Origin of the sequence: Pedobacter fastidiosus (assembly GCF_014306625.1) — a bacterium.
GTDB lineage: Bacteria > Bacteroidota > Bacteroidia > Sphingobacteriales > Sphingobacteriaceae > Pedobacter > Pedobacter fastidiosus.
In genome coordinates this window covers 183,053-232,843 of record NZ_JACRYL010000009.1, presented here as the reverse complement: position 1 = coordinate 232,843, position 49,791 = coordinate 183,053, and the positions used below count along the sequence as shown (strand labels likewise).

The following is a 49,791-nucleotide window of genomic DNA, read 5'->3' as shown; positions in this document are numbered from 1 at the left end:
CTGCTTTTTTCAAGCAACAACTCTGGGGGTCAATTTAAAATTGGCGAAAGGGGGTCAAATTTATTGGTATATGCACCTTGGCCACTTTTTCAGAGAAATAAATAAATTTTTTTGCAAGTAATGTCGAGTACAGGAATTTCAACTTCACCACTTGCTCGTGCTTCAATTAATGAAAGGTTCCTTTCCACATATTCATAAAGTTCAAGGTTTGCTTTATTCTTTCTCGTATATAAGTTTAGTAAATATTCTGGCGGAACCCTACAAAGAAGTGTAAATCTATATTTACCCGTAGTCAATATGGTATCGTCCGTGTACATAGTATGTCAATTAAGCTATCTAGCAAAAAATGAGCTTATACAAATTTAATTATTTATTAGAATATTGAAAATAATGCTGCGTTTGCCCTAGAAATTTGCTGAATTACTTTCGGTTTTTCATTCAAAAATATATCTTTACTGCGAGAGCGTTAATTTAGCAGGGATATTCGAAAGGGTATCTCTGCTTTTTTTTTATAACTGTAAATTAGAACTTTAGGAATAAATAATTTTTATTCCTAATTTAGGTTTTAGTTTTTAACACACTCGTTCTCAATGGAAATCAAAAGAATTAAAGCACAGACTATCCTGTTCTTCAAGGAAATTTACAACGTATGGTTTCCATGGCTTGATATTGCTATTCTAATACTCATTTATTTTTTCTTGTGGGGAGAGCACATTAGCCCTGACCGCCATTTTCAATTAATAAAGCATGGATCAGTTGCCATAGGCAAAATTTCTGGTGAAGCGGGCTTATATCAATATTCCGATAGTCCAAGAATGCGTGACTTTGAATACACATTTACACTACCAAATGGCAAAGTAATCAAATCAAGTGCTCATACTTTTACTCTTGATAAAGTAGCCTGGAAAAAATCTAATTATCCTGTTAATGCTGAAATATCCTACCTTCCCAATAAGCCTCAGATTAATTGGATAAAGTCAGACCTATCCGATAACCTTGGAGATTTCTTTTATAGAAATTTAATATTTGGAACATTATTTATTGCCATGGTTTATATGATTGGAATGATTGTGTGCAGACTAAGTGTTCTTGAACATCGTAAAGAAAAGCTAGCAAAATTGTTTGCCAAGCATGAGCATATTTTAATTCAATTGCCAAAAGAGCGATTGAATTAGAACAATGAGTAGCTCCGTCTAAACGGGTTTGATAAAGGTGCCCTTTTCTAGCCGATATGTTTTTTAACCGGAATTTCACATATAGATCGCCCTACATTGACTACTTTGAAATAAGTTTGTTTTAAAATTATTTCCTGCCAATTCTATACAAGAATAACATCCAAACACCAAACGCTACAATAAAAGCAGGTAAGGGATTTTTCATTGTTGTTCCGGCAAGGAATGCTCCAGTTGCAATTATACAGGTCAGGAAAAATAAAGTCAGATTCTTCATGATATTTCAAATTTAGGATTTAGGATTTATAATTAATTTAATAACCATGTATGAGCTGCAAAATACAGCCCATACTTGGATTGGAGGTGTAATGCGTGTTTATTTTTCGGTAAATAAATTGTTGCTAGTTTCCAAAAGCTCGACTACATTTTTCTGAAGCTCATCTATTATACTCCAATCTTTATCCACATAGATATCGGTGGTCTTCCTTCCTTGATCAACGTGGTTAAGTGCCAAAGCAACATCATCTTTGCTCATTCTGCACTTGTTGCGAGCCAAATTTCCAACCGTATGACGAGCCCAATAATAGGTAATATCGTCCAATGAAAGCATTTTACATAAATCCTTCATTCCAGAACTTAACGCTTTGTTTAGGCCTCCGATAGTGCTGTATCGGATGGATAGGACCCCTATGTATTTTTTAAGTAGCTGGTCTGCCTCTTTAATAATTTTAATGCTGATAAAGGCATTGTCTTTTCTTTTATTTCTTGTTTTTGATCTATTGTATTCCAGCCTCCCTTTTACAATATTTGACTGATCAATTTGATACAGATCAACTGCATTAATTCCGCACAGATAAAACGAAAGCATAAATAAATCTCTTGCCAGTTCTGCTCTACTATTACACGCCGGCTTGCAATCCCTAATAAGTTTAAGTGTTTCTACATCTGTATTTCGCTTTCTTGTTTCCGGAGCTTCAATAATTCTATATTCTTCAAAAGGGTAATGCTCAATTTTAATTATTCCCAAGCTTTTTCTGTTGTATTTTTTCCGGGCATGGTTAAATAACGACCTCAGATCCCGCATATAATTATGAATACTTGCATCGGTTAGGGGCTTCTGCAATGTTGTAACTGGCTCGCTAAGTTGGTTCAGTCTTATTATTGTTCTTTCTTTCCGCAGATAATGTTCCCAATTTGATAGCATATCTATATTGATTTCATCTACAAACACCTTTTTTCGACTAAAGAAGTCGACAAGACTGTTTTTTATCGTATTGAAATTAGCTGCACTTTTGTCCCTGCCAACTTGTTTAATGTCACTAATAAATTGTTCACAGAACTCAATGAAGTCAATGCTGGTATCAGATTGCACCAAAAAGCTTTTTAAATCATCGGGACTGAACAACTTTAACCTAGAGCCAAGATTACCAATCATAAGTCTGTACTGATCCAGCTCATCGTTAACAAGTTTTTTAACAAATGAATCCTTAATGACAAACTCTCCCTTATTTTCGGGATGTTTTTTTAGCTGTTTGTCACATAGATAGTGGGAAGTGTCGATAAATCGGTGCTGCCCTTTGTGATACACCTTGATTTTTACATTGCATGTACCATCACTTTTGTAATGGTGCACATAAACTTTTGCATCTACTGTTGCCATTTTTTAACTGAAAAATTAAGTTTACGGATACCGGAAGTCCTATATCACGGGATTTTTCTGTTAAATATTTGTAGAACATATTCGTTAAATTATACAGCTTTTGCTGTAAAACTTGACGAAAGATGGTAATTGAAAAGATGTCTGGGATTAGGAAACTTCCTGTTTTGGAAATAAAAAACCCCATTCTATTGCTAGAAATGGGGTTTTTTGCGATTTTCGGACCTGAAAATCTGAGCTCCCTCTGCTGGGCTCGAACCAGCGACCCTCTGATTAACAGTCAGATGCTCTAACCAGCTGAGCTAAGAAGGAGTACTGGTCGTTTCCTAAAACGAGGTTAAATATGCTTTGCAGTACATATACCCTTGTTCGTTTTGGGAATGCAATATTAGGGCTTTTAAATTATTTATGCAATATTTGCAGTGAAAAATTTTTAAAAAAATTCAAAATTAAATATATGAGCCTGATAATCATAGGTACTGTAGCTTTTGATGCTATTGAAACTCCATTCGGAAAAACGGATAAAATTGTTGGTGGCGCCGCAACTTACGCTAGTTTGGCTGCTTCTTACTTCTATAATAAAGCTAAAATTGTTGCAGTTGTGGGTGATGATTTCCAACAATCGGATATCGACATCTTTACTCAGCATGGAATTGATACCGAAGGTTTACAAATCAAAGCAGGCGAAAAATCTTTTTTCTGGTCGGGAAAATACCATAACGACATGAACAGTCGCGATACTTTAATTACCGAATTGAATGTATTGGAAAACTTTGACCCAATTATCCCAGAAAGCTATCAGGACTGCGAATACCTAATGCTGGGCAACCTTACACCTCAAGTACAGCAAACGGTTATTAAACGCCTTAAAAACCGCCCAAAATTAATCGTAATGGATACCATGAACTTCTGGATGGATATTATGATGGATGATTTATTGGAAACCATTAAAATGGTTGATGTTCTAACCATTAATGATGCAGAAGCTCGCCAATTATCAGGAGAATACTCTTTAGTTAAAGCAGCGAAGAAAATCCTGACCATGGGACCAAAATATTTGATTATTAAAAAAGGTGAGCATGGTGCTTTGTTGTTCCACGAAGATCAAATCTTCTCTGCTCCTGCATTGCCATTGGCTGAGGTTTTTGATCCAACAGGTGCTGGTGATACTTTCGCGGGTGGTTTTATTGGTTACTTGGCCAAAGTTGGAACCATTAACTTCAATAACATGAAAAATGCAATTATTTATGGTTCTGCATTGGCATCATTCTGCGTGGAGAAATTTGGCACAGAGAAATTATTAAACCTAACGGACGAAGAGGTTGCAGCAAGAATTCAAGAGTTTGTTAAATTAAGTGCTTTCACAATCGAACTTTAATGATTTTAGGCGTTTAACTTCTAGTTAATTATAAAAATTTAGCCATTGATTCACACATTATTTTACCGTGAATTAATGGCTATTTTACTTTTCCAATCGGTACAAATTTTTCAAAAACAGCCTCCGTGTGTGGTGCATCTGGCAATTCGTCTGTTAAATCTTGCCCAGCCCAATGTTCGTAATGCTTACCATTTCGCCACAGCCTACTTTCAGTCATATCGTAAATAAAACCTTTATAAGCTACCCAAATTTGCAGTTTATCCTGTCCGTTGCGCAAAGCCAATTGTTGTTTAGTATATATTGGTAAATCCATTTTCTATATTTTTTTTGGGAGCGCAATGCCTTTGCAAACCAATAACTTTCATCCCACTTTTCGCTTTATTTGCTAATCAGCCACGAGGGCTGATGCTACATGCTCGCTCCAATCGGGGCTAAATGGCTAAAACTGTTTTTCATTTTTACGGTTTGCAGGGTGCAGAAACGTTGTTAATAAACCTGATTGTAATGAAAAGCCCGTAATCCCGATTTTTCTTCGGGAGCGGACTTGTAATGGAAAGCAGGCCTGAAAATCTCCAAGAACCACGAACCGTTCATTTCCAAAAAACTAGACAACTTCTGTTTTTATTGTAACCCTATTTTTAAAAAACTCATACAAATAAATATTCATCAAAAGCAATCCCATTAAGTAAAAATGATCTTCAAAAGGAATGGTTCCTACACGAAAGCCAAGGTTTTCTTTATCATTATACATAACAACAGGTATTGCGGTTAAAAACCCATTAACAATATAAAAAGGAATCAGCGCAACCACGTAAGTTCTATAAAATTTATACATAAATCTAAATTCGATATTTGCGTATTCTACATAACCCAAAACAAAAAACAAAAAACCGAAATTAATTACGGTGTACCAGCGGTTGTAGCCTAAAAAAAACATCGCAATACACAAACCCAATAACAAATTACTTACAGAGAAACTGTACTTCTGCAAACTATCTTTAGGGAAATATGCGTTCAAACATTCGTAAATAAAAACACAGGCGTAAGGAACTGTTAAAAAGAATAAAATCTCTTCGAGAGGCAAACCAAATAACTTAACACCAATAATATAATCTGGGTTGAAAGACCAAACGTTTAACTTTACAAAGAGTAAATCCCAGATTAGAAAAAACCCACCGGTTATAAAAATGGCTGGCAAAACGAATTTCCATTTGCTAAAAAAATGCACTTTTTTATCGAAAGACAAAACCAGTGGAAAGAAAATTACGGCAATATTGATGAGTAAATAAGTATAGTTCATTTAGGTAAATTTCTTTAAAATTTTAATTTCTTCTGCAGTGCAGCGCTTGCTGTCAATCATAAATTTGGCTACATTTTTAATCAACTCTTTGTCGGTAACGCCAAAGTTATTGTTTTGATAATGTTTTACAATTTCTTTTCTATCAACTGCTAAATCTTTACTAAAACTCAAAAAAGATGGTGTAAAATGTTCAATAGAAAAACGCATGAAACGAATTTCCATATTCTCCTTATCCATGTTGATTGCTTTTTGCATGGTGTTAAGTGAAAGCTTTACATATTTAATTTTGTTATAAGGATTCCATGAATGTTTTGCTTTGAGTGCTTCGAGTGTACCTGCGTATGCAGTAATAAGCCCTGTTTTATTTGGCAAATTGTTCAACCGATCAGACAAGGAATCGGTAAGTTTTGAATTCTCGACAGCCTTAATTAAGTCGGTTTTAAGAACGGCAATTTCCTTTGGAGATAATTGAGCTTTGACCAATTGAAATACGGAGACAAAGAAGAAAAGAAATAAAATTTTAAGTTTAATCATGTGTTAAACAAAGGTAAGAAAAGGGAATTGGATTTTTTTGACGCTTGTAAACGCATTAGTAAATGAATTATTAAGGATTAAAAATCCTTAGATCCATAAGAACGAACAAACCCACGCTGTCATTTTGAACACAGCGAAGAATCTGCAAGCGATGAAACACCAATCTTTAATTAACCACCAACAAAAAAATTACAAAAGATTAAAAAATTCCGATAATCATAACGCAAATACCTCAAACAAAATCCTTAAAAATCGCTTTATTTACACAATGGATAAAAAACCTAAAATTACGGTTATTGGTGCTGGTTTTGCTGGCTTATCTGCAGCTGCATTGCTAGCAAAAGATGGTTGCGACGTAACTGTTTTAGAAAAAAATGAAATGGCTGGTGGCCGAGCCAGAACTTGGGAAAAAGATGGTTTCTTATTCGACATGGGACCAAGCTGGTATTGGATGCCTGATGTTTTTGAAAACTACTTTAAATTATTCAACAAAACAACTTCCGATTTTTATGAGCTAAAAAGATTAAGTCCTTCTTACCGAATTTATTTTGGTAAGGATGACATTATGGATGTTCCTTCCACACTCGAAGATTTATACAAGCTTTTTGAAGAACTTGAGCCCGGAAGCTCCAAAAATTTAGAATCCTTTCTTGCCCAGGCAAAATACAAATACGATGTAGGCATGAACGAATATGTTTTTAAGCCTTCACACAGTGTAATGGAGTATTTCGACCCACGCTTAGCCGTAAGTGGAATAAAGCTTCAGCTTTTGGGTAATATGCGCAAGCATGTTCATAAACTTTTTAAAAATGATAAGCTTAGAAAGTTGTTAGAATTTCCAGTTTTGTTTTTAGGTGCTACACCACAAAATACCCCAGCACTGTATAGTTTAATGAATTATGCCGATTTAGTTTTAGGTACTTGGTATCCAATCGGCGGAATGCACAAAATTGTTTCGGCGATGCAAAAGATAGCCGAAGAACAAGGCGTAAAATTTATTTTCGATACCGAAGTAAAAAAAATAGTTGTAAATAAAGGTATCGCGGAAGAAATCTTAACCAACAAAGGAACTTATAAAACAGATTTTATTGTTGGCAATGCCGATTACCATCACATCGATCAGCACCTTTTGGATGAACCCTACAGAAACTATTCTGCAGAATATTGGGACAGCAGAACAATGGCCCCATCTTGCCTATTGTTTTATATCGGGTTAAATAAAAAGTTAAAAAACATTCTGCACCACAATTTATTCTTCGATGAAAATTTTGATGAGCACGCCGAAGAAATTTACACTGAACCTAAGTGGCCATCAAAACCTTTGTTTTACGCCTGCTGTCCATCCATAACAGATTCAAGCGTAGCACCTGAAGGATGTGAGAATTTGTTTTTTTTAATCCCAATCGCTCCCGGATTGAAAGATAACGAAAGCGAACGCCAAAAGTATTTTGATTTACTGGTTCATCGCTTCAAAAATTTAACTGGAAACGACATAAGTGATAGCATTTTATTTAAACGAAGTTATGCCATGAACGATTTTATCGAAGACTATCATGCATTTAAAGGCAATGCGTATGGATTAGCTAACACTTTGAAACAGACGGCTTTTCTAAAACCAAGCATGAAAAGCAAAGTAACAAATCTTTTATATACCGGGCAATTAACCGTTCCAGGCCCCGGAGTACCCCCTGCAATCATATCTGGACAGGTGGCAGCAAAAGAAATAAAAAAAAAGTTAAAAAAAGCTTGACAAATTTAAAATTTCGCTTATCTTTATAACCACAAAACAAAAACACTGCAAATTTAACTTGAAACACACATTACATCAAGGTTTGCATTTGTTTCGGAATTAGAGAGAAGGCGAATTGTTGAAATAAAACATAAGAATCAACTAACCAAATATATGATAAGCAAAAAGGCCCGGGAGTTCCCAGGCCTTTTGCTTTTTAAAGGATTTTTCTTTTTGACTTTGGATATTTGTGCAGGGCTAGAGATGCGAGTCCTTTCCAGGACACATAAATCAATCACAACTTCACATCAAGCATATTTCCCGCAGATTAAAATGATTTACGCAGATTTTAGGTAATGCATTTCTTTTTTAATATAAAGCAATATACTTACAGCAAAAATGCTGGTATATTAAGAATACCGTTACGAACGCTCATATTACCAAAGTTAACTAGACCCGATTGAACGGATGCCGATTCTTCATCGGCAGGAGGCAAAGCGGGACAGAAACCAACCTAAGAATTACATACACTGCTCTTCTATAAAAAAACAAAATAAAAAAGGCCCAGATAAATCTGAGCCTTCAGTTTTTCAATTGATGTATTTTATACCATTTCTGCAATGGCTAGGTCTTTAGAATACGTTTTAAGGTATTTTTTAAGTATGCCCCTTGCTACATGAATACGAGTTTTAACTGTACCAATTGGAATTTGTAGCATATCTGCAATTTCGTGGTATTTATAACCTTCGAAATAACGGATAAATGGAACATAATATTCTTGAGGCAATTGTGCTAATGCTTTATCAATATCACCCATTACAAATTTACTCTCTGCCTGATTTTTAGTGGCACTAAAAGAAAGATTTGCTGAAGAGATATCCTCGCTCTGGGTAATTAATGTATTTGTTTTAACTAAACGGCGATAGTTGTTAATAAAAGTGTTTTTCATGATCGTGAACAACCAGCCTTTTAAATTAGTACCTTCTTTAAATTTATTGTAATAGGTAATAGCTTTAAGCATTGTATCCTGAACAAGATCATTTGCGTCTTCTGCATCTTTTGTAAAGTTTAACGCGTAAGATCTAAGAGATACCGAGTGATGGTTAACAAGATGGTTGAATTCAAATTTTGTCATGATGTTTAGCTTTAGGGATGATTAAAAACAAATGATTTTGTTCTCATTTACACTGAAACATAAACAAACTTAGTACCAAAAAAAAATTACACCGTGCCAAAAGCGTAGAAGTACGCAAAAGCGTATTTTCGTCACAAAATATTTACTTCTCGTTCTAATGTGACTCCAAAAGTAGACTTTACACTGTCTATAATTTGTGCAGAAAAGTTAAAAACCTCCGTGCCAGTTGCACTACCATGGTTAACTAAAACCAAAGCTTGGTTTTTCCAAGTACCTGTTTGGCCAACTACTTTACCTTTCCAACCGCACTGTTCTATTAACCAACCCGCTGCAAGTTTAATTTTATCATCGGTTGTAGCATAATGCACCACATCGGGGTGTTTTGCTACAACATCGGCAAATTCATGCTTCTCAATTACTGGATTTTTGAAAAAACTTCCTGCATTGCCTATTGTACTTGGATCGGGAAGTTTGCTTACTCTAATGTGCGAAACCGCAGCAGAAACATCGGCTATATTCGGTTTTTCTATTCCTCTTTTTTCAAGTTCGATTTCTATTGCTCCGTAAGAAGTATTAATTTTTGCCTCAGTAGCAAGTTTAAATGTTACCGAAGTAATAATGTATTGTCCTTTTAGTTCGCTTTTAAAAATGCTTTCTCGATAGCCAAAATGGCAATCGGCAAAAGTAAAGGTTGTTAATTTTCCGGTTTTAATTTCGAAAGCAGTGCAACTTTCAAAAACATCTTTCAATTCTACGCCGTAAGCACCAATATTTTGAATTGGCGAGGCACCTACAGTTCCAGGAATTAAGCTTAGGTTTTCTACACCCGCAAAACCATGCGTTACACAATAGTTTACAAAATCGTTCCAAACCTCTCCAGCACCAGCAGTTACCAAAACTTTATCCACTTCTATGCTCGATCCTATTCCTTTAATGCTCATTTTGATAACCAAGCCATCGTAATTTTGAGTAAAGAGGATATTACTTCCACCACCTACAATTAACAATTTTTGATTATGAACTAATTCGTTCTGGAATAACGCCTTCAAATCATCTTCATTAAAAATTTCAGCAAAAAACTTAGCCTTAACATCAATACCGAATGAGTTATAAGCTTTAAGTGAAATATTTTCTTGAATTTGAAGCATATAGTTTTTGTGTTGTGCGCACAAAAGTAATTATTTACCCCGAGCAACGAAATTCATTAACAAAAAGCTACAGATTTATAGATCAAAACTTTGCCTTCACGGTAGAATAATACCAATGCATTAGATATTTACCATATAAGAAAACATATTTATTTGATCTTATATTTCTTATAGGGTTAATTTATTAGTCGCGGAAAGGAAGACTATTTATTTGGTATAATTTAATAATAATCATTTGTAAATCTGTTGCTAATAAGAGAATTTAAGAAGCGCAAACCCAGAAAATCTATTAAAGTGTGTTCCCGTGCTTTGCTAAATCCTTTCGCTATGCTCAAGGGATATCGCTTCGCCCGGGGCTATAAACAAAAAATTGAAGCTTATGGGAAAGGATCCTACCTAAGCAAAAAACGCTTTTCAGATTACTCCACAATCTTCGAAATACTTTTATCAAAATTGAATGTAAGAATTTCTGATTTTACACCTTCTATTTTAACTCCAGATAGTTTCCATCCAATAAACTGAGGTTTTGTCTTAGCAAAATCCAACAATCTATATCTTTCCTTAGTCAGCGCTGCACTAATTTTACCAACGCTATCTGATTCCTTCTGACTAAATTGTTCGATCTGGCTTTCTAAAACGGCCAAAGTTGAATCTAACTCAATTCCTCTTTTCAAACTATCTGAGTAAGCCTTTGGTGTAATGTTAAAAAGACTATCCAATTTAGCGTTTTCAAAATCGAGTTTCTGATTGGAAGTTTCATATTTGGATTCGACCAGTTCGTCAGCCCGATCTTTATTCGTTTTCTTTCCACAAGAAAAAATAAGTAGAGATAAAGAGGAAAAAATAAATAGGTTTCTAAAATGCTTCATTAATAATTAACGTATAACTACTTAGAAAGTTCGAGCGAAAGTTTTATAAGGACAAACAACATCTCATCTTGCAGAAGATTCAAAATTTTATTTAATCTTTAAGGATTGATCCATTTTTCTTTTCAATTCAATACCTTGTTTAGTTTTTTTCATCCTTGGAGAAAGCGCAGCAAATAAATCTTTCGGCGACCCAAACTGAGCAACCCCCATTTTACCGCCTATAGGCGAAGTAGACATATTATAGAGCCTTTCGATTTCGATTAAAGAGAAGGGAGAGTCTGGGTATTTTTTTACAAATTCTGGCAAATCCCTGTTTTTCCAAGTGAGCATAACCTCCTCATATTGCTTAAGGTAAAACCCGCCATCTAGAATTTTCGAATTGCTTATGTTAAATGGATTTTCGAATTCGAGCTTTACATTTTCAAGGATAATACTTTTTAAACATGCAGTACCACCAACAAACCATTTATTCGACTTTATGTTCAGTTTAACATCTTCCAAAGAAATATCGCCGCGTTCATCAAGAAACAAAAAACCGTACCTCAATAAAGCTCCATCCAAATTTGATTTCCCCGAAACTTGAAATTGACCATTCACCAAAGGGCTTATCATAAACAGATCGGGCTTTCCCTTAACCTCATTTAAACTTACTAAATAAACAAATTTGGCTTTTTGGATTTTCTGAACAGTTCCCTGAACATTAAAGTTTATAACTTGCGCATTTAGCGATAATGAAGAGATGGCGAGCAAAAAGAGAATACGTAATTTCATCGTTATATTTGATTAAACGAATATAACTAAATAATTAGTTAAAATAAATTATTTTCAATCCAAAATATTCCTTTTTACAAAAAGCAACCCAAAAGCTTTCCCATTTGCTTTTCCCCTATTCTTATGGTGAATTTTATGCGCCTTACGAACAGCTTGCAAATAAGTGTTATTGCTTTTAAAGGTTGTGATTCGGCGGTGTACAAACCAATCGTGAACAATAAAATAAATTAGTCCGTAAAGGGTAATTCCTACCCCGATAAAAAACCGAGAGCCAAAGTTTTCTCGATCGATAAACATGAGGTAAATTGAAATGCCAGCAAAGAGAATGGCAAATAAATCGTTCCATTCAAAAAACGAATCCGATTTCTGATGATGGGTTTTATGCATAAACCAAAGTGGCCCGTGGAATAAATATTTGTGGATTACCCAAGAAAGGCATTCCATCAAAACAATGGTAATTAGGACAATTAAGAGATTTATTATTACTGACACTCTAGAAGATTTATGGTGTAAATATATATAAACCAATGCAAAAGCTTAAAAGTGTCATTAAACTGTAAGCTTTATTTCAATTTTTAATCACTTGATTAATAAATCAAAATTTAGCACTATTTTTGACTAAAATATTAAAAAAGTCAGAAAGTAGAAAAGTAAAATGATTGTAGCGGATAAAAAGAGAGAACAGATTATTGAAGGTGCTATAAAACGCTTTAGCCATTTCGGCATTGGTAAAACCACCATGAACGATATTGCTGAGGATCTTTCAGTTTCTAAACCATCTCTTTATTATTATTTCCCAGATAAGAAAAGTTTAATCGTTGGTGTAATAGAAAAAGTATTTACAGATTATTTTGAACAATTAAAGAAGAAATACAATCCGGATGCACCATTGGAAACTGTTCTTTTTCAAACTATCGATATCCGAAATACTTTTTTTATGAAGTATTTTATGTTGAAGATTTCAGAAGGAGTTCCAGACATTTTTAATGATGAAGTGATGAAGAAAAAGTTCACATCATTAAAAGATTCGGAAAAGGTTTTTTATGCACAAATTTTCGAAAGAGCTCAAGAGAAAGGCGAAATCAAACATGAAAACATGCCACACGTTGCCGAGCTTTATTTGGAAAGCTTACTTGGGTTAACCAATATGTGCATTATAGAACTTGGAAAAGATTTACTTCCAGATAAAAAAGCAGTAAACAAAATGACTTTAAAACAAAAAGACCTTTCAACAATTTTCGCAAAAGGATTGAAGTGTTAGAAAAATCAAAGCTGAAAGCTTGAAAAACAAAGACCAAATAAAAACAAACAACAGGGCGCTAACTACTCCCTCTCCTTCGGAGAGGGCTGGGGTGAGGCTCTTAAAACAAAAAATCAATACATTATGCTTAGAGTAAAAATGGTAAAATTAATGCTCATACTGATCACCGGCATGGCTTTACCACAACTGGTATCTGCTCAGCAGCAGGTTACCTTAAAGGATGCGCTAACCTTTGCGCTTCAAAACAATACCAATGTTCGCAAGTCGAAATTGGATATTGAAGGTGGTAGATACAAGGTTCAGGAAGTGAGGGCTCAGGCTTTACCTCAACTTACAGGTAATGCAGGTTTAACGTATAACCCTATCATTGGCCAGTTGGTTGCAAACTTTGGTGGCCAAACACAGGCTATTAAATTAGGTCAAAACTGGAATTCAACTGCTGGTATTCAGCTTTCGCAACAATTGTTTAACCAACAGGTTTTTACAGGTTTGCAAGCAGCAAGATCTAGCGAAGAATACTACAGTTTAACTTCTCAATTAACCGAAGAACAGATTATAGAGTTGGTAGCCAACAACTATTATCAGGTATTGGTAACAAGAGAACAGTTAAATGTAATCGATACCAACATTAAGAATGTTAGAGTAGTAGAAAAAATTGTTTCTAATCAATACAAAAACGGATTGGCTAGAAAAATTGATGTGGATCGGATTAGCGTAAACATTACAAATTTAACTACCCAACGCGAGCAAACGCTTAACGCAATTACTCAATTGGAAAATCAGTTAAAGTTTTCGATGGGCATGCCTGTAACAAACGCTATTTCACTACCAAAAACAGAGTTGACAGAGGTTAGTCAGTTGCCACAGTTTGCAGAATCTATAGATTTTGGAAACCGCACAGAGGTTAAGTTATTGAACACACAGGATAAACTTCTATCGCTGCAGAGAAAAGCTTACGTGGCCGAATATTATCCTAGTTTAGCTTTAACCGGTAACTATACATATTCAAGTCAGAGCGATGGTTTCGATTTCTTAAGTTCCAATGCAGCTGCAATTGGTTATGGAGCATCAGCAGTGGGTTTAACTTTAAAAGTGCCAATTTTTAATGGCTTTTTAACGCGTTCAAAAATCCGCCAGGCAGATGTAGATATTAAGAAGGCAAAAGAAGATAGAAAGGAATCTGTAAATTCTTTAAATTTAGCTTACGAGAATGCTAAAATTCAGCTTCGCAACAACTTGAATACGATAACTTCTCAACGCAAAAACGCAGATTTGGCGCAAGAGATTTATAAGAGCACACAGAATAACTACAACAACGGCTTAGCTTCTTTAACTGATTTATTGGATACCGAAAACTCGCTAACCCAAGCACAAAACAGTTATACACAAGCGCTATTGAATTATAAAATAGCCGAAATACAATTAATAAAATCAAACGGAAATATTAAATCGCTAGTACAATAGAAATGAAAAGAGTAATAATCATAATCGTCGTAATTGTTGTTGCCCTTGGTGCAATAGCTTATGTTTTAACAAACAATAAGAAGAATAACGCAGAGAAAACAGCTTTCATTGCTAAAGGCGGCGGTGCTGTTGCAGTTCGTGTTGCTACTGTAGAAAAAAAGGTAGTGGATTTAGATTTCAGTGCAAACGGAAATTTCATTCCTAAACAAGAACTTAATTTCTTATCAGAAAATGCTGGCCGTGTTACCGCTATTTATGTAGATGAAGGTGATCGCGTAAGCAAAGGACAGGTTTTAGCTCGTGTTGATGCAGAAATTATCAATACAGATAGAGAAACTGCCCAAGCAACTTATCAAAATGCACAAAGAGATGAGGCTAGATACCAAAGTTCTTACGAAACTGGTGGCGTAACTCAACAACAGTTAGATCAAGCTAAATTGGCTACAAGAAATGCAAAATTGCGTTTACAAGCTTCACAAAGAAAAGTGAGTGATGCAAACATTAAATCGCCAATTAACGGGATTGTAAACAAAAGATACATTGAAGTTGGTGCCTTTGTAAACACACAGGGAACTCAATTATTCGAATTGGTTGATGTTTCTAAATTGAAACTTAAGGTAAACGTAAACGAATCGCAAGTTGCCAACCTTAAAATTGGTGATATGATCGACATCAAATCTTCGGTTTTCCCGAACGATAAGTTTTCAGGAAAAGTAACGTTCATTGCCGCTAAAGCAGATGCTACCTTAAATTTCCCAATCGAAATTGAAGTTGATAATGGCAACAAAAACACGTTGAAAGCTGGTATGTACGGAACTGCAATATTTAAGTTTCCTAAACAAGCACCGAGCATTCTTATCCCTCGTACATCATTTGTGGGTAGTGTAAGCAGTAACCAAGTATTTGTTTTGGATAAAACCAATAACACTTCGAAAACACGCAAGGTAGTAACCGGACGTATTTTAGGTGATAATGTTGAAGTTCTTGATGGCTTAGCTGAAGGAGAAACTGTAATTACCAGTGGACAGATTAACTTAGCTGATGGTACTGCCGTGAGCATCGTTAAATAAATTTTTTGTCAATATCAAATTTACAGATTGTCATCCTGAGCGTGTCGAAGGATAATATTAGTTCAATCGCAATAAAAAATTAAAATGAAGATAACAGACATATCTATAAAAAGGCCCACGTTGGTAATTGTAGTGTTTACCGCACTTACTTTACTTGGGCTATTAAGTTACTTTTCGTTGGGCTATGAATTACTTCCAAAATTCTCGAACAACGTAGTATCTATATCAACCATTTATCCTGGTGCATCACCAAATGAGGTTGAAAATACCGTAACCAAAAAGATTGAAGATGCGGTATCATCGATGGAAAATATCAAGAAAATAAACTCTGTTTCATTCGAGAGTTTATCAACAGTAACCATCACTTTAACAGATAAAGCAAACATCGATATTTCATTAAACGATGCACAACGTAAAGTAAATGCAATTCTTTCTCAGTTGCCTGAGGATGTAAAAACACCATCTTTAAGTAAGTTCTCGCTAGATGATTTACCGGTTATCACCATGACGGCTTCTGCAAACATGGATGATATTACCTTTTACGATTTAATTGATAAGCGTATTGCTCCGGTTATTTCGAGGGTAACAGGTGTTGCACAGGTTAACTTAATCGGTGGATCAGAACGCGAAATTCAGGTTTCGTTAGATGCCAATAAATTACAGGGTTATAACCTTTCTGTGCCTCAGGTACAGCAAATGATTTTAACTTCCAATTTGGATTTCCCTACTGGTAGTGTTAAAACTCAAAATCAAGATGTCTTAATTCGTTTATCGGGTAAATACAGAAGTATAGAAGAACTTAGAAACTTGGTTTTAACTACTTCTAAAGATGGTGCTCAAATTCGTTTAGGCGATGTTGCCGATGTTCAGGATTCTCAAAAAGAAACTGAAAAACTGGCCCGTGTAGATCGTAAAGCTTCCATTGCAATTCAAATTATTAAACAAAGTGATGCGAATGCGGTAGAAGTGAGTAAAGGTACACACGCCGTTATTGAGAAACTTAAATTGGAATATGCCGCCAATAAGCTTGATATTAAAATTGTTAACGATAGCTCAATTTTCACTTTAGAATCTGCCGATGCCGTAATTCACGATTTAATTTTAGCCGTTATTTTAGTGGCTTTCGTAATGCTTTTCTTCTTGCACAGTTTACGTAATGCGTTAATTGTAATGGTATCGATTCCAGCATCATTAATTGCGACTTTTATCGGAATCAACTTATTCGGTTTTACCTTAAACTTAATGTCTTTACTTGGTCTATCCCTTGTGGTTGGTATCCTTGTGGATGATGCAATTGTGGTATTGGAGAACATCCAGCGTCACATGGAAATGGGTAAAAACAAAGTGAGGGCAGCTTCTGATGCAACCCGTGAAATTGGTTTTACCGTCGTATCCATTACTTTGGTAATTGTGGTGGTATTCTTCCCAATTGCAATTAGTTCTGGTTTGGTATCTAATATCTTACGTCAGTTCTGTGTGGTTGTAATTATTGCAACATTGCTTTCTTTGGTGGCGTCATTTACTATTGTTCCATTACTTTTCTCTAGATATGGAAAGTTAGAGCACATTGAGGGCAAAAATATTTTCGGCCGTTTCATTCTATGGTTTGAAAAGCAATTAAAGAAATTTACCATATGGATTACCAGTATTTTAACATGGTCTTTAAACCATAAAAGACGCACAATTGCAGCGGTTGTTGTATTATTTGTTGCGGCAATGTGGTTGGCTGGAGCTGGTTTTATCGGATCGGAATTTTTCCCTAAATCTGATAAAGGTGAGTTCTTAATTCAAATCGAGCTTCCTAAAGATGCTCCATTATCAAAAACCAATTTCTACACACAAAGAGCCGAGGCTTTCTTGGACAAACAACCAGAAATTATTCAATTAATTACTACGGTTGGCCAAGCCAGTGGAGATTTCGGTGGAACTCAAGCTACAGCTTATAAATCAGAAATTAATGTTAAGCTGGTAGAACGCGATAAACGCGAAGGCATGTCATCAGATATTTTTGCAACGAAAATGAGTCGTGCTTTAGCGAAAGAATTAGTTGGAGCAAAAGTTAAAACCGTTCCAATTAGTATTTTAGGGATTGCAGAAAATGCCCCAATTAGTTTGGTGGTAATGGGCTCAAACTTAGATAGTGCTTTAAAATATGCTCAAGGTGCCCAAGCTTTACTTAAAACAATTCCTGGCGCTACCGAGATTAAACTTTCTGTAGAAAAAGGTACTCCTGAGATTAATGTTGCGGTAGATAGAGATAAAATGTCGGCTGTTGGCTTAACGCTTTCTACCGTTGGCTCTACCATGCAAACTGCATTTGCCGGAAACACCGATGGTAAATATAGAAAAGGCGAATACGAATACGACATCAATATTCAGTATCAAGATTTCAACAGAAAAGATATTGATGATGTGCGTAACCTTATTTTTATTAACGATCAAGGTGCACAAATTAAATTGTCTCAGTTCGCAACAATTACTGAAGGTTCTGGCCCAAGTCAGCTAGAGCGCTTAAACAAATCTACTTCGGTATCTGTTCAGGCACAATCTATCGGTAGACCAACAGGAACAGTAGTTGCAGATTTTAAGGCACAATTAATTAAACTTCAAGATAACGGTAAATTAAAAGCACCAATCGGTGTAAGTTATACTTGGGGTGGCGATGAGGAAAACCAAGCAGAAGGTTTTGGTACTTTAGGAATTGCATTATTGGCTTCAATTATCTTGGTTTACCTAATTATGGTTGCGTTATACGATAGTTTTGTTTATCCACTTGTGGTAATGTTCTCGCTGCCGCTGGCCTTAATTGGTGCGTTCTTAGCCTTAGCTTTAACAAATAACTCTATCGGTATCTTTACCATTCTAGGTTTCATTATGCTAATGGGATTGGTTGCGAAGAATGCAATTATCTTGGTCGATTTTACCAACCACATGAAAGCAGAAGGTAAAAACACAATTGAAGCCTTAATTTTAGCTAACCATGCACGTTTACGCCCAATCTTAATGACAACCATCGCCATGATTTTTGGTATGCTTCCAATCGCTTTGGCGAGTGGTGCAGGTGCAGAATGGAAAAACGGTTTGGCATGGGTTATCGTTGGTGGTTTAACCAGTTCGTTATTCTTAACCTTGATTGTTGTACCCGTTGTGTACTTAATTTTCGATATTATGTTGGATAAATTAGGTTTCAACAAGAAAACTAAAACAATTGATGAGTTGATGGAAGAACCATACGACCATAAAGACGTTTTGGAATACGATATAGATTTAAAACATTAATACATCCAGATTAACAATCAAACTAAGCTGCCTTTACCCAAGGGCAGCTTTTTTATTTATAAGTGGTTTTTGAAATCGTCTTACAACCCCAGACCCATTGATTTGCCATCTTGGGCGCAACAGATTTTTTTTGTAAAGCAATGGCAGTTTTTCATTTTAAGGTTAGTCGGGCTGTTTGCTTTATCCCCGATGAAAAAAGAATCGGGGGATACCGCTTCCATCCCGTTTAATTAACCCGGATTTTTACACCTATTGATGTTGCCAACCGAGCGCACTAAAACAATTTTTAAGGCTAGATTTCTACCTCCAAAACAAATATTAGCGATAATTGTATATTAGCTAATATGTTTAAAGTTGTCCTTCAAGTTATTCTTGCACTTTTTGCTTTCCATGTCAGCGCTCAACATCCGCCAATTTTTGGGGCAATGACTACGGATTCTTCCTTTATAAAAATTTACGATTTAGATGTAACGCTGGTTAAATACAGTTACAAGCCAAACGGAATTAAATTTTTAGTGGTGCATGATAATGAAGATACGGGCGTTAAAGCGGGTTTCGATTATATCCGTTGGAGTGGAGGAGAACTCATCGACAGCCAATATGGAAGTGTAAGAGATTACACCTTCAACTACATGAACGATACCTATAGAATCGATCCGAATGCTATCTATACAGAAGTTGGCGTAAATACCCGTCTTAAAAAAGATGCCTATAGTTCTAACGAAGTAGAAAAAGCTATTCTAAAAGCTGGAAAGCAAATTGTAGATTTTTACGACCCAAAATCTACCGGTTACATTTTAACCTTGCATAACAACGCCGATGGAGGCTTCGGAATCTCCTCCTATCTTCCTGGATACGATTTATCAAGCACAGCCGATTCTGTTTATATTAATTTCGAAATGGATGGAGATGATTTACTTTACGTAACCGAGCCTCGGCTTTTCTCTAGTTTAAAAAAAGCCAATGTGAATGTGATTCTTCAATCTAAATTTTCGGAAAACGATGGGTCCTTATCCGTTTACGCGATGCAAAATAATATTCCTTATATTAATGTAGAGGTTCAGCATGGACATTTAGACAAACATTTACGACTAATTGAAATTGCAATTGCTGCGTTAAAAGAACATGGATTAGTTAAGAAGCCATGATTAATTTGACCGACTTCCGAAGTTTTAAAGGCCTACGTTCGGGGGAAACTTCGCAAGTCTTAAAAGTATTTCGCTCTAAAACTGACGAAGTTTTTCAACGCAATACCTTAATAAACTTCGTAAGTTGATTAGATCTAATCTACCGCACTTATTTTGGTCACCAGAAAACTCACCAGCAAACCAAAGCAACCAATAACGCCATAAGAATATCGTAAGCTTGAGAGCTGAGAAATGTACCCAATTAGTGGCGGCCCCATTAAGAAACCAAAGTAACTTACACTAGAAACAATAGCAATTGCAATACCCGGCGCTACCTTGCCATTTTTACCTGCAACGCTGTAAACCGTTGGCACAATGCTGGAAACTCCAATACCCACCAACATGAAACCAAAAGTTGCAGACACCACAAAAGGAAAGAAAACAGATAAAAACATTCCTGTTGAAATGATTAAACCACTAATTTGAATGGTTCTTTTTCGCCCTACTTTAGCAATAATTTTATCTCCAACAAATCTGCCGGTCGCCATCATGACCATAAAAGACGCATAACCTAAAATAACCAATGATGATGGTGCCTTTACGATATCTTTAAAGTAAACCCCACTCCAATCGAACATTGCACCTTCTGTTGCCATACTGCAAAAACCAATAATCCCCAATTGGAGTAACACGCCTTCTGGCATAGTAAACAATTTGGTTTTACTTTGATTGGGAGATCCCTTTCCAGGAACAAGATGTTTATGATTTAAAAGAACATTAATCCAAATCAGCACTACAATAATCCAAAAGTGATGGTATGGAATTATATGCAGATTAACCATTAATAACCCAACCAACGCACCAGAAAAACCGGCAATGCTCCAGGCTCCGTGGAAAGAAGTCATGATTGGGCGGCCAAATAATTTTTCTGCTTCTGAGCCCTGAGTATTAACAGCAATATTGCACATATTACCAATTACTCCGAATAAAAATAGGAAAACAGCTAAATGCCATGGAGCCGTTGCCAGACCCAAATTGCTTAAAGCAAGAACATATAATGGTGCAGTAATTGTTAATATTTTTTTACTTCCGTATTTGGTAACCAGCCTACCCGAAACGGGCATGGTAAGCAACTGACCGAGTGGCAATGCAAGTAAAATACTGCCTAATGCACCATCAGAAAGGTTCAAGCTGTGTTTTAAATCTGGAATGCGGCTTGCCCATGATGCAAAAGCAATCCCTTGACCAAAATAAAATAATGAAACCGCTAAACGAATACGATTTGGTGAACTTACTGCTAATACAGGCTTAGTTACTGGGTTATTCGAGAGGTCCTGATTTGCGTTTATTTCTTCCAAAATTGTACTGATAGAATATTTAATAATTTACAAAGTTCTTTAAATCTATCGGAAATATAAAGTTAATTCGTTACTAAAACGTTTTATATTTAAAAAAATGCCTTTAGAAGAGTTTATTAATGTTTTTAGTACCAAAAATAATGGAAACCCCTTTTTCTGATTTGAATTCAATTTTTGAAAGTTTTCTTATCGAATTAGGTTTTGCATAAGGGATAGGAGTGAAAATCCTTTTTTGATTTTTCTTCAAAAAAGATTGTAACCTATAGCCCGACCCTTGCGCAGCTTGGGGCATGCCCAAATTATTTATCCCACAAAAAAAGCCGATAATTTCTTATCGGCTCTAATATTTTATAATTGTTCGTCACATTGAATTCATTTCAGAGTCTTAACTAATAAATACTGAAACAAGTTTAGCATGACGTTTTGTTTATTAAATATGGATCGCTCTGTTGTCCGTTGCCGCTAAAGCAGCTTCTTTTAAAGCTTCGGTATAAGTTGGGTGAGCGTGACAAGTACGGGCGATATCTTCTGCTGATGCACGGAATTCCATCGCGATAACCGCTTCAGCAATCATATCCGCAGCCCTTGGACCAATCATATGTACGCCTAAAACTTCATCAGTTGTAGCATCGGCCAAAACTTTAATGAAACCGTCGGTATCCATACTCGCTTTTGCACGTCCGCTGGCTTTGAAAGGGAATGAACCAGTTTTGTATTTTGTCCCTTTTTCTTTTAATTGCTCTTCGGTTAAACCAACAGATGCAACTTCTGGCCAAGTGTAAACTACACCCGGTATTAAGTTATAATTAATGTGCGGTTTTTGGCCAGCAATCGTTTCGGCAACGTAAGTTCCTTCATCTTCTGCTTTGTGCGCCAACATTGCGCCTGTAATTACATCACCAATGGCATAAACCCCTTTAACTGAAGTTTCTAAATGCTCGTTTACCGGGATTTTTTTACCTCTTTCCTCAATCGTAATTCCGATTTTATCTAATCCTAAACCTTCGCTATAAGCTGTTCTTCCAACAGCAACAATGCAATAATCGGCTTCTAAAGAAATAGATTCGCCTTTAGCATTATCCGCTTTAACGGTAACCGTTTTGCCTTTTACAGTTGCGCCGGTAACTTTGTGGTTCATGTAAAATTCCATCCCTAGGTTTTTCTTCAACACACGTTGAAGTTCTTTACCCAAGCCAGCATCCATTGTACCAATAATAGATGGTAAAAATTCTACCACAGAAACTTTTGTACCTAAGCGGGCATATACAGAACCCAACTCTAAACCGATTACGCCACCACCAATTACAACCATCGATTTTGGAACTTCTTTAATGTTTAAAGCTTCAGTCGAGGTAATAATTCGTTTTTTATCAATGGGCAAAAATGGTAAAGCGGTTGGTTTAGAACCTGTTGCAATAATTACATTTTTTGCTGATAAGGTTTCAGTAGAACCATCTGCTTTGGTAATCAAAATGGTATTTTTATCTACGAATGAACCAACGCCTTCAAAAGAATCAATTTTATTTTTCTTGAATAAGTATGTAATCCCTGCGGTGTTCTGTGCTACAACATCGTCTTTACGAGCGATCATTTGTGGCATATTAACTTTAAGATCTTTTAAATCGATACCATGAGTTGTAAAAGTATGGGCAGCATTGTGAAAGTGTTCTGATGAATCTAACAATGCCTTTGATGGAATACAACCAACATTTAAGCAGGTACCTCCAAAGGTTTTATATTTTTCTATAACAGCTGTTTTCAAGCCTAACTGAGCACAACGGATTGCGCCTACATAACCGCCCGGCCCTGAACCGATAACAACGACATCGTATTGCATAATTTTCTAAGAATTTTTGATTAACCAAAGGTAGCTAAAAAAGGCGGAAAGCTGAAAGACTAAAGCCTAAAGACCTAGTTTATCAAGCTCAATTTTACAATCAAAATGTATTCTGATTTTTAAATTTTAAATCCTAGCTTAAACCAAATTAAGGCTCAACCTCAAACAAAAAGAATTGTTGAATTTGATTTTTGGCAAAGTTATTATCCACACAGAAAATTAGTGTATCATGGCCATTTGGCAATTTTGGACCGAAAGTTATCCCTTCAAAATTGTCGATGTGCATATTCAAAGTGTCAAAATCGAAAAGCAACTTTTTTATAAGTGGCTTAGGTGGTTTTTTTACAAACGAAGCATTGTTAATTTCGTTTTCTGCACCATTTAAATCAACTAGATAAAGTTTTATAAAGGTGTGATCGTCATGGCCTTTGGCCCAAGCCCGTTCCATAACCAATAAGGTATGGTTATTTACAGCCAAAATCTCGGAGATTCCATTTATGTTCCAATCACTTTCTACAGTTGGGTTTACAGGTAATTCACCCAAATTATAGGCATATTGAGCTGTATTTTTCTTGCTATCGACATCAAATTTTAAAATACGAGTAAGAGCTTTGTCATACCCAAATGCAGCCTGCCTACCATCTTGATAAAGTGGCTCTTCTAAACTGGCGTATAATGTTTTGTAATTGTCGGCATAACTTAAGCCTTCAAAAAATGCATTTTTGCGTACCCCAAAAGCTTGCTTGGTAATTTCAAAACCTTTCGGAAGTGAAACCGTATCTAAAAATTTTCCTTCTAGAGATATAAAAGTTAAAGCAGGCTGAACGATTGTAGTATCTGTTGGGCGATATAAACGTTCGCCTTCGTTTCCCCAAACCAATCGGTTCCGGGTAGGATCAAATCTTACTGATTCTCCATCAGCCTTAGAATTTTTACCATACTGATATTTCGGGTATTGCAAACCATTTTCCTGCAAAATAAATTTAACCCCAGTAAGCTGAACGGTATCAATTTTATTTTCTTGAATCGCGATTTTTGCTGTGTAAACTCTCGCCGGACTAAACTGCGAAGGATCATCGCTAATTAAGTAATACTGATTATTTTTTGCATCATAATCTATCCCCGATAAACCCCCAACTATAGTATTTTGATAAACAGCATTAAGAGGCATAACATAACCATTTAAAAATTTAATGGATGAAATAGAGGTCTCTTTTGTTTTTACAGCAAACTTTGCCGTAGAACAAGAAGCAAGAAAAATAATTATTAATAAATAAAGGAGGGAGATTTTTGCTGGTGCTTTTTTCAAATGGAAGTAATTTATTATTAGTAAAAGTATTTAAAAATGTTGAATGAAAATAACGAAAGCATTTTAATAGATATTATAATCTTACTTAACTTCATCTCGACTGGAGCCCTCCAATATCCGTCATCTCGACTGGAGCGCAGCGAAACGGAGAGACCTTTGAAACTAAAAACGAAACGTACTCCCCTTAAAACATTTCTCCACTGCGGTCGAAAGGACGATATTGATTTGGATTTCTCGATTAGATTCCATACCCCTCATTCCTATCTAGAATGAAGCACTCTCCAATCCGTCACTCAAATGGAGCACACTCCACAATCCGTCATCTCGACTGGAGCGCAGCTAAACGGAGAGACCTTTGAACCTAAAAACAAAACTAAAGTCCACACCCCTCGCTCCTTCATTAGCATGAAGCAACCCCCCATTCCGTCATCTCGACTGGAGCGTAGCGAAACGGAGAGACCTTTGAACCTAAAAACAACTTATACCCCTTAAAAGATTTCTCCACTACGGTCGAAAGGACGATATTGATTTAGATTTCTCCATTAAAATCCACACCCACGTTCACCATCTAGAACGAAGCTCTCTCCAATTCGTCACTCAAATGGAGCACACCTACAATCCGTCATCTCGACTGGAGCGCAGCGAAACGGAGAGACCTTTGAACCTAAAAACGAAACGTACTCCCCTTAAAAGATTTCTCCCCAACGATCGAAAGAACGATATTGATTTGGATTTCTCGATTAAAGTCCACACCCCTCGGTCGCCATTTCTATTGGAGCACTCTCCAATCCGTCATCTCGACTGGAGCGTAGCGAAACGGAGAGACCTTTGAACCTAAAAACAAAACTAATGTCCACACCCCTCGCTCCTTCATTAGCATGAAGCACCCCCCATTCCGTCATCTCGACTGGAGCGCAGCGAAACGGAGAGACCTTTGAAACTAAAAACGAAACTTATACCCCTTAAAAGATTTCTCCCCAACGATCAAAAAGACAATACTACATTAAATAAAAAACCGCTTCAATTTAACATTGAAGCGGCTTGAAATTATAATTACCAATTAATTAAAAAAGCTTACCAATTACCCTATAACTTACTGAGGTTCCACCCGTTACTTCTTCGTAATAAACATCATCTGGAGAAACAAAATATTTCTCATTTTTAATGGTTACTTCTCTACAACCTTCGGGCAATTGAGTAATAATATCACCAATTTGATGTGTATCAACTGGGCCATCGGTAGTATTTAATACACCATCCTTACCCGCCACAACATAAACTGTTTTGCCATCAGCATTCTCACTTTGAGTATAATAAACACCTTTATATTCATAATAATCTACACCATCAATGGTAACCAAATTTGCATCAGATGGCAACGTTGGGACTTCAGCACCAACTGGTGGAACTACTACTTGATAGTTACTTTCATATTGTCTGTAAAATAAACCACCTGAATAATAATATTGATCAGGACCGAAATAAAACGGATAATAACCATAAGGCAAAACGTTTAAACGGAAACCGATAAATGGTCTGTAATAATTGTGATAACCGTAATATCCATAGCTTGAACGATATCCATAGCCTGGTCTGTTATAACCTCCACCCGGACGATAGCCTGGGCGATAACCGGGTCTGTTGTAACCATAACTTGGGCGATCTGGACGACCACCTGGGCGACTAATTCCTGGACTTGGTCTGTAACTTCCTCTACTTGGCCCTTGAATCCCTCCTCTTGATGGTGCTTGCATAGATGGCTGTCTAGAAACTGAACCTCCATCTCGTGATGGTGAAACAGAACTTGATCTACCACCGCTAATGCTGCCTCCCGATCTGCCACCGCCAGAGCTACTTCCACCAGAACTACCTCCTCTACTTGGTCTTTGAGCAGAAGCACTTTCTAAATTTATAGTTGCCACCAATGCTGCTACAGCAAAAACAACCAAAGTTTTATTTAATAACCTATTCATTTTTATTGTGTTTAAATCAATTATTTATATGACGATGAAAATCTGTAAAAGATTATCGCTTAACATTATTTAACTAAATTTTGATAAAGGGATGACGATTTGAGGTTAAAATACTAACAAACCTTTTACGGATGTTTTTTTACTTATCACATCCTTATCTCTATATTTAAATTTTATTCCTCAAATCACCACAATCAATGAACCTCAACAAAATTTTCTGCCTTTTAATTTTCCTGTTCATTTCAAACGAATTATTGGCTCAGCAAACTGATTCAGCATATGTTAGGGAGAACTACACCAAAATTGAGCGCCAAATACCTATGAGAGATGGCATTAAGCTCTTTACTTCTATTTATATACCCAAAAATCAATCCAAAAAATATCCGTTTTTAGTTAACCGTACGCCTTACACGGTACAGCCTTACGGAGAAGATAAATATAAAACCAGTTTGGGAAATTTCCCTGCCATGATGCGTGAGGGATTTATTTTCGTTTATCAGGATGTTCGCGGAAAATGGATGAGTGAGGGAAACTTTGAAGATGTTCGTCCGCAGTTTGTGGGCAAAAAAACTAAAACATCGATAGATGAAAGTACCGATACTTACGATACGATAGATTGGTTAGTTAAAAACGTTAAAAACAATAACGGTAATGCAGGTATTTACGGAATCTCTTACCCAGGTTTTTATTCTACAACTTCTCTACCAAATGCGCACCCCGCACTTAAAGCGGTTTCGCCACAAGCACCAGTTACCGATTGGTATATGGGTGATGACTTTCACCACCGCGGAACTTTATTTGTAATGGATGCTTTTAGCTTTATGACCACCTTTGGCGTACCTCGCCCTAAACCCATTACTCCAGATAAAGGCCCAAAAAGTTTCAACTTTCCAATTCAGGATAATTACCGTTTTTATTTAGAAGCGGGTTCACTTAAGAATTTAAAGGACAAATATTTTGCAGATAGCATTAAGTTCTGGAATGATTTATTTGCACATCCAAATCTTGATACTTTCTGGAGAGCACGTTTAATTTTACCTCATTTAACCAATGTAAAACCTGCCGTTATGGTAGTTGGTGGTTTCTTTGATGCAGAAGATGCATACGGAACTTTTGCAACTTACAAAGCAATAGAAAAGCAAAACCCAACGGCAAATAATATTTTAGTTGCAGGCCCATGGTTTCATGGTGGCTGGGTAAGAAGTGTTGGAAGTAGTTTCGGAGATATCGAATTCGGACAACCAACAAGTACTTACTATCAAGAAAATTTTGAATTGCCTTTCTTTAAGCATTATCTAAAAGGTGAAGGAGATTTTAATGCAGCAGAGGCAAACATCTTTGTTACCGGAAGTAATCAATGGAAAAAATTCGAAACTTGGCCACCAAAAGATACAGACAGTAAAAATTTGTACTTACAGCCTAACGGAAAACTAAGTTTTGAAAAAGTTGGCAGAACCGATAGTTGGGATGAATATGTAAGCGATCCAAATAATCCAGTTCCCTACCAAGATGGAATTCAGGTAAAACGTCCTCGTGAATATATGATTGATGATCAGCGTTTCGCATCCCGTAGACCAGATGTGAAAACTTATCAAACCGATGCATTAACTGAAGATATAACCGTCACTGGCCCTGTATTGGCAAATTTGATTGTCTCTACCACTAGTACTGATGCAGATTATGTAGTAAAATTGATTGATGTTTATCCAGAAGATGCTCCAAACCCAATCCCCAACCCAAAGAATTTGGTAATGGGTGGTTATGAAATGTTGGTTCGTGGAGAAATTATGAGAGGAAAATATCGCAATAGCTTTGAAAAACCAGAGCCATTTATTCCAGGAGCAATTACGAAAGTTAACTATCCATTGCCCGATGTGGCACACACCTTTAAAAAAGGGCATAAAATTATGATTCAGATTCAGAATTCATGGTTTCCATTGGCGGATAGAAATCCTCAGAAATTCATGGATATTTATCAGGCTGAAAAAGGTGATTTCCAAAAGGCAACGCAGAAAATTTATCACGATGTGAACAACAGTTCATTTATTACGGTTTCAGTTTTGAAGTAAAAACCACCCCACCCCTCCTTGAAAATCAGGAGGGGAGCTCCGTTCCTCAGTTTAAGTATGAATACTAAACAACTATGGAATGCCAACGTTAATAAAAGCATAAATTAAAATTTACCCCTGTCCAGCTCCCCTCCCAATTTAGAAATGGCAAGGGGTGGTTAGTAAAATATCACATGAAAAAACTCATTTTAATATTAGGGTTGGCGCTAAGTATTTCGGCATCGAATGCACAAATGCTGGGCAAAAACCAAGTAAATTCCAGAGCAGATAGTTTACGTGGAACTTTAACTCCGCTAAGAACCTGTTATGATATTAACTACTATCACTTAGATGTGAAAATAGACATCGACCAAAAATCGGTTAGCGGAAGCAACGAGTTTAGGTTTACTGCAACGCAGGATTTTACCAAACTTCAATTTGATTTATTTTCAAATCTGAAAATAGAAAAAATAGTTTACAACACAACTGAATTGCCTTTCACAAGAGAATATAATGCTGTTTTTGTAACTTTCCCCAAGGCTATTAAAAAAGGAAGCAAAGATAAATTCACTGTTTTCTATTCTGGTAATCCAACTGTTGCCAAAAACCCACCTTGGGATGGTGGCTTTATTTTCAGAAAAGATTCAGCTGGAAATCCTTGGGCTTCTGTAGCCTGCCAAGGTTTGGGCGCCAGTGTTTGGTGGCCAAATAAAGATCATCAAAGTGATGAGGTGGATAGTATGTTAATCAGCATTACAGCACCTAAAGGATTACAGGATGTATCTAACGGAAGGTTAAGAAGTGTTGTAACACAGCCTGATGGCTTAAAGAAATACAATTGGTTTGTAAGCAATCCGATCAATAATTATGATGTGGCGTTTTACATAGGAAAATATTCGCATTGGGAAGATAGCTTTGCCGGAGAAAATGGAAAATTAACTATTGATTACTGGTCGTTACAAACAGATAGTGCCAAAGCTCGTCCGCATTGGGATGCAGATGTAAAACCAATGTTGAAATGTTTCGAATATTGGTTTGGCCCCTACCCATTTTACAAAGATGGTTACAAATTGGTACAAGCCCCACATTTGGGCATGGAACATCAAAGTGCTGTGGCTTATGGAAATGGTTTCAAAAAAGGTTACTTGGGTAGAGATTTAAGCGGAACAGGGCACGGCTTAAAATGGGATTTTATAACCATTCATGAGAGTGGGCACGAATGGTTCGGAAACAACATTACCTCAAAAGATATTGCAGATATGTGGATACATGAGGGTTTTACAGACTATTCTGAAACCTTATTTACAGAATGCTCAGAAAACAAACAGGCAGGCAATGAATATGTTATCGGTCTGCGCAAAAATATAGCGAATGATGTGCCGATTATTGGTCCATATGGTGTAAATAAAGAAGGTTCTGGCGATATGTATTATAAAGGTGCAAATCTCATTCATACCATCAGACAGCTAATTAACAATGATGAAAAATTCAGACAAATTCTTCGTGGTTTAAACAAAACTTTTTATCATAAAACCGTGACTACAGCAGAAATAGAAAACTATATTGCTAAAGAAAGTGGATTGAAGTTAAATAAGATTTTTGATCAGTATTTACGCTATAAAAAAATTCCATTGTTGGAATATAAAATCAAAAGTGGTTCACTATCTTACCGTTGGATTACAGATGTAAAAGGTTTCGACATGCCAATTAAAGTAACATTGAAAAATGGAATTTATACATCAGTCACGCCTACAAACGAATGGAAATCTTCTAAATTAAATACCGACATAAATGCAGATAATTTCAAGATAGATCCACTTTATTATGTGGATAGTAAAAAAGTAGATTAAAATTTAAATGCTGTATTATAAATTTTTCATTTTGAGTCAGCCGAAATTTTCAACTCTTCGGCAGACTCAAAATTCATCAATTCAAAATTATCGTCAAAAAAATTAGCTTAAGTTTTCTAACAGATTTTTCTTAATTTGTGTTACCAAACTTCTTGCTATGCTCGCCAATTCAAAAACCTCATCCCGCAGTGTTATTGAAACCGTTTTAGTTATGCTTCTTTTGCTGGCTTTAATGTTCGCACTATATGATGTGCTAAGAGCCTTTTTTGGAGTCTTTACTTTTGCACTTATTTTCGCCGTTTCGTTTTCAAAACCCTACGAAAAACTTGTTAAGCTCTTAAAAAACAAAAGAAAATTGGCTGCTACCATTTATGCCATTCTCCTTATTTCCATTATCACATTGCCATTTGTTTTTATTATTTCGGCAATTGCTAATCATCTTAAAGAAGCTTCAATATTCATAACTAATGTTAAGGAACATGGCTTGCCACCACTCTCGCCTAAAATTGCAAATTTACCTTTGGTTGGCGATCAAATTACTTCCTTTTGGAAAAACGTCTTAATCAATCCGCAAGAAACTATTGGCCCACATGAGCCTCAAATAAAAGCAGCATTTAATCACGTTTTAACAACTGGAATGGGAATGCTCGGTGCCACGCTTCAATTTGTACTAGGGATAATTATTTCGGCATTCTTTTTGGCTGGTGGAGAAAAAATGCTACTTCCAGTTAAGGCGGCAATGAAACATTTACTAGGCGCAAGAGATGGAATTGATTTACTCCATGCTACAGGACAAGCGGTAAAAGGGGTATCAATAGGAGTAATGGGAACGGCCTTTTTTGCTGCATTGATTTCATGGATAGGCTTTGCCATTGCAGGTGTTCCATTTGCTTTGGGATTAGCCGCCTTGGTTTTCTTTTTAGTCGTAATTCAGGTTGGTCCATTGTTGGTATGGATTCCACTGATTATTTGGTATGCTACACAAGGCCATACAGGCTGGACCATCTTTCTTATTATTTATGCTGTTGGAGTAATGATAATCGACACCATTTTAAAACCTATTCTAATTGCAAAAAGCGGAGGAAAGCTTCCGTTTTTAGTTTTGTTTTTAGGCGTAGTTGGTGGCATGCTTGCTTGGGGCTTTACAGGGATATTTAAAGGGGCAATTATTATGGCCGTTTTCTACACGATATTTACAAAATGGCTCGAAAAAAGAAAAATTGAACAAGAATTGCCTGCTGGTGCAACTTTTTGATAAAACAATCGTCTTATAATAAAATGCAATTAAATCCGCCTTAGAAATTAACCTCATAGGCACTAAAATTCTACATGATGAAAAAAATATTTTCAATTTTATTTGCCGCATTAACGTTATCGACCAGCATCAATGCGATTGCAAAAGAACAAATCCACATCAGCTCATCATCCAGATTAGACGACGAAAGAGATGTAAAAAACTTTAGCGGTGTGGCTGCTGGTGGCCCAATCAATGTTGTGATCACTTTGGGAAGCAAAGAAAGTTGTCGCTTTGAAGGCGATGCCGATGCAATTGCTACACTAATTACCGAAGTTAAAGGCAATGTTTTAATTATCCGTCCTCAAAACAGCTGGACCAGCTGGGAAAGAAAGTACGAAAATAAAAAAATTACAGCCTATGTTACTGCAAAAAGTATTACCAGCTTAACTATGAGTGGTTCAGGAAGCATGTCTGTAATTGGCAATATCAATTCTAAAGCTTTAGCCGCAACCTTAAGCGGTTCTGGAAGCATAAAAGTAACAGCAAATGTTGATGATTTTAGCGGCGTAATAAGTGGATCGGGCAACTTAATGGTAAATGGCAGTGCCGATGATGCTAAAGTTGTAATTAGTGGTTCTGGGAATTTCTCAGGAAAAGGCTTAACCGTTAATGATTTGTCAACAACCGTAAGTGGCTCTGGAACAGTAAATATTAAAGCAGATCAAAGAATTAAAGCCGTAATCAGCGGTTCGGGTAATGTAAATTATTCTGGAAGCGCTACTGTAGAAAAAACAGTTATTGGATCAGGAGCGGTTAGAAAAATTTGATAAATCGAAAAACTGTTTAAATTTCGAAAAATTAAATTGTTTTGTTCTGTGGAGACACGAACCAAGACAGCAAGAAAAATTTAACACACTAAAATCCATAAGAAAGGGCACCAATCTAATTAAAGATTGATGCCCTTTCTTATTTAATTAAAACTATCTACGAATTCTCGCTGGACTATAAGCAATTAGATACTCAGAGTCTTTTTCTATTGGGATAGACAAATCCGGAACCTGAATATCTGGATGATTAGTCTTTAAGTATAACATTACATTATCAGCAAAATCTTGCAATACTTTATGTTCTACTCTGTGTGATACCGTTGGGTAATAATCATGCTCTATCGCCAATCGGCCAGCATCTGTTACTTGACTAAATTTCCAACCTTCACCCTTTTTGATACCATTTTCCTTATTTGCATTGTTTAAGTGGTACAAATACACTTTAGCCTGTAGGGCCACATCTTCTTTTTTCATCTAAATTAATTAAGCAACAAATTGCAGTTGCCATTTGAAATAATAATAACCAACAATAAACAACAGTGAAATGCCAAGACAAGAATATGGCGAGAAAAGTTAAATGAAAGTTGTATCGTTTTTTGCTAAAGATACGATTTAATTGTGGGATCAATCAGTAAGCACCAAAATGTGACAGTATGAAGGGATTAGGGTAAATTAAACCCTTTTAATTAAAAAGTTTGAAATTATACTTGCGCACAATTTGATTTAATACCAGATAGTTTAAAAAAAACAAAGTGCAAGTCACATTGTTCTTTTCAAACTAAATATTTTGTTAATGCCCATTATTTTAAATAAATATACCAGCCTAGAAGTCATTGAAAGTTTACAAATAGGCGAATATGTTACCAATGGAACTGGAGTTGAGGGATCAATTATTCAGATTGAAGTTTTAAAAGCAAAGTCTGGGAAGCTTTTCAAAATTTCACTACACTCTGGCAAAATTTTTTTTATTATTTCTTCGATAGCGTTTCCTCCCATAAATTATAATTTTTGAAAAAACTTTAAGTTTTAATCAAAACAGAAAAAGTATTCCTGTTTGTTTTAGCTTATTGAATATTAGAAATAAAATATTATTATTGTGCAACAATAATATTACAATGCCCTCTAATTATCTAACCAACAAAATCAAACTTCCCGAAGATAATCGCTTAGTTCTATTAATATGGCTATCGATAACCCTAATATTTGTCGTCGACTCGTGGATCACACATCGTTTTAACAATTATTTAATTTTTGAAAATACTTTTCGCAATCTTTTACAACAACAATCATTTTATGCTCCATATCCAGAGTTTCATGAAGATGCTAATCATTATGGTCCAGTTTTCAGTTTAATTGTAGCCCCATTTGCCTCTTTTCCAAACTGGCTGGGTTTACTTTTCTGGAATCTCTTTAATTGTGTGTTTCTTTTTAAGGCAATACAAACATTGCCCATGAGCAATAAGGATCGAATCACTTTCGGATTTATAGCCTTACCATGTTTAATTGAATCTATGCTAAATCAGCAGTTTAATGCAGCTGCAGGAGCACTAATCATTTTAAATTATACTCAACTCAATAAAGCAAAAGGCTTTTTCTCGAGCATGTTTATGGTACTCGGAATATTTGTTAAGCTTTATGGAATAATTGGCTTGGCTTTCTTCTTCTTTGTTAAGGATAAGCCTAAATATATTTTATTTTCCGTTTTCTGGGCGATTTTATTTTTCTTGCTCCCAATGTTTTTCTCTTCACCTTTATTTGTTTTTGAATCTTATCAGGAATGGATGAGTTCGCTTGTAAATAAAAATTCAATAAACGTTATAGGAGCAGGAATAGATATGTCTATAATGGGTTTCTTTAGAACGCTTTTCCATTCTCCGTATTTAAGTAACAGCATTTGCATTTCAATAGGCGCATTAATTTTTATGCTACCATTCATCAATTTTAGTGCCTATAGCAAACGCAGATTTCAACTTTTGATCCTTGCATCCTCATTACTATTCCCCATATTATTTAGCACTGGAGCTGAAGATTGTACCTTTATTATATCTATAGCTGGTGTAGGAATATGGTACGTACTTGAAAAAAACGGAAAACTCAAAAACATCCTCTTGCCGATTCTTTTAATAACAGCCTGCGATTTCCCAATGTTATTTTTCCCCGTATTTGCTAAAAGTAATCCAATTTTACTATCAATGCTTAGCTTTCCATATTTCTTAGTATGGATTAGAGTAATATATAAAGCCTTTAGATATAAAAGGATTTTCGCAAACGAATACCAACAAGAAATAGCCTGTTAAAATTTCTAATTTATTTTTTTTCTGCACCTTCTTTATTAAGTACAGAATACCAGTTAATTGGATGCGACCTTAAATTCATTCCATCGCTCTCAATGTGATATAAGATTATCGGAATGTTAAAATCAACTAGCGATTCAATTTTTCTAGAAAGTGTACCAAGAAAATCTATGCTTGATATACCTTCCTTAAGATGCACATAAATAACACTCGCCGTTTTAAATTCGAAGCGCTCAACTACACCAGGCCATTCTGAACGAATTCGGGTAAGAAATGCATAAATTTTTGATGATTCTTTGAGGCTTTCCATAATCTTTCGCATTTAGGATATCCTAATTTAACGAAATATTCTAAATAAGAGTATTTGTAACAGAGAGCATACAGAAAAGATATTGTATACATATAATGCGCCTAACGAAATGGCACTTTAATTTGACCTCACCTATCCTTAAAAGTTCGGACGAATACATTTTATTAAATTTTAGCTTGACCATCAAAAATTACTAATCATAAGACTCAAAAGCCCCCCTTAATTGTCCTTTTCATACCTCAGCCGATGGTACTTCTAAATGTATATTTACTTATTATTTTATAATTGAAAACAAACGATGAAGAAATTTATCAATAACTTAATTATTTTTATGCTAGTAGACTCACTTCTTATTGCATGGTCAATTTCGGTAACAGCACAGCAAAATAATAAAATGGAAAAGAATAAAACTTTTGGTTACGCACCGGTAAACGGAATTAAAATGTACTACGAAATTTATGGAGAAGGAGATATTCCATTGGTTTTAATTCATGGTGGGGGCTCCACCATAGAGACCTCTTTTTCTAATATTTTACCCTTATTATCTGGCAAAGTCATCGCAGTAGAATTACAGGCGCACGGACGAACGAGTGATCGAGATGAGCCAGAATCTTTTGAACAAGATGCTGATGATGTTTTCGCATTGCTTAAACATCTAAAAATAGAAAAGGCAAATATACTTGGCTTCAGCAATGGGGCCACAACAACTCTACAAATCGCTATTAGGCATCCAGAAGCAGTAAATAAAATCGTTGTAATTTCAGGAACATATAAAAGAGACGGGATGATTGCTGGTTTTTTTGAGGGTATGGAAAAAGCATCGTTGGATAATATGCCTGAGCCCTTAAAGATTGCTTACTTAAAGGTTAATCCAAATCAGGCTGGTTTAGTTACCATGTTTAATAAAGATAAAAACAGAATGATCAATTTTAAGGATTATGCTGATGAAGATATTCAAAGCATCAAAGCAAAAGCCTTAATTATGGTTGCAGATCATGATGTGATCACGTTAGAACACACAATTAAATTGTCGAGATTAATTCAAAATGCACAACTGGCAATATTGCCTGGAATTCATGGTTCGTTTATTGGCGAAGTTTGTACGGTAAAAGATGGGCGTAAAATCGTAGAAATGACGGCTAACTTAATTGATGAATTTTTAAGCCAATAAAAAAGCCACAGCCCGCTCATTTTAAAAGAAGAGACTTAAAAACTAAATTATGAGAGCGTTAATTTAGATTTAAGCCTAGAACTTTATATTTTTGTACAAGATCGATTTTTGCAGAAAAACTTAAATACTTAATAAAAGCAGACCAAAGGAATTCATTTTATCGAGTATTCAAATATCATATTTGAATGTTAAACTTTCATGTCATTTACACAAATCGGTGCCTTTTCGTTACCCATAGCATTATTTTCAGTGTAAAAAGCCTTTTACATTCACAGAATTATTATCTCGAATATCACTAAAAACATTCGTTTCCAATCAATCTTGTAGTATAAATCCATCTCATTTGTATTAGAATTGAAAGATTTTCATTCTAATAACTACTTTTTAAGTTGAAAAGGTGTAATTTCGGGTTTGCGGAAAACCAAATTTAACAAGGATGATCAAGTGTATTGCAATAGATGACCAGGAAAATTCAATTAATGGCCTTAAGAAATATATTTCTGAAACTCCAAGTTTAGATTTAATTGCAAGTTATACTGATCCACTTTTAGCGCTAAAAGAAATCCCAAAAAGACCGCTCGTTGATGCAATATTTATCGATATAAATATGCCAAACCTATCTGGTTTAGAGCTGGCAAAGGTAATTAGAGGAAAAACAAAAAAACTCATCTTTACAACTTCTCATCAAGAATATGCTTTCGAAGCTTTTGAAGCAGAGGCAGATGCTTATTTATTAAAGCCATACAGTTACGGAAAATTCTTACTAACAATTAATCGACTTTTTAACGAGGTTAGTGAAGAACCTGTGAATAAAGCAATCGAAAAAAAAGAAGAATACTTTCTGGTTAAAAATAAAGAAGAAGAACATAAAACCGTTTTGGTTCGCTATGATGAGATAGTAGCATTTGAGAGCTTTCATAATTATGTGAAAATCCATACCATCAAAAAAACTATTATAGCCTATCTAAGCCTAAAAGACGTACGAGAACAACTCGATCTTGATGGCCAGTTTATCCAGTTACACCGCGGTTATATTATTGCAGTAGGGCATATCCAACATATAGAAAGCAATAAGATTACGTTAAGCAATAAGATTAGTTTTAATGTAGGCGATATTTATCAAACAGAATTCAGAGAATTTCTTTCTGATAAAATTATCACCAGCAATCGAAAAAAGTAAGACATATAATATGACTTCGCTAACCAAGGATAAAAAGTCGGGAATGCTTAAATTGTTCTTAAAATATAAAATTCATTTTATTGCTTGGGCCCTCTACATCACTTGGGAAACTTTTATTGCTGGGTTAATATCAGGCAAATTTGGAAGCTTTCCTAATTACGTTATTCACTATTTTCTTAATATTACCCTTTTTTATGTCCATGCCTATTTAATGGCTAAAGCTTTACATTTTCCGAAAAATGTAATTTGGAAATTGCCTTTATACATTGCTTTGGAAATTTTGGCCTATGTAGTTATCGTTTTTTATATTGACAGTTTTATAAACGCCTACACCAATATTTTTCAAGGCATCAAAATCCCACCTAATAAAATCAGAATATTCGCACTTTTATGGCGTTGCTTATTTTTTGTCTTTTTTTCTACAGGTTACTACTATTTAATCACCTATTTATCGGAGAAAAAAGAGAAAGAACGCATTGATAAACAAAGATTTAAAGTTTTATTAGAAAAAGAAAGAACAGAGAAACAATTGGCATTAGCTCGAAATGCACTTTTACAAGCTCAAATTAACCCTCACCTATTATTTAACACCTTAGAGTTTTTATATCAAAAATTAAAGACCATTTCTCCGAACGATGCTCAGGCAATGCTATACCTTTCGGAAGTTATGCGTTATGCCGCATCTGCAGATGGCACTAAAACTTTTCTTTCATTGGGAAGGGAAATTGCACAATGCGAAAATCTCATTTCATTGCATGGAATTACAGAAGGCAAAATTTTTACTGGTTTCGCCTATGCACCGGATGTGGAAGATTTGCCATTTATTCCGTTGGTTTTGGTAACCGTACTCGAAAATATGTTTAAGCATGGCGATTTGCAAAGTGATTTAGTTAGAGCGGAACTGAGCGTTTACCAAGATGATGATGCACTTGTTATAGAAAGCATTAATGCAATTAGGGCTTATCCACATCGAGCAGGGCTTTCATCTGGATTGAACAACATCAAAAATAGGCTGGAATACGCCTATGGATCGCAAGCAACTTTTCTTCATCAAAATGATGATAAAACATTTAGACTCACTATAAGAGTAGAAAAAAAAGCAATTATAATAAGCGAAAAAGGCAAGATGGAAATTCTTCAAAAAAAAAGAATTGATTAATTAACCTAAGCTCCTAATAATTAACATTATACTTTAAAAACTCAACAACATTTCAATCTATATATATGTTAAATTTCAAGAAAGATTTGGTAGTTACAATATAAGCCATTATATTGGCCCTTGAGAGCGTTAATTTAGATTTGGGCGCATGAGATTCGTTTCATGTGCCCTTCTTTTTCTTCAAAATTCCCACCATAATTAACAGTGATTAAACACTGTTTTCACTCCAGCAAAAAATAGAATTAATTCAAGATAAAATAATCAATGAAGAAAAAAAATGGCTTCTATCGAAGCATTTGCTTTAATGAAGCCATCGATTATATCATAAATATTGCAATTTTAGAAGATGCAATATTGAAAGAATTTTTAAATATAAATTGGTTTTAAAATTAGAACTGAACGCCTATTACCCACATATTTTCTATGTAATTAATTTTCTGACTGGCCTTATCGTATTCATCCCATCCTGTGGTGTGGATTTGGGTCAGATTAGTTGCACCAAACTTAGTTGTGTTCTGTAAATAAACGTTTTTCCAAACGTAAAATTTCAATCCAATTTTTGCAGAAATCCCATAGCCAGAGATATTCCAATGATTGTTTCTACCTAAACCAAATAACCGAACATCAGATCGTGGAATCATCAATCCACCACCTAAACCAGTTTCTAAAGTTAAGGATGTGTTTCCTCCTGGGGCAACCCAAATATCATCGTAACGCTCTACTTCTATATTGGCGTAATTAAATCCATCAGTATGCTCAAAAGTTAACATACTTTCTTTTACATCGATAGTTTGTCCATTATAATCGCCTGCTAAAGATCCCGTTGGAACATTTTCTGGAGTAATGTTTGCCCCAATGTGACCAGTAATTGCAACTTTTTGAGGAATATCCATTACATATTTCATATGATCCCATCCAATGGAAATGCTATAATTATCTTTAATAAAATAACCTACACGAATGTTGTATTGTGGTACAGTAATTAAACCAGGGTTTAAGTAATCCCAGCTTAATTTTGATTGCCTATCATGAGCAACCACATCCTTAAGTGTAAAATCGTAGTTTGGACCTTGAAAGCGGATATCGCTCTTATCGTACCAAGAGTGATTATATCCCCAATGGAAAAAAAAGTCGCCTTTACGAGAAAAATTTCTTTTATGCTCAGGATTGAATAAACTTTTAGAAGTGGGTTCAGTATTTACTGATGAGGTTTTAATTTCTTGGGCCTGCATCCGCTTGCCAAATAAAAGCGCTAAGAATAATATAGAAATTTTTTTCACGGCGCAAATTGAGCAAAAAGCTTCGTGATTTACAAATATTTAACAATTTGCATAAACAACTCTAATGAATATGACTTTAAATCATTAAAACCGCGTGTAAATAGCCAATTGAACAACATTGTTTATCGTATTATTTTGTGCTCCATGCTGCGCCTGATTTAAGTAACCAGCCTCTAAATCAAAAGATTTTGAAAACCGATATCCAACCGCTAGATATAATCTGTTTTGATCGAAAACACTGTTATTTACCTTTTCTTTATTTTGGATATTCAAAAATACTTCGTTTTGTAAGGCCACGAAAGCTCCTTTTGTAAAAGTTGGCTGTATTTTTTGTAATGGCTGAATCAACCTGAAGAAATAACGGAAACGCTGAGAAAAATAATCTGGATCTGTGTTGACAGAAACAAAATTACGTTCCACAAAACGTTGCTCCAATCTAAACCTTTGCGTGGCAAAAACCGATTTAATTTTATGATTTAAAATATACTGTTCCCAAATGCGGTGTTCATTTATTGTAGATTTTACAATAACGCCCGGTGTTGTATCAAAAAGATTTAGATCCGTAAAATAGGTTTGTGCAAGAAGATAACCTAAAGTAACATTTTGATTTTTGCTGATGTAATAAGTTAAGCCAGGTCTAAATAATGTATTCCGAACGTGATCCCAATTATCTGCAGAGCGTACTTGTACATCTAAATGCAAACCCCATTTATCGCTAAACTTTGTGCTGTTTAAGAAAAATAACCATCCTGAACTTTGATGTTGAGTTTGTGCATTTACCTTAAAAAAGGCAAATAAGCATATTATAAAGAGTATAAATATTCTTTTCATAGGTAATCCGGCTTATCTTATCTGTGCTTGCGAAAATAAGGGAAAAATAATAAAGACAAAATTTATAATTCAATCTACCTAATTAAAGATGCTTTATTTAAATTTCATTTAGCGGTAAGCGATTAAAAATTTATCTTCGTTAAAGATTTGCTTAATAGAAGAGGATTTAATTCCTTAAAATTCCATCAGATCTGATATTACAAAACATAAAATCAAAAACAAAATGATTATTGAACCGAGAATGAGGGGCTTTATTTGTTTAACAGCACATCCAGATGGTTGCGCTCAAAACGTAAAGAATCAAATTGAATATGTAAAATCAAAAGGTGCTATAAACGGCCCTAAAAAAGTATTGGTAATTGGAGCTTCAACAGGCTTTGGTCTAGCTTCAAGAATTACGGCTGCTTATGGGTCAGGCGCAGCAACAATTGGGGTGTTTTTCGAAAAAGCGCCATCTGAAGGCAAAACAGCATCACCAGGTTGGTACAATAGTGCGGCTTTCGAAAAAGAAGCACATGCAGTTGGTTTATATGCTAAAAGTATAAATGGCGATGCTTTTTCAAAAGAAATAAAAGAAAAAACCTTAGCAACCATCAAGGCAGATTTGGGTCAGGTTGATTTAGTAATTTACAGTTTGGCTTCTCCGGTGAGAAAGCATCCAGATACTGAGGTTTTGCATCGTTCTACATTAAAACCAATTGGCGGAACATACACGAATAAAACGGTAGATTTTCATACGGGCAATGTCACCGAAATCTCTATCGAACCAGCTAACGAAGAAGATATTGCAAATACTGTTGCCGTAATGGGTGGCGAAGATTGGGCAATGTGGATTGATGCTTTAAAAGCTGAAAACTTATTGGCTGAAGGCGCTACTACCGTTGCATATTCGTATATCGGCCCATCTTTAACTGAAGCTGTTTACCGTAAGGGAACAATTGGAAGAGCAAAAGATGATTTAGAAGCAACGGCTTTTAAAATCAGCGATAAATTAAAAGATATTGATGGTAAAGCTTACGTTTCGGTAAATAAAGCTCTGGTTACGCAAGCAAGTTCGGCCATTCCAGTAATTCCATTATATATTTCATTATTATACAAAGTGATGAAAGCAGAAGGAATTCATGAAGGAACGATTGAGCAAATACAACGGTTATACGCCGATAGATTATACACTGGAAGTCCTGTTCCTGTAGATAAACAAGGTAGAATTAGAATAGACGATTGGGAAATGCGTGAAGATGTTCAGGCTAAAGTTGCCGAACTGTGGAAAGCAGCAACAACAGAGACTTTGCCTTCAATTGGTGATTTACCGGGTTACAGATCTGATTTCTTGAGTTTATTCGGCTTCGAAATTGATCAAGTTGACTATCAAAAAGAAGCAAATGAAGTTGTAGCTATTGAAGGATTGGTAGATTAACTAAATTGAGCCTATCGAAATGCACTTAAAGCTCTTCAACAGGCTCAGAATGACACTACTAATTAGCAAACATTATAAATTTACACGGCTGGCCTTCTCGCCAGCCGTTTTTAATATAAAATAATATGGATTTCGATTTACAACCGACTTTAGAAAACGATTTAATTAAAGTTGTTCCACTAAAAGAAGAAGATTTTGAAGCTTTATATGCTGTAGCTTCCGATCCTTTGGTTTGGGAACAACATCCAAATAAAAATCGTTATCAGCGAGATGTTTTTCAAACCTTTTTTAAGGGCGCTTTAGAATCTAAAGGAGCCTTTATTGTTTACGATAAGGAAACTGGTAATGTAGTTGGCAGTTCGAGGTATTACGAATTAGACGAAGAAAATAGTTCTGTTGCAGTGGGTTATACTTTTATCGGAAGAGATTTTTGGGGAAAAGGCCACAACGCTGCATTAAAAAAATTAATGCTCGATTACGCCTTTCAGTTTGTAGATAAAATAATTCTGCACATTGGCGCAACAAATTTCCGTTCGCAAAAAGCAACAGAAAAATTAGGTGCATCAAAAATTGGTGAGCTCGAGGTTGCTTATTATGGTGAAGACATTAAACTGAACTTTATTTATCAGGTAGATAAAACAAACTGGAACAAGAGTTAAATAGATCCTTTTGCGAACTTAACTTGCTGTATATATAAAAGTTATGGCATTCGTTTGACCAATTCTAACGCATCACCTTTTGGAATAAAATCGTATTTCTGCTTTAGTATTGTTATATTTGTATAATTCTGACATTCTCGTCACGCATAAAACAAAACAATTAAATAAAATATGGCTAAATCTCAAGCAACTTACAGTAAAAAAGAGAACGAAAAAAAACGATTAAAAAAACAAAAAGACAAACAAGAGAAAAAAGAAGAGCGTCAATCTAATGCAAAAAAAGGTTTAGCTCTTGAAGAAATGTTTGCATACGTTGATGAAAATGGTAACATTTCGTCTACTCCACCAGATCCGAAAAAGAAGAAAGTATTCAACATTGAGGATGTACAAATTGGTATTACAAGACAAGAAGATATAATCGACGAAAACCCTATTAAAAAAGGAACAGTTACTTTCTTTAACGATAGCAAAGGTTACGGTTTTATTAAAAACACTGAAACTCAAGATAGTATTTTTGTTCACGCTAACGGTTTGGTAACTCAAATTAAAGAAGGCGATAAAGTAACTTTTGAAGTGGAAATGGGACAAAAAGGTCCAACTGCTGTTAAAGTATCGAAGGTTTAATAATCTCACAATTCTCTTTTTGCAATCCCAATTGCAAAACATGATAAAAATTCTGCAGAAAATTTGTTCTGCTGCGCTAGGTTTTATAACCATTTATAATTCCGTCTATTTAAGAATAAAACCTTGCGCATAATTTTTCTTTCTATTTCATAGTTAATTCCGCTCTAAGTATCTAATTTTCAGAAAGCGACTAACCTTTGTTCTACAAAATAAATGCAGTTATAGCATTTTAAAAGAGCTGCTCGCGTTAACAATGGGAGCAACATCCTTTTTGGATTTTTCTGCCAAAAAGATATCGCATACAGCCCCAAAGGGGTGGCTTTTCCACGTATTAAAGCGCCCAAAATATTAATAAACATTTATTTCTTAAACCGGGTTTGATGGGATAACTTTAGGCACAGCTTTATGCATTGATTATCAAGGCTAATTTCAAAAAAATAAAAATTATTTAAATCTCGGTGTGGAATTTGTGCACTGCGTACATCATTACAGTACACACAAAGAAAAATACATTATGAAAAAGTTAATAGCAATTGCACTCGTTGCATTTTTAGGTTTATCAACAGCGAAAGCCCAACAAGTAGATTTACGCAAGAAAATTAGCGTAAGCGGATCTGCAGAAACAGAAGTTACGCCTGATATTATTTACATCAGCATTTCCCTTAAAGAATATTTAAACGGAAAGAAAAAAGTAGAGATTACTGATTTAGAAAATCAACTTTACGCAGCAGTTCAAAAGGCAGGGATTGCAAAAGAAAACTTAACCATTAGCAATTTAAGCAGCTGGAATTACGCCACAGAGAAAAAGAAAAATCCAGATTTTCTGGCGAGCAAACAATACCGTTTAAAAGTAAGCGACTTAAATAAGTTTAATGACATTATTGGCGCCATTGATGTTAAGGGCATTGAAAATACCAATATAGAAAGCTATGATTATTCTAAAATGGAAAGCTTGAAAAAGGAGCTTAAAATTAAGGCCATTTTAGCCGCAAAGGCAAAAGCTACTTATATGGTTGAGGCCTTGGGTGATAAATTGGGTGGCGTTATCGATATTCAGGATGGTGGTGATGGCGCTATGCCGCAAGCAACATACAGTAATGTGAGAATGTTGAAATCGGATATGGCCGGTGGCCAAGAATCTGCTGAATTAGATTTCAAAAAAATTAAGCTGAATTTCACTGTAAATACCGTTTTTGAAATTAAATAACCGATTTAACATTTAAATTAACTCTTTTTAAAACCTACCAACACATTTTGGTAGGTTTTTTGTTATGTAGTGAAAGAACACTAAAAATTAAAATATTATGAAAAAATTTATTTACACTTTAGCCCTGATTTTTACTTTAGGCATTAGTTTTAATTCAGCTCAAGCTGCTAAGCCTGCAAAAAATCCAACTGAGTTAACAGCTGAACAATCGGCTCAATTAGAAAGAATTAAAACCCGTGTTGAAGAAATTAGAGACATGGATAAATCTAACTTGACACAATCAGAACGTAAGGCTTTGCGTAAAGAATTAAGAGAGATGAAAAATCAAGCTCGTGCAGTTTCTGGTGGCGTTTATCTTTCAGTTGGTGCAATTATCATCATCATCTTATTATTGATCTTGATTTTGTAATCAGAACAAAATACAAATTACCTACCTATAAAAAACAAAAAGCTTTGCAGTGATGCAAAGCTTTTTTTGTTCGTTGGAATTTTCCGTCATTGCGAGGTCGTTTACTATTCAAACCCAAAGTAATAAGATTGCTTCGTACCTCGCAATAATGAATTATTTATAGTTAATCAATCATATCAAATCCTGTATATTTCACTAAAGCTTCTGGAATTTTAATTCCGTTTTCAGTTTGGTAGTTCTCTAAAATTGAAGCCACAATACGAGGCAATGCCAAAGCACTTCCATTTAAAGTGTGTGCAAGTTGTGCTTTACCTTCTTTCCCTTTGAAACGAAGCTTTAAACGGTTTGCCTGATAGGTTTCGAAATTTGATACCGATGAAACCTCTAACCAGCGCTCTTGTGCCGCACTCCAAACTTCCATGTCATAGGTCATGGCTGAAGTAAAGCCCATATCGCCACCACATAAACGCAAAACGCGGTAATGCAACCCTAATTCCTGCAATAAAGATTGAACGTATTTGCTCATATCTTCCAAAGTTTCATAAGATTTATCTGGATGCGTAATCTGCACAACTTCTACTTTATCAAATTGATGCAGGCGATTTAAACCACGAACATGAGCGCCATAAGAACCTGCTTCTCTACGGAAACATGGCGTGTACGCGGTGTTTTTAATTGGCAAATGTTCTTCTTTAACAATTACATCTCTATATAAATTGGTAACCGGAACCTCAGCTGTTGGAATTAGATATAAATCATCAACAGTTGAATGATACATCTGTCCTTCTTTATCTGGCAATTGTCCTGTTCCAAAACCAGAAGCTGCATTTACTAGGTGTGGCACTTGCATTTCCTTATAACCCGCAGCCGTAGCGTGATCTAAAAAGAAATTAATTAACGCACGTTGTAATCTTGCACCTTTTCCTTTGTAAACCGGAAAACCTGCACCGGTTATTTTAACGCCCAGTTCAAAATCTATAATATCATATTTTGCAGCCAATTCCCAATGCGGTAAAGCTTTCGTAGGTAATTCTGCTGGTGCACCATGAAGATAAACCACTTCATTCTCTTCGGCGGTAGATCCCTTTGGTACTAAACTATATGGCAAATTTGGCAACTGCACAACTAAGTTAAACTGCGCTGTTTCCAGTTCTGTTAACTTTTCTGTAAGGTTTTTAATGTTTTCTTTATGGCTTGTAGTTTGGGCTTTTATAGCTTCTGCTTCATCCTTTTTTCCCGCACGCATTAAATCGCCGATTTGTTTTGCGGCTGCATTTGCTTCTGCAGAAAGACTATCCAAGGAAGTTTGAGTTTGGCGACGATCTTCATCAATTTTAATGATCTCATCTACCAATTCTGGTTGTTTAAAATTACGGACACTTAAACGTTCTAAAACTTTCTCTCTATTTTCGCGGATATAGTTAACTTGCAGCATTATTTAATTTTTTTACAAAGATAATAATTAAGTCGTCATTGCGAACGCAGTGTGGCAATCTCTCTAGAAAGATTGCTTCGTCGTTCCTCCTCGCAATGACGAAATAGGAAAATATGGATGGTAAACTATTTCTCGTACCTACACCAATAGGCAACTTGGAGGATATGACCTTTAGGGCAATCCGAATTTTAAAAGAATGCGATTTGATTTTGGCCGAAGATACCCGAACCAGCGCCCCAATGCTTAAACATTTTGGGATTGATAAAAAAGTATTTTCACATCATCAGCATAACGAACATAAGGCAACATCTGAGATTATAAAATTTTTAAATGAAGGGCAAAAGATTGCTTTAATATCTGATGCCGGAACACCCGCTATTTCTGATCCAGGATTTTTTCTTGTTCGCGAAGCGATTAAAAATGAAATTGCTGTAGAATGCTTACCTGGGGCTACTGCTTTTGTACCTGCTTTGGTAAATTCAGGTTTACCCGCCGATGCCTTTTGTTTTGAAGGATTTCTTCCTGTTAAAAAAGGCAGACAAACTAAATTTAAGAAACTGGCCGAAGAAGATCGTACCATTATACTTTATGAAAGCCCACATCGTTTATTAAAAACTTTAGAAGAGTTTGCACAATATTTAGGTGCAGATAGACAAGCATCGGTTAGTAGAGAGTTAACCAAGATATTTGAAGAAACTGTTAGAGGTACATTAACCGAAATAAAAACACATTTCGAAACCAATACTTTAAAAGGAGAATTTGTAATTTGCATAGCCGGCAAACCGAGTGGTAAAAGCAAAAACAAATATGAAGATGCTGATTAACAGCAAAAAACATTAACTACAAATCAATTTAAAAAGAAATATGATTAGCATAGATAGATTTCTGAGTGACGAACAAGACCCAAAAGCGGTTGAAAAAGTTATTGGAAAATTAAACGATCTTTTAACCACAGGTGAAGAGATTTTATATTTAGCCGTACAAAAAAAACCAGCAGTTAACTTGATGCCGGATAGCATTGCGATTTCTAACAAAAGAATTTTTTACTGCGAGCCAGGAAATTTGGGCTTAACCATGAACTTTAAAGATATTTCTTGGAAAAGCATTAAAGAGGTTTCATTTAAAGAAGAATTTTTTGGCTCTAAATTTATCTGTGTACCACAACATGGCGAAAATATTGTAACCGAATTTATCCCAAAAGTACAGGCTAGAAAATTACACCAAGCCGCTAACGAGCAATTGGATTCTTACAAGGAGATGCTTAGACAGCAATTGCTTGAAGAAAACAGAGCTTCAGCAGCTGCAGTTAATTATTCTGCACCACAATCTGTTGCTGAAATTCCAGCATCCATTCCTGAGCCTGAAGAACCTGTTATTCAAATTGCAGAAGTTGTAGAAGAACCAGAAGATGAAACTACTTTAAAACTGCGCAAACTGAAAAACCTGTACGACAAACACTTGATTACTCAAGATGAATATGAAGCTAAAAAAGCAAATATTTTAGATAGTTTGTAGCTAATAATAAATCATTGTTTGAACTATACTATGTAATTGAAAGAAAGCGAACAGATAAAGGTTTTAAGAATTACACTAGAGAAGGTAACGTTTAATTGTTTTGTTTAAAAAAATACTAATGAACAAGAACAAAGTTAATTTGTAGTAGTATAGATATGAATTCAGAGAAGAACAAAGTAGGAAGACCGAACAGTGAGGATGCATTTGTTTCCTTTCCATTAAGAGTGCCTAAAAGCCTAAAAAATTGGTATGATTTAATGGATCAACAAGATAAACTCAGTTTAAGAAAAGAAATGGTAGGAATAATTAAATCTTACACACATATAGATGAAAATTATAATTCTAAACTAAAATCTCTTACTGATTTAAAAACTGAACCTATTCAAGAGCTTGAGCCCAATCATATTGCTAAAGTTTTACAAGAAGAAGATGAAACCACTTTTAAGTTGCGAAAACTAAAAAACATATATGAAAACAATTTGATTACTCAAGAAGAATATGAAGCTAAAAAAGCAAATATTTTAGATAGTTTGTAAAATGGCCCTGTAGTGCTGAGGCACGAAGCATCTCTAATAAAGTAGCATTTAGCTTAATGCAGAACAGGACTAAAGTCAGTTTCCATTGCAAGAGATTCTTCGCTTCGCTCAGAATGACAATTTAATTTACATGAACAATAAACAAACGTACCTACTCGCTTTATTAAGCGCATTTTTACTCTGGCTAGCTTGGCCACCTATGCCATTTACAGCGCCATTGTTGTTAATTGGATTGGTCCCGCTATTTATTGCTTTAGATAAAATTTCGAACAGTGATGTTAAAAAAGCCGGAAGAAGAATATTTTTAACCGCAGGTTTAACTTTTTTAATCTGGAACACAGCCTCAATTTATTGGGTTTTCAATGCAATTAGCGCTTATAATGGCTGGGAGACGGCAATTCCAGTCTCTTTAATTCCTTACGGTTTAGGAGCACTCCTAATGACATTTGCCTTTTGGTTATATTATCGTTTAGGTAAATACGTTAGCAAAACTTGGGCTTATGTAGGTTTGGTTTCTTTTTACATTGCTCTAGAATATTTACAACAAACCTGGGATTTAGCCTTTCCGTGGATGACTTTAGGCAATGGTTTAGCGGCCATGCATCAATTGGCACAATGGTACGATTATACCGGTGTTTATGGAGGTTCGTTATGGATTTTACTCAGCAATATTTTAGCGTTCGAAGTCTATAAGAAACTTAAGTTTGAAACTGGCTATAAAAAACTGAGGCCTACGCTGATTTGGGCTTTGGTTGTTATCATTCCGATTGGAATTTCACTATCAAAATATTATAGTGCAACACAACAAGGCACACCATCTAATGTGGTTGTGGTTCAACCAAATATCGATCCTTATCAGAAACTGGAAAACATTCCAACTGCAGAACAGATCCAGATTTTAACTCATCTTTCTGATTCTCTTGGCCAAACCAATACCGAATATTTTATTTGGCCAGAAACTGCAATTCCAAACTATGCCGATGAAGAGCGAATTCGCAGTAATCCAGATTTTATTACCCTGCAAAACTTTTTAAGCAAATACAAAAACGGAACGTTAATTACAGGAATTGAAACAATTAAAATTTATCCGGATAAGAAAACGTTATCTGCAAAGCATTATCCAGATCAGGGCTTTTATCTTGATAATTTTAACACCGCAATGCAGGTAGAAAACTCTGCAAATGTTCAGTTTTACCATAAATCGAAACTTGTTCCTGGAGCAGAAAAAATGCCTTTTCCAAAAGTGTTTTCTTTTATGGATGGGGTATTTTCACAACTCGGTGGAAGTGTAAGTGGTTGGGGCTGGCAAGAGGAACCCAGTGTTTTATATGCTCAAAGTGGCATTGGTGTTGCACCAGTAATCTGCTATGAAAGTTTATGGGGCGATTGGATTGCAAAAGATGTTAAAAACGGCGCTCAGTTTATCGCAAT

Annotated in this window: 45 protein-coding genes and 1 tRNA gene (1 of these 46 running past the window's edge); 26 read left to right on the top strand and 20 right to left on the bottom strand. The window is 35.4% G+C overall.

Features of this window, described 5'->3' with window-relative positions:
- The first annotated feature begins 590 nt into the window (after window positions 1-590).
- Window positions 591-1,175, top strand: coding sequence for a hypothetical protein (locus H7U22_RS12210; protein ID WP_187071633.1), 585 nt, complete (start codon window positions 591-593; stop codon window positions 1,173-1,175).
- Between the two features lie 127 nt (window positions 1,176-1,302).
- On the opposite strand, the gene H7U22_RS12205 is transcribed toward H7U22_RS12210, so the two are convergent.
- From H7U22_RS12205 to H7U22_RS12195, 3 genes are all read right to left on the bottom strand, one after another.
- Entirely contained in the window at window positions 1,303-1,449 is a 147-nt protein-coding gene (locus H7U22_RS12205; protein WP_187071632.1) for a hypothetical protein, read from the bottom strand.
- A 99-nt stretch (window positions 1,450-1,548) separates the two neighbouring features.
- Window positions 1,549-2,832 (bottom strand): site-specific integrase, encoded by a 1,284-nt coding sequence (locus H7U22_RS12200; RefSeq protein WP_187071631.1) that lies wholly within the window; start codon window positions 2,830-2,832, stop codon window positions 1,549-1,551.
- A 235-nt stretch (window positions 2,833-3,067) separates the two neighbouring features.
- Window positions 3,068-3,141, bottom strand: a tRNA-Asn gene (locus H7U22_RS12195).
- 145 nt (window positions 3,142-3,286) lie between these two features.
- On the opposite strand from H7U22_RS12195, the gene H7U22_RS12190 reads away from it, so the two are divergent.
- The gene (locus tag H7U22_RS12190) at window positions 3,287-4,207 is read left to right on the top strand and encodes a PfkB family carbohydrate kinase (RefSeq protein WP_187071630.1); all 921 of its coding nucleotides are present in this window, start codon (window positions 3,287-3,289) and stop codon (window positions 4,205-4,207) included.
- 79 nt (window positions 4,208-4,286) lie between these two features.
- On the opposite strand, the gene H7U22_RS12185 is transcribed toward H7U22_RS12190, so the two are convergent.
- From H7U22_RS12185 to H7U22_RS12175, 3 genes are all read right to left on the bottom strand, one after another.
- On the bottom strand, window positions 4,287-4,520 hold the full coding sequence (locus H7U22_RS12185; RefSeq protein WP_187071629.1) for a cytochrome b5 domain-containing protein: 234 nt from the start codon (window positions 4,518-4,520) through the stop codon (window positions 4,287-4,289).
- Between the two features lie 291 nt (window positions 4,521-4,811).
- Complete coding sequence (locus H7U22_RS12180) at window positions 4,812-5,507, bottom strand: lycopene cyclase domain-containing protein (RefSeq protein ID WP_187071628.1); 696 nt, start codon at window positions 5,505-5,507, stop codon at window positions 4,812-4,814.
- Window positions 5,508-6,041, bottom strand: a complete 534-nt coding sequence (locus H7U22_RS12175; RefSeq protein ID WP_187071627.1) for a hypothetical protein — start codon at window positions 6,039-6,041, stop codon at window positions 5,508-5,510. It abuts the gene before it with no gap.
- A gap of 268 nt (window positions 6,042-6,309) precedes the next feature.
- On the opposite strand from H7U22_RS12175, the gene H7U22_RS12170 reads away from it, so the two are divergent.
- A complete protein-coding gene (locus tag H7U22_RS12170; RefSeq protein WP_187071626.1) occupies window positions 6,310-7,791 on the top strand; it encodes a phytoene desaturase family protein in 1,482 nt (493 codons plus the stop codon).
- Between the two features lie 583 nt (window positions 7,792-8,374).
- Here H7U22_RS12170 and H7U22_RS12165 read toward each other — a convergent pair.
- From H7U22_RS12165 to H7U22_RS12145, 5 genes are all read right to left on the bottom strand, one after another.
- Window positions 8,375-8,905, bottom strand: a complete 531-nt coding sequence (locus H7U22_RS12165; protein ID WP_187071625.1) for an RNA polymerase sigma factor — start codon at window positions 8,903-8,905, stop codon at window positions 8,375-8,377.
- A gap of 131 nt (window positions 8,906-9,036) precedes the next feature.
- Window positions 9,037-10,053, bottom strand: a complete 1,017-nt coding sequence (murB, locus tag H7U22_RS12160) for a UDP-N-acetylmuramate dehydrogenase (RefSeq protein ID WP_187071624.1) — start codon at window positions 10,051-10,053, stop codon at window positions 9,037-9,039.
- 419 nt (window positions 10,054-10,472) lie between these two features.
- Window positions 10,473-10,922, bottom strand: coding sequence for a hypothetical protein (locus H7U22_RS12155; protein WP_187071623.1), 450 nt, complete (start codon window positions 10,920-10,922; stop codon window positions 10,473-10,475).
- Between the two features lie 87 nt (window positions 10,923-11,009).
- Window positions 11,010-11,693, bottom strand: coding sequence for a hypothetical protein (locus H7U22_RS12150; protein ID WP_187071622.1), 684 nt, complete (start codon window positions 11,691-11,693; stop codon window positions 11,010-11,012).
- 54 nt (window positions 11,694-11,747) lie between these two features.
- The gene (locus H7U22_RS12145) at window positions 11,748-12,185 is read right to left on the bottom strand and encodes a sterol desaturase family protein (RefSeq protein ID WP_187071621.1); all 438 of its coding nucleotides are present in this window, start codon (window positions 12,183-12,185) and stop codon (window positions 11,748-11,750) included.
- 163 nt (window positions 12,186-12,348) lie between these two features.
- Between H7U22_RS12145 and H7U22_RS12140 the strand changes: the two genes are divergently transcribed.
- From H7U22_RS12140 to H7U22_RS12120, 5 genes are all read left to right on the top strand, one after another.
- Complete coding sequence (locus H7U22_RS12140; protein ID WP_187071620.1) at window positions 12,349-12,954, top strand: TetR/AcrR family transcriptional regulator; 606 nt, start codon at window positions 12,349-12,351, stop codon at window positions 12,952-12,954.
- A 123-nt stretch (window positions 12,955-13,077) separates the two neighbouring features.
- Window positions 13,078-14,418 carry a TolC family protein gene (locus H7U22_RS12135; RefSeq protein WP_187071619.1) on the top strand — a complete coding sequence of 447 codons (1,341 nt, stop codon included), beginning with the start codon at window positions 13,078-13,080 and terminating at the stop codon, window positions 14,416-14,418.
- A 2-nt stretch (window positions 14,419-14,420) separates the two neighbouring features.
- Complete coding sequence (locus H7U22_RS12130) at window positions 14,421-15,488, top strand: efflux RND transporter periplasmic adaptor subunit (RefSeq protein ID WP_187071618.1); 1,068 nt, start codon at window positions 14,421-14,423, stop codon at window positions 15,486-15,488.
- 84 nt (window positions 15,489-15,572) lie between these two features.
- Window positions 15,573-18,767, top strand: a complete 3,195-nt coding sequence (locus H7U22_RS12125) for an efflux RND transporter permease subunit (protein WP_187071617.1) — start codon at window positions 15,573-15,575, stop codon at window positions 18,765-18,767.
- A gap of 344 nt (window positions 18,768-19,111) precedes the next feature.
- A complete protein-coding gene (locus tag H7U22_RS12120) occupies window positions 19,112-19,915 on the top strand; it encodes a hypothetical protein (protein WP_187071616.1) in 804 nt (267 codons plus the stop codon).
- A gap of 134 nt (window positions 19,916-20,049) precedes the next feature.
- On the opposite strand, the gene H7U22_RS12115 is transcribed toward H7U22_RS12120, so the two are convergent.
- From H7U22_RS12115 to H7U22_RS12100, 4 genes are all read right to left on the bottom strand, one after another.
- Entirely contained in the window at window positions 20,050-21,252 is a 1,203-nt protein-coding gene (locus H7U22_RS12115; protein ID WP_222621852.1) for an MFS transporter, read from the bottom strand.
- Between the two features lie 430 nt (window positions 21,253-21,682).
- Window positions 21,683-23,089 (bottom strand): dihydrolipoyl dehydrogenase, encoded by a 1,407-nt coding sequence (gene lpdA, locus H7U22_RS12110; RefSeq protein WP_187071615.1) that lies wholly within the window; start codon window positions 23,087-23,089, stop codon window positions 21,683-21,685.
- A 148-nt stretch (window positions 23,090-23,237) separates the two neighbouring features.
- Complete coding sequence (locus H7U22_RS12105) at window positions 23,238-24,398, bottom strand: esterase-like activity of phytase family protein (protein WP_187071614.1); 1,161 nt, start codon at window positions 24,396-24,398, stop codon at window positions 23,238-23,240.
- Window positions 24,399-25,462: 1,064 nt separating this feature from the next.
- Window positions 25,463-26,371, bottom strand: a complete 909-nt coding sequence (locus tag H7U22_RS12100; protein WP_187071613.1) for a DUF6515 family protein — start codon at window positions 26,369-26,371, stop codon at window positions 25,463-25,465.
- A gap of 197 nt (window positions 26,372-26,568) precedes the next feature.
- Here H7U22_RS12100 and H7U22_RS12095 point away from each other — a divergent pair, with 197 nt between their 5' ends.
- The 4 genes from H7U22_RS12095 (at window position 26,569) to H7U22_RS12080 (ending at window position 32,333) form a co-directional block, all read left to right on the top strand.
- On the top strand, window positions 26,569-28,440 hold the full coding sequence (locus tag H7U22_RS12095) for a CocE/NonD family hydrolase (RefSeq protein WP_187071612.1): 1,872 nt from the start codon (window positions 26,569-26,571) through the stop codon (window positions 28,438-28,440).
- Between the two features lie 173 nt (window positions 28,441-28,613).
- Entirely contained in the window at window positions 28,614-30,269 is a 1,656-nt protein-coding gene (locus H7U22_RS12090) for a M1 family metallopeptidase (RefSeq protein ID WP_187071611.1), read from the top strand.
- 157 nt (window positions 30,270-30,426) lie between these two features.
- The gene (locus tag H7U22_RS12085; RefSeq protein WP_187071610.1) at window positions 30,427-31,524 is read left to right on the top strand and encodes an AI-2E family transporter; all 1,098 of its coding nucleotides are present in this window, start codon (window positions 30,427-30,429) and stop codon (window positions 31,522-31,524) included.
- A 77-nt stretch (window positions 31,525-31,601) separates the two neighbouring features.
- Entirely contained in the window at window positions 31,602-32,333 is a 732-nt protein-coding gene (locus H7U22_RS12080; RefSeq protein ID WP_187071609.1) for a head GIN domain-containing protein, read from the top strand.
- A gap of 153 nt (window positions 32,334-32,486) precedes the next feature.
- Here the strand turns inward: H7U22_RS12080 and H7U22_RS12075 are convergent, their stop codons facing one another.
- Window positions 32,487-32,807 carry a hypothetical protein gene (locus tag H7U22_RS12075; RefSeq protein WP_187071608.1) on the bottom strand — a complete coding sequence of 107 codons (321 nt, stop codon included), beginning with the start codon at window positions 32,805-32,807 and terminating at the stop codon, window positions 32,487-32,489.
- A gap of 319 nt (window positions 32,808-33,126) precedes the next feature.
- On the opposite strand from H7U22_RS12075, the gene H7U22_RS12070 reads away from it, so the two are divergent.
- Window positions 33,127-33,345, top strand: coding sequence for a hypothetical protein (locus H7U22_RS12070; RefSeq protein WP_187071607.1), 219 nt, complete (start codon window positions 33,127-33,129; stop codon window positions 33,343-33,345).
- Between the two features lie 103 nt (window positions 33,346-33,448).
- Window positions 33,449-34,630, top strand: coding sequence for a glycosyltransferase family 87 protein (locus tag H7U22_RS12065; protein WP_187071606.1), 1,182 nt, complete (start codon window positions 33,449-33,451; stop codon window positions 34,628-34,630).
- A 10-nt stretch (window positions 34,631-34,640) separates the two neighbouring features.
- Here the strand turns inward: H7U22_RS12065 and H7U22_RS12060 are convergent, their stop codons facing one another.
- Complete coding sequence (locus H7U22_RS12060; RefSeq protein ID WP_187071605.1) at window positions 34,641-34,937, bottom strand: hypothetical protein; 297 nt, start codon at window positions 34,935-34,937, stop codon at window positions 34,641-34,643.
- A gap of 298 nt (window positions 34,938-35,235) precedes the next feature.
- Between H7U22_RS12060 and H7U22_RS12055 the strand changes: the two genes are divergently transcribed.
- The 3 genes from H7U22_RS12055 (at window position 35,236) to H7U22_RS12045 (ending at window position 38,447) form a co-directional block, all read left to right on the top strand.
- A complete protein-coding gene (locus H7U22_RS12055; protein WP_248284735.1) occupies window positions 35,236-36,108 on the top strand; it encodes an alpha/beta fold hydrolase in 873 nt (290 codons plus the stop codon).
- A gap of 436 nt (window positions 36,109-36,544) precedes the next feature.
- On the top strand, window positions 36,545-37,288 hold the full coding sequence (locus tag H7U22_RS12050) for a LytR/AlgR family response regulator transcription factor (RefSeq protein WP_187071604.1): 744 nt from the start codon (window positions 36,545-36,547) through the stop codon (window positions 37,286-37,288).
- A 10-nt stretch (window positions 37,289-37,298) separates the two neighbouring features.
- The gene (locus tag H7U22_RS12045) at window positions 37,299-38,447 is read left to right on the top strand and encodes a sensor histidine kinase (protein WP_187071603.1); all 1,149 of its coding nucleotides are present in this window, start codon (window positions 37,299-37,301) and stop codon (window positions 38,445-38,447) included.
- A 389-nt stretch (window positions 38,448-38,836) separates the two neighbouring features.
- On the opposite strand, the gene H7U22_RS12040 is transcribed toward H7U22_RS12045, so the two are convergent.
- Both H7U22_RS12040 and H7U22_RS12035 read right to left on the bottom strand, forming a co-directional pair.
- Window positions 38,837-39,727, bottom strand: a complete 891-nt coding sequence (locus H7U22_RS12040) for a hypothetical protein (protein ID WP_317172972.1) — start codon at window positions 39,725-39,727, stop codon at window positions 38,837-38,839.
- Window positions 39,728-39,811: 84 nt separating this feature from the next.
- Complete coding sequence (locus H7U22_RS12035) at window positions 39,812-40,558, bottom strand: DUF2490 domain-containing protein (protein ID WP_187071602.1); 747 nt, start codon at window positions 40,556-40,558, stop codon at window positions 39,812-39,814.
- A gap of 223 nt (window positions 40,559-40,781) precedes the next feature.
- Here H7U22_RS12035 and fabV point away from each other — a divergent pair, with 223 nt between their 5' ends.
- The 5 genes from fabV to H7U22_RS12010 all read left to right on the top strand — a co-directional run bounded on the left by fabV (window position 40,782) and on the right by H7U22_RS12010 (window position 44,874).
- A complete protein-coding gene (gene fabV / locus H7U22_RS12030) occupies window positions 40,782-41,975 on the top strand; it encodes an enoyl-ACP reductase FabV (protein ID WP_187071601.1) in 1,194 nt (397 codons plus the stop codon).
- Between the two features lie 125 nt (window positions 41,976-42,100).
- A complete protein-coding gene (locus tag H7U22_RS12025) occupies window positions 42,101-42,634 on the top strand; it encodes a GNAT family N-acetyltransferase (protein WP_187071600.1) in 534 nt (177 codons plus the stop codon).
- A gap of 171 nt (window positions 42,635-42,805) precedes the next feature.
- The gene (locus H7U22_RS12020) at window positions 42,806-43,258 is read left to right on the top strand and encodes a cold-shock protein (protein ID WP_131533794.1); all 453 of its coding nucleotides are present in this window, start codon (window positions 42,806-42,808) and stop codon (window positions 43,256-43,258) included.
- Window positions 43,259-43,772: 514 nt separating this feature from the next.
- The gene (locus H7U22_RS12015) at window positions 43,773-44,465 is read left to right on the top strand and encodes an SIMPL domain-containing protein (protein WP_187071599.1); all 693 of its coding nucleotides are present in this window, start codon (window positions 43,773-43,775) and stop codon (window positions 44,463-44,465) included.
- Window positions 44,466-44,562: 97 nt separating this feature from the next.
- Entirely contained in the window at window positions 44,563-44,874 is a 312-nt protein-coding gene (locus H7U22_RS12010) for a hypothetical protein (protein ID WP_109929474.1), read from the top strand.
- Between the two features lie 163 nt (window positions 44,875-45,037).
- Here H7U22_RS12010 and serS read toward each other — a convergent pair whose 3' ends face one another.
- Entirely contained in the window at window positions 45,038-46,309 is a 1,272-nt protein-coding gene (gene serS / locus H7U22_RS12005) for a serine--tRNA ligase (protein WP_187071598.1), read from the bottom strand.
- A gap of 113 nt (window positions 46,310-46,422) precedes the next feature.
- On the opposite strand from serS, the gene rsmI reads away from it, so the two are divergent.
- The 4 genes from rsmI to lnt all read left to right on the top strand — a co-directional run.
- Complete coding sequence (gene rsmI / locus H7U22_RS12000) at window positions 46,423-47,133, top strand: 16S rRNA (cytidine(1402)-2'-O)-methyltransferase (protein ID WP_187071597.1); 711 nt, start codon at window positions 46,423-46,425, stop codon at window positions 47,131-47,133.
- A 40-nt stretch (window positions 47,134-47,173) separates the two neighbouring features.
- Entirely contained in the window at window positions 47,174-47,824 is a 651-nt protein-coding gene (locus H7U22_RS11995; protein WP_187071596.1) for a PH domain-containing protein, read from the top strand.
- A gap of 155 nt (window positions 47,825-47,979) precedes the next feature.
- The gene (locus H7U22_RS11990) at window positions 47,980-48,360 is read left to right on the top strand and encodes an SHOCT domain-containing protein (RefSeq protein WP_187071595.1); all 381 of its coding nucleotides are present in this window, start codon (window positions 47,980-47,982) and stop codon (window positions 48,358-48,360) included.
- A 130-nt stretch (window positions 48,361-48,490) separates the two neighbouring features.
- A protein-coding gene (lnt, locus tag H7U22_RS11985) for an apolipoprotein N-acyltransferase (protein ID WP_187071594.1) crosses the window boundary here: on the top strand, window positions 48,491-49,791 show its 5' portion. 331 nt of this gene lie beyond the right edge of the window; only the first 1,301 of its 1,632 coding nucleotides appear in the window; it begins with the start codon at window positions 48,491-48,493; the stop codon falls past the right edge of the window.

Excerpts from the sequence above, each read along its gene's own strand:
- H7U22_RS12210 (WP_187071633.1), top strand. The coding sequence starts at position 591 with ATGGAAATCAAAAGAATTAAAGCACAGACTATCCTGTTCTTCAAGGAA.
- H7U22_RS12205 (WP_187071632.1), bottom strand. The coding sequence starts at position 1,449 with ATGAAGAATCTGACTTTATTTTTCCTGACCTGTATAATTGCAACTGGA.
- H7U22_RS12200 (WP_187071631.1), bottom strand. The coding sequence starts at position 2,832 with ATGGCAACAGTAGATGCAAAAGTTTATGTGCACCATTACAAAAGTGAT.
- H7U22_RS12190 (WP_187071630.1), top strand. The coding sequence starts at position 3,287 with ATGAGCCTGATAATCATAGGTACTGTAGCTTTTGATGCTATTGAAACT.
- H7U22_RS12185 (WP_187071629.1), bottom strand. The coding sequence starts at position 4,520 with ATGGATTTACCAATATATACTAAACAACAATTGGCTTTGCGCAACGGA.
- H7U22_RS12180 (WP_187071628.1), bottom strand. The coding sequence starts at position 5,507 with ATGAACTATACTTATTTACTCATCAATATTGCCGTAATTTTCTTTCCA.
- H7U22_RS12175 (WP_187071627.1), bottom strand. The coding sequence starts at position 6,041 with ATGATTAAACTTAAAATTTTATTTCTTTTCTTCTTTGTCTCCGTATTT.
- H7U22_RS12170 (WP_187071626.1), top strand. The coding sequence starts at position 6,310 with ATGGATAAAAAACCTAAAATTACGGTTATTGGTGCTGGTTTTGCTGGC.
- H7U22_RS12165 (WP_187071625.1), bottom strand. The coding sequence starts at position 8,905 with ATGACAAAATTTGAATTCAACCATCTTGTTAACCATCACTCGGTATCT.
- murB (WP_187071624.1), bottom strand. The coding sequence starts at position 10,053 with ATGCTTCAAATTCAAGAAAATATTTCACTTAAAGCTTATAACTCATTC.
- H7U22_RS12155 (WP_187071623.1), bottom strand. The coding sequence starts at position 10,922 with ATGAAGCATTTTAGAAACCTATTTATTTTTTCCTCTTTATCTCTACTT.
- H7U22_RS12150 (WP_187071622.1), bottom strand. The coding sequence starts at position 11,693 with ATGAAATTACGTATTCTCTTTTTGCTCGCCATCTCTTCATTATCGCTA.
- H7U22_RS12140 (WP_187071620.1), top strand. The coding sequence starts at position 12,349 with ATGATTGTAGCGGATAAAAAGAGAGAACAGATTATTGAAGGTGCTATA.
- H7U22_RS12135 (WP_187071619.1), top strand. The coding sequence starts at position 13,078 with ATGCTTAGAGTAAAAATGGTAAAATTAATGCTCATACTGATCACCGGC.
- H7U22_RS12130 (WP_187071618.1), top strand. The coding sequence starts at position 14,421 with ATGAAAAGAGTAATAATCATAATCGTCGTAATTGTTGTTGCCCTTGGT.
- H7U22_RS12125 (WP_187071617.1), top strand. The coding sequence starts at position 15,573 with ATGAAGATAACAGACATATCTATAAAAAGGCCCACGTTGGTAATTGTA.
- H7U22_RS12120 (WP_187071616.1), top strand. The coding sequence starts at position 19,112 with ATGTTTAAAGTTGTCCTTCAAGTTATTCTTGCACTTTTTGCTTTCCAT.
- lpdA (WP_187071615.1), bottom strand. The coding sequence starts at position 23,089 with ATGCAATACGATGTCGTTGTTATCGGTTCAGGGCCGGGCGGTTATGTA.
- H7U22_RS12100 (WP_187071613.1), bottom strand. The coding sequence starts at position 26,371 with ATGAATAGGTTATTAAATAAAACTTTGGTTGTTTTTGCTGTAGCAGCA.
- H7U22_RS12095 (WP_187071612.1), top strand. The coding sequence starts at position 26,569 with ATGAACCTCAACAAAATTTTCTGCCTTTTAATTTTCCTGTTCATTTCA.
- H7U22_RS12090 (WP_187071611.1), top strand. The coding sequence starts at position 28,614 with ATGAAAAAACTCATTTTAATATTAGGGTTGGCGCTAAGTATTTCGGCA.
- H7U22_RS12085 (WP_187071610.1), top strand. The coding sequence starts at position 30,427 with ATGCTCGCCAATTCAAAAACCTCATCCCGCAGTGTTATTGAAACCGTT.
- H7U22_RS12080 (WP_187071609.1), top strand. The coding sequence starts at position 31,602 with ATGAAAAAAATATTTTCAATTTTATTTGCCGCATTAACGTTATCGACC.
- H7U22_RS12075 (WP_187071608.1), bottom strand. The coding sequence starts at position 32,807 with ATGAAAAAAGAAGATGTGGCCCTACAGGCTAAAGTGTATTTGTACCAC.
- H7U22_RS12070 (WP_187071607.1), top strand. The coding sequence starts at position 33,127 with ATGCCCATTATTTTAAATAAATATACCAGCCTAGAAGTCATTGAAAGT.
- H7U22_RS12065 (WP_187071606.1), top strand. The coding sequence starts at position 33,449 with ATGCCCTCTAATTATCTAACCAACAAAATCAAACTTCCCGAAGATAAT.
- H7U22_RS12060 (WP_187071605.1), bottom strand. The coding sequence starts at position 34,937 with ATGGAAAGCCTCAAAGAATCATCAAAAATTTATGCATTTCTTACCCGA.
- H7U22_RS12055 (WP_248284735.1), top strand. The coding sequence starts at position 35,236 with ATGAAGAAATTTATCAATAACTTAATTATTTTTATGCTAGTAGACTCA.
- H7U22_RS12050 (WP_187071604.1), top strand. The coding sequence starts at position 36,545 with ATGATCAAGTGTATTGCAATAGATGACCAGGAAAATTCAATTAATGGC.
- H7U22_RS12045 (WP_187071603.1), top strand. The coding sequence starts at position 37,299 with ATGACTTCGCTAACCAAGGATAAAAAGTCGGGAATGCTTAAATTGTTC.
- H7U22_RS12035 (WP_187071602.1), bottom strand. The coding sequence starts at position 40,558 with ATGAAAAGAATATTTATACTCTTTATAATATGCTTATTTGCCTTTTTT.
- fabV (WP_187071601.1), top strand. The coding sequence starts at position 40,782 with ATGATTATTGAACCGAGAATGAGGGGCTTTATTTGTTTAACAGCACAT.
- H7U22_RS12025 (WP_187071600.1), top strand. The coding sequence starts at position 42,101 with ATGGATTTCGATTTACAACCGACTTTAGAAAACGATTTAATTAAAGTT.
- H7U22_RS12020 (WP_131533794.1), top strand. The coding sequence starts at position 42,806 with ATGGCTAAATCTCAAGCAACTTACAGTAAAAAAGAGAACGAAAAAAAA.
- H7U22_RS12015 (WP_187071599.1), top strand. The coding sequence starts at position 43,773 with ATGAAAAAGTTAATAGCAATTGCACTCGTTGCATTTTTAGGTTTATCA.
- H7U22_RS12010 (WP_109929474.1), top strand. The coding sequence starts at position 44,563 with ATGAAAAAATTTATTTACACTTTAGCCCTGATTTTTACTTTAGGCATT.
- serS (WP_187071598.1), bottom strand. The coding sequence starts at position 46,309 with ATGCTGCAAGTTAACTATATCCGCGAAAATAGAGAGAAAGTTTTAGAA.
- rsmI (WP_187071597.1), top strand. The coding sequence starts at position 46,423 with ATGGATGGTAAACTATTTCTCGTACCTACACCAATAGGCAACTTGGAG.
- H7U22_RS11995 (WP_187071596.1), top strand. The coding sequence starts at position 47,174 with ATGATTAGCATAGATAGATTTCTGAGTGACGAACAAGACCCAAAAGCG.
- H7U22_RS11990 (WP_187071595.1), top strand. The coding sequence starts at position 47,980 with ATGAATTCAGAGAAGAACAAAGTAGGAAGACCGAACAGTGAGGATGCA.